54 protein-coding genes (1 of these 54 running past the window's edge) are annotated in these 56,862 nt (G+C 71.5%); 43 read left to right on the forward strand and 11 right to left on the reverse strand.

Annotation, left to right across the window (positions count from 1 at the left end; genetic code table 11):
- Positions 1 to 198, forward strand: partial view of a type I methionyl aminopeptidase gene (gene map, locus ACIQUC_RS11160; RefSeq protein ID WP_042723668.1) — the final stretch only. The gene continues 582 nt to the left of window position 1, outside the view; 198 of the gene's 780 nt are visible here — the last part of the coding sequence; its start codon lies beyond the left edge, outside the window; the stop codon is at positions 196 to 198.
- A 252-nt stretch (positions 199 to 450) separates the two neighbouring features.
- On the opposite strand, the gene ACIQUC_RS11165 is transcribed toward map, so the two are convergent.
- Positions 451 to 1,740, reverse strand: a complete 1,290-nt coding sequence (locus ACIQUC_RS11165; protein ID WP_402266736.1) for an LCP family protein — start codon at positions 1,738 to 1,740, stop codon at positions 451 to 453.
- A 289-nt stretch (positions 1,741 to 2,029) separates the two neighbouring features.
- Here ACIQUC_RS11165 and infA point away from each other — a divergent pair, with 289 nt between their 5' ends.
- From infA to glmM, 13 genes are all read left to right on the forward strand, one after another.
- Positions 2,030 to 2,251 (forward strand): translation initiation factor IF-1, encoded by a 222-nt coding sequence (gene infA / locus ACIQUC_RS11170; protein WP_017885509.1) that lies wholly within the window; start codon positions 2,030 to 2,032, stop codon positions 2,249 to 2,251.
- A 70-nt stretch (positions 2,252 to 2,321) separates the two neighbouring features.
- On the forward strand, positions 2,322 to 2,438 hold the full coding sequence (gene rpmJ / locus ACIQUC_RS11175; RefSeq protein ID WP_022903266.1) for a 50S ribosomal protein L36: 117 nt from the start codon (positions 2,322 to 2,324) through the stop codon (positions 2,436 to 2,438).
- 163 nt (positions 2,439 to 2,601) lie between these two features.
- On the forward strand, positions 2,602 to 2,976 hold the full coding sequence (gene rpsM / locus ACIQUC_RS11180; RefSeq protein ID WP_058728274.1) for a 30S ribosomal protein S13: 375 nt from the start codon (positions 2,602 to 2,604) through the stop codon (positions 2,974 to 2,976).
- Between the two features lie 9 nt (positions 2,977 to 2,985).
- A complete protein-coding gene (gene rpsK / locus ACIQUC_RS11185) occupies positions 2,986 to 3,384 on the forward strand; it encodes a 30S ribosomal protein S11 (RefSeq protein ID WP_017885507.1) in 399 nt (132 codons plus the stop codon).
- Between the two features lie 190 nt (positions 3,385 to 3,574).
- A complete protein-coding gene (locus ACIQUC_RS11190; RefSeq protein WP_022906362.1) occupies positions 3,575 to 4,570 on the forward strand; it encodes a DNA-directed RNA polymerase subunit alpha in 996 nt (331 codons plus the stop codon).
- A 66-nt stretch (positions 4,571 to 4,636) separates the two neighbouring features.
- The gene (rplQ, locus tag ACIQUC_RS11195) at positions 4,637 to 5,203 is read left to right on the forward strand and encodes a 50S ribosomal protein L17 (protein WP_402266742.1); all 567 of its coding nucleotides are present in this window, start codon (positions 4,637 to 4,639) and stop codon (positions 5,201 to 5,203) included.
- 209 nt (positions 5,204 to 5,412) lie between these two features.
- Complete coding sequence (locus ACIQUC_RS11200; protein WP_402266745.1) at positions 5,413 to 6,531, forward strand: aromatic acid exporter family protein; 1,119 nt, start codon at positions 5,413 to 5,415, stop codon at positions 6,529 to 6,531.
- A gap of 73 nt (positions 6,532 to 6,604) precedes the next feature.
- The gene (locus ACIQUC_RS11205) at positions 6,605 to 7,522 is read left to right on the forward strand and encodes a tRNA pseudouridine synthase A (protein WP_402266748.1); all 918 of its coding nucleotides are present in this window, start codon (positions 6,605 to 6,607) and stop codon (positions 7,520 to 7,522) included.
- A complete protein-coding gene (locus ACIQUC_RS11210; RefSeq protein ID WP_402266751.1) occupies positions 7,519 to 8,265 on the forward strand; it encodes an MBL fold metallo-hydrolase in 747 nt (248 codons plus the stop codon). The genes ACIQUC_RS11205 and ACIQUC_RS11210 overlap by 4 nt, the downstream gene beginning before the upstream one ends.
- 83 nt (positions 8,266 to 8,348) lie before the next feature.
- Positions 8,349 to 11,045, forward strand: a complete 2,697-nt coding sequence (locus ACIQUC_RS11215) for an ExeM/NucH family extracellular endonuclease (RefSeq protein ID WP_402266754.1) — start codon at positions 8,349 to 8,351, stop codon at positions 11,043 to 11,045.
- Between the two features lie 260 nt (positions 11,046 to 11,305).
- Positions 11,306 to 11,752, forward strand: a complete 447-nt coding sequence (gene rplM / locus ACIQUC_RS11220; protein ID WP_022906970.1) for a 50S ribosomal protein L13 — start codon at positions 11,306 to 11,308, stop codon at positions 11,750 to 11,752.
- 38 nt (positions 11,753 to 11,790) lie between these two features.
- Entirely contained in the window at positions 11,791 to 12,276 is a 486-nt protein-coding gene (gene rpsI / locus ACIQUC_RS11225) for a 30S ribosomal protein S9 (RefSeq protein ID WP_022906971.1), read from the forward strand.
- A gap of 22 nt (positions 12,277 to 12,298) precedes the next feature.
- Entirely contained in the window at positions 12,299 to 13,672 is a 1,374-nt protein-coding gene (gene glmM / locus ACIQUC_RS11230; protein WP_402266758.1) for a phosphoglucosamine mutase, read from the forward strand.
- Between the two features lie 362 nt (positions 13,673 to 14,034).
- On the opposite strand, the gene coaA is transcribed toward glmM, so the two are convergent.
- A complete protein-coding gene (coaA, locus tag ACIQUC_RS11235; protein WP_022905343.1) occupies positions 14,035 to 14,979 on the reverse strand; it encodes a type I pantothenate kinase in 945 nt (314 codons plus the stop codon).
- 105 nt (positions 14,980 to 15,084) lie between these two features.
- Positions 15,085 to 15,570, reverse strand: a complete 486-nt coding sequence (locus ACIQUC_RS11240; RefSeq protein ID WP_022905344.1) for a glutathione peroxidase — start codon at positions 15,568 to 15,570, stop codon at positions 15,085 to 15,087.
- 70 nt (positions 15,571 to 15,640) lie between these two features.
- Here ACIQUC_RS11240 and glmS point away from each other — a divergent pair, with 70 nt between their 5' ends.
- The 6 genes from glmS (at position 15,641) to ACIQUC_RS11270 (ending at position 21,341) form a co-directional block, all read left to right on the forward strand.
- A complete protein-coding gene (gene glmS / locus ACIQUC_RS11245; RefSeq protein WP_402266761.1) occupies positions 15,641 to 17,488 on the forward strand; it encodes a glutamine--fructose-6-phosphate transaminase (isomerizing) in 1,848 nt (615 codons plus the stop codon).
- A 7-nt stretch (positions 17,489 to 17,495) separates the two neighbouring features.
- The gene (locus ACIQUC_RS11250; RefSeq protein WP_402266763.1) at positions 17,496 to 17,876 is read left to right on the forward strand and encodes a holo-ACP synthase; all 381 of its coding nucleotides are present in this window, start codon (positions 17,496 to 17,498) and stop codon (positions 17,874 to 17,876) included.
- Complete coding sequence (alr, locus tag ACIQUC_RS11255; protein ID WP_402266765.1) at positions 17,873 to 18,976, forward strand: alanine racemase; 1,104 nt, start codon at positions 17,873 to 17,875, stop codon at positions 18,974 to 18,976. Before ACIQUC_RS11250 ends, alr (ACIQUC_RS11255) begins: the two co-directional genes overlap by 4 nt.
- Entirely contained in the window at positions 18,973 to 20,133 is a 1,161-nt protein-coding gene (gene alr / locus ACIQUC_RS11260; RefSeq protein ID WP_402266768.1) for an alanine racemase, read from the forward strand. Before alr (ACIQUC_RS11255) ends, alr (ACIQUC_RS11260) begins: the two co-directional genes overlap by 4 nt.
- Positions 20,130 to 20,639 (forward strand): tRNA (adenosine(37)-N6)-threonylcarbamoyltransferase complex ATPase subunit type 1 TsaE, encoded by a 510-nt coding sequence (tsaE, locus tag ACIQUC_RS11265; RefSeq protein WP_402266771.1) that lies wholly within the window; start codon positions 20,130 to 20,132, stop codon positions 20,637 to 20,639. The genes alr (ACIQUC_RS11260) and tsaE overlap by 4 nt, the downstream gene beginning before the upstream one ends.
- Before the next feature lie 102 nt (positions 20,640 to 20,741).
- Complete coding sequence (locus ACIQUC_RS11270) at positions 20,742 to 21,341, forward strand: NAD(P)H-dependent oxidoreductase (RefSeq protein WP_402266774.1); 600 nt, start codon at positions 20,742 to 20,744, stop codon at positions 21,339 to 21,341.
- Here the strand turns inward: ACIQUC_RS11270 and ACIQUC_RS11275 are convergent.
- On the reverse strand, positions 21,307 to 22,035 hold the full coding sequence (locus ACIQUC_RS11275; RefSeq protein ID WP_402266777.1) for an alpha/beta hydrolase: 729 nt from the start codon (positions 22,033 to 22,035) through the stop codon (positions 21,307 to 21,309). The genes ACIQUC_RS11270 and ACIQUC_RS11275 overlap by 35 nt on opposite strands.
- 84 nt (positions 22,036 to 22,119) lie before the next feature.
- Here ACIQUC_RS11275 and tsaB point away from each other — a divergent pair, with 84 nt between their 5' ends.
- The 4 genes from tsaB (at position 22,120) to ACIQUC_RS11295 (ending at position 25,298) form a co-directional block, all read left to right on the forward strand.
- A complete protein-coding gene (tsaB, locus tag ACIQUC_RS11280) occupies positions 22,120 to 22,746 on the forward strand; it encodes a tRNA (adenosine(37)-N6)-threonylcarbamoyltransferase complex dimerization subunit type 1 TsaB (RefSeq protein WP_402266780.1) in 627 nt (208 codons plus the stop codon).
- Positions 22,743 to 23,318: a ribosomal protein S18-alanine N-acetyltransferase gene (gene rimI, locus ACIQUC_RS11285; RefSeq protein WP_402266783.1), complete on the forward strand. Its 576-nt coding sequence runs from the start codon at positions 22,743 to 22,745 to the stop codon at positions 23,316 to 23,318. The genes tsaB and rimI overlap by 4 nt, the downstream gene beginning before the upstream one ends.
- Positions 23,311 to 24,360, forward strand: a complete 1,050-nt coding sequence (gene tsaD, locus ACIQUC_RS11290) for a tRNA (adenosine(37)-N6)-threonylcarbamoyltransferase complex transferase subunit TsaD (protein WP_402266786.1) — start codon at positions 23,311 to 23,313, stop codon at positions 24,358 to 24,360. Before rimI ends, tsaD begins: the two co-directional genes overlap by 8 nt.
- A gap of 122 nt (positions 24,361 to 24,482) precedes the next feature.
- Positions 24,483 to 25,298, forward strand: coding sequence for a DUF4190 domain-containing protein (locus tag ACIQUC_RS11295; RefSeq protein ID WP_402266789.1), 816 nt, complete (start codon positions 24,483 to 24,485; stop codon positions 25,296 to 25,298).
- 222 nt (positions 25,299 to 25,520) lie between these two features.
- Here the strand turns inward: ACIQUC_RS11295 and ACIQUC_RS11300 are convergent, their stop codons facing one another.
- Complete coding sequence (locus ACIQUC_RS11300; protein ID WP_402266792.1) at positions 25,521 to 26,726, reverse strand: SAM-dependent methyltransferase; 1,206 nt, start codon at positions 26,724 to 26,726, stop codon at positions 25,521 to 25,523.
- 162 nt (positions 26,727 to 26,888) lie between these two features.
- Here ACIQUC_RS11300 and groES point away from each other — a divergent pair, with 162 nt between their 5' ends.
- Positions 26,889 to 27,185, forward strand: coding sequence for a co-chaperone GroES (gene groES / locus ACIQUC_RS11305; RefSeq protein ID WP_022906996.1), 297 nt, complete (start codon positions 26,889 to 26,891; stop codon positions 27,183 to 27,185).
- A gap of 163 nt (positions 27,186 to 27,348) precedes the next feature.
- On the forward strand, positions 27,349 to 28,311 hold the full coding sequence (gene rarD / locus ACIQUC_RS11310) for an EamA family transporter RarD (protein WP_022906995.1): 963 nt from the start codon (positions 27,349 to 27,351) through the stop codon (positions 28,309 to 28,311).
- Positions 28,312 to 28,657: 346 nt separating this feature from the next.
- Here rarD and ACIQUC_RS11315 read toward each other — a convergent pair whose 3' ends face one another.
- Both ACIQUC_RS11315 and guaB read right to left on the reverse strand, forming a co-directional pair.
- Positions 28,658 to 29,992: an ABC transporter substrate-binding protein gene (locus ACIQUC_RS11315; RefSeq protein ID WP_402266796.1), complete on the reverse strand. Its 1,335-nt coding sequence runs from the start codon at positions 29,990 to 29,992 to the stop codon at positions 28,658 to 28,660.
- A gap of 346 nt (positions 29,993 to 30,338) precedes the next feature.
- A complete protein-coding gene (guaB, locus tag ACIQUC_RS11320; protein WP_022906992.1) occupies positions 30,339 to 31,841 on the reverse strand; it encodes an IMP dehydrogenase in 1,503 nt (500 codons plus the stop codon).
- 355 nt (positions 31,842 to 32,196) lie between these two features.
- Between guaB and ACIQUC_RS11325 the strand changes: the two genes are divergently transcribed.
- The 7 genes from ACIQUC_RS11325 to ACIQUC_RS11355 all read left to right on the forward strand — a co-directional run bounded on the left by ACIQUC_RS11325 (position 32,197) and on the right by ACIQUC_RS11355 (position 39,767).
- Positions 32,197 to 33,543, forward strand: a complete 1,347-nt coding sequence (locus ACIQUC_RS11325) for a branched-chain amino acid ABC transporter permease (protein ID WP_402266799.1) — start codon at positions 32,197 to 32,199, stop codon at positions 33,541 to 33,543.
- 11 nt (positions 33,544 to 33,554) lie between these two features.
- Positions 33,555 to 34,541: a branched-chain amino acid ABC transporter permease gene (locus ACIQUC_RS11330; RefSeq protein ID WP_022906990.1), complete on the forward strand. Its 987-nt coding sequence runs from the start codon at positions 33,555 to 33,557 to the stop codon at positions 34,539 to 34,541.
- The gene (locus tag ACIQUC_RS11335; RefSeq protein ID WP_402266802.1) at positions 34,534 to 35,421 is read left to right on the forward strand and encodes an ABC transporter ATP-binding protein; all 888 of its coding nucleotides are present in this window, start codon (positions 34,534 to 34,536) and stop codon (positions 35,419 to 35,421) included. Before ACIQUC_RS11330 ends, ACIQUC_RS11335 begins: the two co-directional genes overlap by 8 nt.
- A complete protein-coding gene (locus tag ACIQUC_RS11340; RefSeq protein ID WP_402266804.1) occupies positions 35,418 to 36,245 on the forward strand; it encodes an ABC transporter ATP-binding protein in 828 nt (275 codons plus the stop codon). Before ACIQUC_RS11335 ends, ACIQUC_RS11340 begins: the two co-directional genes overlap by 4 nt.
- A gap of 208 nt (positions 36,246 to 36,453) precedes the next feature.
- Positions 36,454 to 36,639, forward strand: a complete 186-nt coding sequence (locus tag ACIQUC_RS11345) for a hypothetical protein (RefSeq protein WP_402266807.1) — start codon at positions 36,454 to 36,456, stop codon at positions 36,637 to 36,639.
- A 55-nt stretch (positions 36,640 to 36,694) separates the two neighbouring features.
- Positions 36,695 to 37,816: a GuaB3 family IMP dehydrogenase-related protein gene (locus ACIQUC_RS11350; RefSeq protein WP_022906986.1), complete on the forward strand. Its 1,122-nt coding sequence runs from the start codon at positions 36,695 to 36,697 to the stop codon at positions 37,814 to 37,816.
- 61 nt (positions 37,817 to 37,877) lie between these two features.
- A complete protein-coding gene (locus ACIQUC_RS11355) occupies positions 37,878 to 39,767 on the forward strand; it encodes a glycerol-3-phosphate dehydrogenase/oxidase (protein ID WP_402266810.1) in 1,890 nt (629 codons plus the stop codon).
- A 72-nt stretch (positions 39,768 to 39,839) separates the two neighbouring features.
- Here ACIQUC_RS11355 and ACIQUC_RS11360 read toward each other — a convergent pair whose 3' ends face one another.
- On the reverse strand, positions 39,840 to 40,349 hold the full coding sequence (locus ACIQUC_RS11360) for a hypothetical protein (protein ID WP_402266813.1): 510 nt from the start codon (positions 40,347 to 40,349) through the stop codon (positions 39,840 to 39,842).
- Between the two features lie 100 nt (positions 40,350 to 40,449).
- Between ACIQUC_RS11360 and ACIQUC_RS11365 the strand changes: the two genes are divergently transcribed.
- Genes ACIQUC_RS11365 through guaA form a run of 5 tightly spaced genes read left to right on the forward strand, consistent with a single transcriptional unit; the run spans position 40,450 to position 45,257 of the window.
- Positions 40,450 to 40,980, forward strand: a complete 531-nt coding sequence (locus tag ACIQUC_RS11365; protein ID WP_022906983.1) for a cation:proton antiporter regulatory subunit — start codon at positions 40,450 to 40,452, stop codon at positions 40,978 to 40,980.
- Positions 40,981 to 40,983: 3 nt separating this feature from the next.
- On the forward strand, positions 40,984 to 42,426 hold the full coding sequence (locus ACIQUC_RS11370; RefSeq protein WP_022906982.1) for a cation:proton antiporter: 1,443 nt from the start codon (positions 40,984 to 40,986) through the stop codon (positions 42,424 to 42,426).
- Positions 42,427 to 42,431: 5 nt separating this feature from the next.
- Positions 42,432 to 43,211: an SURF1 family cytochrome oxidase biogenesis protein gene (locus ACIQUC_RS11375; protein ID WP_402266817.1), complete on the forward strand. Its 780-nt coding sequence runs from the start codon at positions 42,432 to 42,434 to the stop codon at positions 43,209 to 43,211.
- Positions 43,212 to 43,221: 10 nt separating this feature from the next.
- Positions 43,222 to 43,668 (forward strand): DUF3817 domain-containing protein, encoded by a 447-nt coding sequence (locus ACIQUC_RS11380; RefSeq protein WP_402266820.1) that lies wholly within the window; start codon positions 43,222 to 43,224, stop codon positions 43,666 to 43,668.
- On the forward strand, positions 43,665 to 45,257 hold the full coding sequence (guaA, locus tag ACIQUC_RS11385) for a glutamine-hydrolyzing GMP synthase (RefSeq protein WP_402266823.1): 1,593 nt from the start codon (positions 43,665 to 43,667) through the stop codon (positions 45,255 to 45,257). Before ACIQUC_RS11380 ends, guaA begins: the two co-directional genes overlap by 4 nt.
- Positions 45,258 to 45,501: 244 nt before the next feature.
- On the opposite strand, the gene ACIQUC_RS11390 is transcribed toward guaA, so the two are convergent.
- Positions 45,502 to 46,374: a Bax inhibitor-1/YccA family protein gene (locus ACIQUC_RS11390; protein ID WP_402266826.1), complete on the reverse strand. Its 873-nt coding sequence runs from the start codon at positions 46,372 to 46,374 to the stop codon at positions 45,502 to 45,504.
- 335 nt (positions 46,375 to 46,709) lie between these two features.
- The gene (locus ACIQUC_RS11395; protein WP_402266828.1) at positions 46,710 to 47,210 is read right to left on the reverse strand and encodes a hypothetical protein; all 501 of its coding nucleotides are present in this window, start codon (positions 47,208 to 47,210) and stop codon (positions 46,710 to 46,712) included.
- 86 nt (positions 47,211 to 47,296) lie between these two features.
- Here ACIQUC_RS11395 and ACIQUC_RS11400 point away from each other — a divergent pair, with 86 nt between their 5' ends.
- The 5 genes from ACIQUC_RS11400 to ACIQUC_RS11420 all read left to right on the forward strand — a co-directional run bounded on the left by ACIQUC_RS11400 (position 47,297) and on the right by ACIQUC_RS11420 (position 56,043).
- Positions 47,297 to 48,307, forward strand: coding sequence for a glycerophosphodiester phosphodiesterase family protein (locus tag ACIQUC_RS11400; protein ID WP_402266831.1), 1,011 nt, complete (start codon positions 47,297 to 47,299; stop codon positions 48,305 to 48,307).
- Between the two features lie 12 nt (positions 48,308 to 48,319).
- Complete coding sequence (locus ACIQUC_RS11405) at positions 48,320 to 50,767, forward strand: ATP-dependent helicase (RefSeq protein ID WP_402266833.1); 2,448 nt, start codon at positions 48,320 to 48,322, stop codon at positions 50,765 to 50,767.
- A gap of 94 nt (positions 50,768 to 50,861) precedes the next feature.
- Positions 50,862 to 52,310, forward strand: a complete 1,449-nt coding sequence (locus ACIQUC_RS11410) for a pyridoxal phosphate-dependent decarboxylase family protein (protein WP_402266836.1) — start codon at positions 50,862 to 50,864, stop codon at positions 52,308 to 52,310.
- Positions 52,307 to 53,689, forward strand: coding sequence for a lysine N(6)-hydroxylase/L-ornithine N(5)-oxygenase family protein (locus ACIQUC_RS11415; protein WP_402266839.1), 1,383 nt, complete (start codon positions 52,307 to 52,309; stop codon positions 53,687 to 53,689). Before ACIQUC_RS11410 ends, ACIQUC_RS11415 begins: the two co-directional genes overlap by 4 nt.
- Positions 53,686 to 56,043 carry a GNAT family N-acetyltransferase gene (locus ACIQUC_RS11420; RefSeq protein WP_402266842.1) on the forward strand — a complete coding sequence of 786 codons (2,358 nt, stop codon included), beginning with the start codon at positions 53,686 to 53,688 and terminating at the stop codon, positions 56,041 to 56,043. Before ACIQUC_RS11415 ends, ACIQUC_RS11420 begins: the two co-directional genes overlap by 4 nt.
- A 183-nt stretch (positions 56,044 to 56,226) precedes the next feature.
- Here ACIQUC_RS11420 and ACIQUC_RS11425 read toward each other — a convergent pair whose 3' ends face one another.
- Positions 56,227 to 56,862 (reverse strand): pyridoxal 5'-phosphate synthase, encoded by a 636-nt coding sequence (locus ACIQUC_RS11425; protein WP_022908356.1) that lies wholly within the window; start codon positions 56,860 to 56,862, stop codon positions 56,227 to 56,229.

Raw genomic sequence — 56,862 nt, forward strand, 5'->3', positions numbered from 1 at the left:
CCGATGGTCACGGCCGGCACGATCGACAGCTCGACGGACGACGACGACTGGACGGTCCGCACTCTCGACGGTTCCGACGCGGCGCACTGGGAGCACAGCATCGCGGTGCACGCGGACGGCATCTGGGTGCTGACCGCCGCGGACGGCGGCGCGGCGGGCCTGGCCCCGCTGGGTGTGACGCCCGTCCCGATCCCGTAGATCGCGCCCGTCGCGCGGTGCGCGTCCGCTGTCCGGGAGGCGCTGGTCGGCCCGGTCACGCGCCTCCCGGCCGCCGTGCGCGTGCGTCCACGGCATGCGTCCGTCGGCTCGGCACGTCACGCCCGCGACGCTCGCCGCCGCACGACGCGGTCGTCGCCGGCCGTGCCCGAGTTCGCCCGAGGCGCCCGCGCCCGCGGGACCGGGCCCGTGCCGCTGAGCCGCGCCGCGGACCCGAGCCGCCGCCGGGCGGGATCAGTCGTTGCCGACGGAGCAGGTCTCCTCGGAGGCGCTCTGCCCCGTGATCGAGGACGGCAGCGGCGTCGCCGAGGCCGAGGCCGAACTCGTGGCGGCACCCGACGCCGTGCCCGACCCGGTGCCGGCGGCGGACCCCGCGGACGACGAGGAGCCGGTCGAGGACGACGTGCCGGCGGACGGGGACGCCGTCGCGGTGCCCGCGTTGGCGGACTCCTCGGACGCCCGACCCGTGCTCGAGTCGCTCAGCGAGGTCTTCTGGTCGTTCTGCAGTGCCACGTTGAGGGTGTGGGCGGCCTCCTGGTCGACGATCACCCGGGCGCTGTTCGCCGGGTCGTCCGCGACCGGGTACTGCACGAACAGCATGTTGGCGGTGCTCATCCCGCGGAGCGCTCCCGCGAGGCCGACGAGCGTCCGTGCCTGCGCGAGGCCGTCGGACAGCGTCATGTTCGACAGCGCGGCGCCGGCGAGCTTGTAGAGCGTGATCGGGTTCGAGAGCGTCCCGTCCGAGGTGACCTTGCGCAGCAGCGCCGACAGGAACACCTGCTGCGAGCTGATGCGGGCGAGGTCGCTGCCGTCGCCGACGCCGTGCCGCGTGCGGAGGAAGGCGAGGGCGTCCGACCCCTCGAGGTTGTGCGAGCCCGCGGTCAGGTGGAGCCCGGTGTAGGTGTCGTTGATCGGGTCCGCGACGCACACGTCCACGCCGCCGAGGGCGTTCGACATCTCGATGACGCCGTCGAACGTGATGAGGCCCGCGTACGGGATGCTCAGGCCGGTGAGGTTCTCGACCGTGTCGACGACGCACGAGACGCCGCCGTTCCCGAGCGCCGTGTTGAACTGCGCGGACGTAGCCGCGGGGTAGGCCTTGCCGGTCTCGGGGTTCGTGCACGCCGGGATCGGCACCATGAGGTCGCGCGGGAAGCTCACCGCGGTCAGCTGGGTGTGGTCCTGCGAGATGTGGATGAGCATCGTGACGTCGTTGCGGGCGCCCTCGACGTCCTCGTTCGAGTCGAACTGCCCGACGCGGGTGTCGCTGCCGATCAGCAGGATGTTCGCGCCGCCCTTGATCGCGGTGATGTCGGCCGTCTGCGCGGTGCTCTGGTCGTCCGTGCTGAGCTTGACCGTCCTCGGCGCCGTGGCGAGCTGGGCGCCGGCGATGGCGGCGACGCTCGTCCCGCTCACCAGCACGACCGCGAGGGCGGAGGCCACGATCGACGCGAGCGTGCCCCAGCCGCGGCGACGGGGGAGCCGGCCGTGGCGGGCGAGCGGGCGTCGGGTGGCGTCGGGCACGTGGTCTCCGTTCGGTGGTCCGCGCGGCTCGGTCTGCACGGGCGCGGGGCGACGGCCACGCTAGGTGCCGCCGGCCAGCGGGAACCCGGAGCGCGCCGTCAAACCACTGTGGAACGCTCAGACTGCCCTGAGAAGCCCCAGACGTGGGCACTTCGACGTCTCCACTTGGCAATCCTCGGTTTACCACATAAGATCGATCTTTGGTGTGCCATGCCTACTGGGCGTGGCGCCCGACCCGCAGACCGGCTCGGGGATCACACCGGTAATCCAACCAAGCGACAGTGAGGCTATGGCCAAGAAAGACGGCGTCATCGAGATCGAGGGCTCGGTGCTCGAAGCTCTGCCCAACGCGATGTTCCGCGTTGAGCTGACCAACGGACACAAGGTCCTCGCGCACATCTCCGGGAAGATGCGCCAGCACTACATCCGCATCCTCCCCGAGGACCGCGTGATCGTGGAGCTGAGCCCGTACGACCTGACCCGCGGCCGGATCGTCTACCGCTACAAGTGATCCGCGAGCTGGAAAGGAACGGCCCGGCAACCCTGCCGAGCACGAAGCCAGCGAGCACGAGGAAAGAACAATGAAGGTCAACCCCAGCGTCAAGCCCATCTGCGAGCACTGCCGTGTGATCCGCCGCAAGGGCCGCGTCATGGTGATCTGCAAGAGCAACCCGCGCCACAAGCAGCGCCAGGGCTAGTCCCGGCTGCCTGACGCGGATCGCCCCCGGGCGGCTGTGAGCAGGATCCACAACTCAACATCGAACGCAGTACCAAGAACCACGCGAGTGGGGACACCTCGGGGCGGAGGCCCGAGCACCGGTACTGCTCCACACCTCCATCGACAACAGGAGCAGCCAGCACATGGCACGTCTAGCAGGCGTCGACATCCCGCGCGAGAAGCGCGTGGAGATCGCACTCACGTACATCTACGGCGTCGGCCGTACCCGCGCGGTCCAGGCACTCGCCGAGACCGGTATCTCCGGTGACATCCGCGTCAAGGACCTGACCGACGACCAGCTCGTCGCCCTCCGTGACTTCATCGAGGGCAACTTCAAGGTGGAGGGTGACCTCCGCCGCGAGGTCGCAGCCGACATCCGCCGCAAGGTCGAGATCGGTAGCTACGAGGGTCTCCGCCACCGTCGTGGTCTCCCGGTGCGCGGTCAGCGCACCAAGACCAACGCGCGTACCCGCAAGGGACCGAAGCGCACCGTGGCAGGCAAGAAGAAGGCCCGATAGGAGATCATCATGGCTACCCCCAAGACTGCCGCGCGCAAGCCGCGCCGCAAGGAGAAGAAGAACGTCGCCGTGGGCCAGGCCCACATCAAGAGCACGTTCAACAACACGATCGTCAGCATCACCGACCCGTCGGGTGCCGTCCTCAGCTGGGCGTCCTCGGGTGCCGTGGGCTTCAAGGGTTCGCGCAAGTCGACGCCGTTCGCGGCGCAGCTCGCCGCCGAGTCCGCTGCGCGTCAGGCGCAGGAGCACGGCGTCAAGAAGGTCGACGTCTTCGTGAAGGGTCCGGGTTCGGGCCGCGAGACCGCGATCCGCTCGCTCCAGGCCGCTGGCCTCGAGGTGGGCTCGATCAACGACGTCACGCCGCAGGCGCACAACGGGTGCCGCCCGCCCAAGCGCCGTCGCGTCTGACGCGAGGAGCAACCGGCCGCGCCCTGCTCGTCCCCTGACGGGGGCGGGCAGGGCCCGCGGCCATTCCTGGTCGTTCGATCGCGCACTCCGGTGCGCGTGATCACAACTCAACAGACCCGTCGGGGCCCGGTCGGCCCCGTCGTACCGCCGAGTGTCATATAGCGGACACTCCGCCGAAAGGAATCCCACAGTGCTCATTGCACAGCGCCCCACCCTGACCGAGGAGACGATCTCCGAGTTCCGCTCGCGCTTCGTCATCGAGCCGCTCGAGCCGGGCTTCGGTTACACCCTCGGCAACTCGCTGCGCCGCACGCTCCTCTCCTCGATCCCCGGCGCGGCTGTCACCAGCATCCGCATCGACGGCGTCCTCCACGAGTTCAGCACCGTTCCCGGTGTCAAGGAAGACGTCACCGAGATCATCCTCAACATCAAGAGCCTGGTCGTCTCCAGCGAGCACGACGAGCCGATCACGGCGTACCTGCGCAAGCAGGGTGCCGGTCAGGTCACCGCAGCGGACATCTCCGCTCCGGCCGGCGTCGAGATCCACAACCCGGACCTCGTCATCGCGACCCTGAACGACACCGCGCGCTTCGAGCTGGAGCTGACGATCGAGCGTGGCCGCGGCTACGTCTCGGCGACGCAGAACCGCTCGGAGTTCAGCGAGGCCGGACAGATCCCGATCGACTCGATCTACTCGCCGGTCCTCAAGGTCACCTACCGCGTCGAGGCGACGCGTGCCGGTGAGCGCACGGACTTCGACCGTCTGGTCGTCGACGTCGAGTCGAAGCCCGCGATCACGCCGCGCGACGCCATCGCGTCGGCCGGTCGCACGCTCGTCGAGCTGTTCGGGCTCGCCCGCGAGCTCAACACCGCGGCCGAGGGCATCGAGATCGGCCCCGCGCCGGTCGACGCCGTGCTCTCGAACGAGCTGCAGACCCCGATCGAGGACCTGGACCTGTCGGTCCGCAGCTACAACTGCCTCAAGCGGGAGGGCATCAACACGGTGTCCGAGCTCGTCGCCCTGTCGGAGACGCAGCTCATGAACATCCGCAACTTCGGTCAGAAGTCGGTGGACGAGGTCAAGGACAAGCTCACCGAGCTCGGCCTGTCCCTCAAGGACACCGTCCCCGGATTCGACGGCGCCCACTTCTACAGCGGGTACGACGAGGACGAGTCCAACAACTGACCTCGCGCTCACGCGCACGCGTGCCGCTGACGCAGCGCGCACCACCATCACCACTGGAGAACTGACATGCCGAAGCCCACCAAGGGCCCCCGCCTCGGTGGCGGCCCCGCCCACGAGCGCCTGCTCCTGAGCAACCTCGCCAACGCCCTCTTCACGCACGGTCGCATCACGACCACCGAGACGAAGGCCAAGCGCCTCCGTCCCGTCGCCGAGCGTCTCATCACGTTCGCGAAGCGTGGCGACCTGCACGCGCGTCGTCGCGTGATCAGCATCCTGCGCGACAAGTCCGTCGTGCACACGCTGTTCACCGAGATCGCCCCGCAGGTCGAGGACCGTCAGGGCGGCTACACCCGCATCACGAAGCTCGGTTTCCGCAAGGGCGACAACGCTCCCCTCGCGTCGATCGAGCTCGTCCTCGAGCCGGTGTCGAGCACGCCGGCCCCGGTGAAGCGCAACGCGGCCCCGGCCGCTGCCGCGCCGGTCGAGGAGCCCGCCGCCGAGGAGACCACCGAGGAGGCCCCGGTCGAGGAGACCGAGACCACCGAGGAGTCCGCTCCCGTCGCCGAGGAGACCGAGACCGAGGCTGCTGCCGAGGTCGAGGCCGACGCCGCCGAGAAGTCGGACGACAAGTAGTCACAGCCCCACCACGACGAAGCCCCCGCAACACGCGTTGCGGGGGCTTCGTCGCGTCCCGGGGGTGACCGGACGGCGGCCGGGAGGCGCGGTGCGGGCCCGCCACGTTCCTCCTGGCCCGCAGGCGGCCGAGCCGCAGAACGCGGGAGCGGTACCGCCGCACAGGCGCGGCACCGTATCGTGACCGGCCGACGCAACGAGAGGGACCGATGCAGTTCGAGCACATCGCGGGGGTGGGGACCCGGGTCTGGCGGTGGAGCCGGACCTCCGGGACGCAACCGCGCCTGCTCCACGCCGCGAAGGCCGCCGTCGCGGCGGTGCTCGCGTGGTTCATCGCGCGGCACGTGCCGGGAGTCGCCGCCGAGTACCCGTACTACGCACCGCTCGGCGCGGTCGTGGCGATGCAGACGACGGTGTTCGCCGGCATCCGGAGCGGGGTGCAGACACTCGTCGGCATCGGCCTCGGCATCGTCGTGGCCGGCTTCACGATGTGGGTCGGCGACCCGGGCTTCCTCGCGATCGCGCTGGCGGTGGGGATCGGGGTGCTCGTGGGCGGGTTCCGTGTCCTCGGCGAGGGCAGCTCCTGGGTGTCGACCGCCGCGTTGTTCGTCCTGCTCGTCGGTGGCGCGCACGCCGAGGGCTACTCGCTCGGGTACCTCGTGCAGATGGCCGTCGGGGTCGTGGTCGGCCTGCTCGTCAACTTCCTCGTGTTCCCGCCGCTGCACTTCTGGGACGCCGAGCACCGCATCGACGCCGTGAACCAGGTGCTCGCCGACCACCTCGACGGACTCGCGGTCGTCCTCGAGGACGGCACCCGGGACGAGCGGGCGTGGGACCGCCAGCAGGACCGGCTCGACCGGGCGATCGCCGACGTCCGATCGCGGGTCTCGATCGCGCACGAGAGCCGCCGGTTGAACCCCCGCGGGGCACTCCGTGGATCGCGGGCACGCCTCGAGCAGGACGGTGCCCGGTTCCGTGCCCTCGAGCGCGTCGCCTGGTACACGACCGACCTCACCGAGCTCGTCGCACGCTCCGGTCCGGTGTCGGACGGGCTCGGCCGGCCGGCGCCCGAGTTCGCCGCACCGCTCGCGTCGGCCCTCCGGGAGATCGCGTGTGTGATCCGCGGGGAGTGCGACCAAGCGGCGGGTGACGAGGCGATCGCGGTGGTCGAGCGCGCGCTCGACGCCTCGCGGGAGAACCCGTCGCACGTCGCCGTCACGTCGGCCGCACTCGTGTCCCTGCGGGGCATCGTCGAGTCGGAACGGCGGGCCACCGCGGACGTCGACACCCGCACCGGGCCGTTCGGCGCCGAGCGGTCCCGCGGCTGAGGCACCGCCCGACCGCCCGACCGTGTCAGCACGGGGGCCGGGAGGCGCGGTCCGGCCCCGGTACGGTGGCCTGGTGGACGAGACGGCAGGCCTGCAGGGCGGCGGTGACGTTGGTGGCGTGCGGCTGCGGTTGGACATCGCCTACGACGGTGCCGCGTTCTCCGGGTGGGCCCGGCAGCCCGGCCTCCGGACCGTGCAGGGCGCGCTCGAAGCGGCGCTCGCCACCGTCTTCACCCGGTGGGGCGAACCGCCGCTGCTCACCGTGGCCGGGCGCACCGACGCCGGCGTGCACGCCACCGGACAGGTCGCCCACCTCGACCTCACGCCGGCGCAGTGGGACGCGCTTGCTGCCAAGCGGGGGTCCGGGCGCTCGCCGCTGGACGGACTGGTCAAGCGCGTGAACGGCATCGCGGCACCGGAGGGGGACGTCGTCGTCACAGGGGCCACGGTCGCGCCGGACGGGTTCGACGCCCGGTTCTCCCCGCTCTGGCGGCGCTACTCGTACCGGATCGCGGACGCCGACGCCCCGCGCGATCCACGTCGGCGGGGGCACACGGTCTGGCACCCGACGCGGCTGGACCCGGCGGCGATGGAGCGCGGTGCGCTGCGGCTGCTCGGGCTGCACGACTTCGCGACGTTCTGCAAGCCGCGCGAGGGGGCGACGACGATCCGGACCCTGCAGGAGTTCCGCTGGGACCGCGAGCCGGACGGCGTGCTGGTGGCGCGCCTCCAGGCCGACGCCTTCTGCCACTCCATGGTGCGGGCGATGGTGGGGGCGACCATCGCCGTCGGCGAGGGCCGCTTCGGCGCGGACCGGCTCGAGGAGCTGCGCGTCGCCGAGACCCGGACGAGCGAGTTCAAGGTCGCGCCCGCGAAGGGCCTGACCCTCACCGAGGTCGGGTACCCGGCCGACGACGAGCTGGCGGCCCGCGCCGCGCAGACCCGGGCGCGACGCGGCACGTCCGACGACGGCGGTAGCGTCGGGGGATGAGCTCCCGCGAACCCCGTTCCGTCGTGTCCGTCGCACCCGGGGTGGTGTTCGTCGAGGGACCCGTGTCGAACTGGGTCGTCCTCGCCGAGGAGGACGGCGTCGCACTGATCGACGCCGGCTACCCGGCCGACACCGACCTCGTGCTCGACACCGTGCGGTACGCGGGCCACGAGCTCGACGACCTGCGCCGGGTGTACGTCACGCACGGGCACGTCGACCACGTCGGCGGGATCCCGGGCATCCTCGAGCGGTACCCGCACGTCGAGGTGCTCGCGCACGCCGACGAGCTCGACAACGTCCGCGGACCCGCCAGGCAGCAGGTCACCCCGGCCGAGATCGGCGGTCGACTCGCGGCGCCGCGAGTCCTCCGGTGGCTCGCCCGGGCGATCCGGTCCGACGCCCTGCGCCCGACCGTCGTGCCGACCGCGCGGGCGTTCACCGGCGCGGACTTCGCCGGACGGGCGATCGCGCCGACGCCCGCCGCCGGGCACACCGACGGCTCGACCGCCTACCTGCTGCCCGCGGCGAACGCCATCGTGACCGGCGACGCGGTCGTGAGCCGGCACGACACGCAGCCGGCGTCCTGGTCCCCGCGCCCGCGGATGATCACGCCGTTCTTCACCGCCGACCAGGCCCGCGCCGTCGAGTCGGCTCGGGCACTGCCGGTGCCGGAGATCCTGCTGCCGGGACACGGCCCCGCCGTGCACCGCGTCGGGTCGGCGTGGGTGCCGATCGGCGCCTGACGGGCTGCACCCCGATCAGGGGTGGAACGGATCGTTCACCCGCCGGAAACCTGTGGGGCCCCGCAGGTCGGTAGCGTGCCGGCATGCACAGATCCGTCGGGCGCACTCTGCTGTGCGCCACCGCTGCAGCCGCGCTCGTCGCCGCTCCGCTCGTCTCCGTCTCCACGGCCGCCGCGAACCCCGAGGGGACGGGCCTCGTCATCGAGGAGGCCTACCTCAAGGGCGGCAGCGCGAACCAGCCGTTCACGAACAAGTTCGTCGAGCTCGGCAACCCCACCGACAGCCCCGTCAGCGTCGACGGCTGGTCGGTGCAGTACCGCGCCGCGACCAGCACCGGCGCACCCGCGGTCGGCAAGCTCGCCGGTTCCGTGCCCGCACACGGCACCTACCTCGTGCAGATGGGCTCGAACGGCACGAACGGTGAGGCGCTCCCGGAGCCGGACGCCGTCACCGGGCTGAACCCGTCGGGGTCGACCGGCACCCTCGTCCTGGCCGACCAGGCCACGGCACTCAGCCTGCCCGCCGGCGCGGTGACGACGGGCACCCCCGGCGTCGTCGACCTGCTCGGCTACGGCACCTCGAACACGTTCGAGACCGCGGTCGCGAAGGCCGGCACGGCGAACTCCGTGCCGGACGCCCTGACCCGCACGGGGACGACCGACACCGACTCGAACGCGGCCGACTTCTCGGTGACGAGCACCGTCACGCCGGAGAACGCCGCGGGCGAGACCACGCAGCCGACCGACCCCACGGACCCGACCGATCCCGGCGACGGCGGGACGACCCCGGCCGAGCGGGTCACGATCGCCCAGCTGCAGGGGACCACGGACACCTCGCCGTACGCGGGCAAGGCCGTCACGACCGACGGCGTCGTCACCGCGGTGTACGCCACCGGCGGCTTCTCTGGCTACACGATCCAGACCGCCGGCACCGGTGGCGCGCTCGACCTCGGGACGCACACCGCGTCGGACGCCGTCTTCGTCTACTCGTCGGCGACCGTCGGCAGCGTGGCGATCGGTGACGCCGTCCGGCTCACCGGCACCGTGTCGGAGTTCAACGGGCTGACCGAGCTGACGGTCCCGACCGCCGCCGGACTGACGAAGCTCCCGGCCGCGGGGGTCGTCCAGCCGGTCCCGGCGACCCTCGCCTTCCCGCGCACCGACGCCCAGCGCGAGTCGCTCGAGAGCATGCTCGTCCAACCGCAGGGCGACTACACCGTCGCCGACAACTACACGACGAACCAGTACGGCGAGGTCGTCCTGGCGACGGGGAAGCAGCGTCTGCTCCAGCCGACCGAGGTCGCCCGTCCTGGTAGTGCCGAGGCCGCTGCCGTGACCGCGGACAACGCGGCGCGCAAGGTCGTCCTCGACGACGGTGCGAGCACGAACTTCCTCAGCGCGGCGAACCAGTCGATCCCGGTGTCGTGGCTCACGCAGGGCCCGGTCACGGTCGGCGCCGCCGCGACCTTCCGCGAGCCGGTCGTCCTCGACTACCGGAACGACTCGTGGAAGTTCCAGCCGACGACGCCGATCACCGGCGCCACCCCGGCCGCCGACCTGCCGGTGTCGTTCTCGAACGTCCGCACGGCGGCGCCGGAGGACGTCGGCGGGGACATCCGGCTCGCCGGGTTCAACGTCCTGAACTACTTCCCGACGACGGGCGACCAGCTCACCGGTTGCACGTACTACACCGACCGTGACGGCGACCCCGTGACCGTCCGGGGTGGCTGCGACGCCCGCGGTGCCGCGAACGCCGACGACCTCGCTCGCCAGCAGGTGAAGATCGTCAAGGCGATCAACGGGCTCGGCGCCGACGTCGTGTCGCTCGAGGAGATCGAGAACTCCGCGCGCTTCGGCCAGGACCGTGACGCGGCGGTGGCGACCCTCGTGGCCGCGCTCAACGCCGCGACCGGCAAGGACACCTGGGCGTACGCGAAGTCGCCGTCGAAGCTGCCGTCGAGCGAGGACGTCATCCGGCTCGCGCTCATCTACAAGAAGGACCGCGTGCAGCCGGTCGGCTCGTCGACGATCCTGACCGACTCGACGGCGTTCACGAACGCCCGGCAGCCGCTCGCACAGGCCTTCGCCCCGGTCGCGACGAAGCCCGGCAAGGGCAAGGGTGCGCAGAAGCCGAGCGCGAAGGACACCTTCCTCGTCATCGCGAACCACTTCAAGTCGAAGGGCTCCGGCGAGGGCGTCGACGCCGACCAGGGCGACGGGCAGGGTGCGTCGAACCACTCGCGCGTCGAGCAGGCGAAGGCGCTCGTGACGTTCTCGACCGCGATGCAGCGCCAGGCGCGGACCGACAAGGTGTTCATGCTCGGCGACTTCAACGCCTACAGCGAGGAGGACCCGGTCGTCGCCCTCGAGGACGCCGGCTACACCGACCTCGGCCCGACCGAGGACGCGGCGGAGTGGTCCTACGTCTTCGGTGGGCTGAGCGGGTCGCTCGACCACGTGTTCGCGTCTCCTGCTGCGGTGGGGACCGTCACGGGCGTGGACATCTGGAACATCAACTCGGTCGAGTCGGTCGGCCTCGAGTACAGCCGCTACGACTACAACGTCACCGACCTGTACCGCGACGACGTCTACCGGGCGAGCGACCACGACCCGGTCGTGGTGGGCATCGACCTGCCGGGCGTCGGCACCCCCGGCGGTGGGAACCCCGGGCACGGTGGCGACCCCGGTCACGGCGGTTCCGGACACGGCGGGCACACCGTCGCCGACGCGCTCGCGGCGCTCGCCGCGCTGATCGCGTGGTTGCGGAGCCTGTTCGGCTGACCGACCTGACCGACCTGACCGACCTGACCGGCTGACGGACGGGAGGCACGGTGCGGGCCCGCACCGTGCCTCCCGTCCGTCTCCGCGCGCGTTCGACAACGCGAGTCGCGTCGGGTAGGCTCTCACCTTGGTCTGCGCGCTCCGTGCGCCGGACAGTCAGATGAGCCCTCCACCGGGCAGTTCACACGGGTTCTCCCACGTGAACACCCACCGGAGCGGGATTCACGGACTCCTCACCTCGACACGAAAGCAGCACCACTGTGACTCGTACGTTCTCCCCGAAGCCGGCAGACGTCCAGCACGACTGGATCGTCATCGACGCGACCGACGTCGTCCTCGGCCGTCTCGCCACCCACGCCGCGGCGCTCCTGCGCGGCAAGCACAAGGCCACCTTCGCCCAGCACATGGACATGGGTGACTACGTCATCATCGTGAACGCCGACAAGGTCGCCCTGACCGGTTCGAAGCTCGCGAAGAAGGTCTACTACCGCCACTCGGGTTACCCGGGCGGCCTCACGGCGACCTCCTACCCGGAGATGCTCGAGAAGCACCCGACCCGCGCCGTCGAGAAGGCGATCCGCGGCATGCTCCCGAAGAACACCCTCGGTCGCGAGCAGCTCAAGAAGCTGAAGGTCTACGCCGGCGCGGAGCACCCGCACTCGGCGCAGCAGCCCAAGGCGTACACCTTCGACCAGGTCGCACAGTAGTTCCGGCCACGACGACTTCCAAGGACTAGGTAAAACTCATGGCTCAGATCGCTGACTCCCTCGACCAGACCCCGGAGAGCTTCACCACGGAGAGCGCACCCGCCGCTTCCGAGGCCGCTCCCCGTCAGATCCTCAACGTCTCGGGCGGTGCCGTCGGGCGCCGCAAGGAGGCCATCGCGCGCGTCCGTCTCGTCCCGGGCTCCGGCTCGTTCGTCGTGAACGGCCGCTCGCTCGAGGACTACTTCCCGAACAAGCTGCACCAGCAGCTCATCAACGACCCGTTCAAGGTGCTCGAGCTCCTCGGCGCCTACGACGTCGTCGCCCGCATCACCGGTGGCGGCCCCTCGGGTCAGGCCGGTGCGCTCCGCCTCGCCATCGCCCGTTCGCTGAACGAGATCGACCGCGAGAACAACCGCGCCACCCTCAAGAAGGCCGGCTTCCTCACCCGTGACGCCCGCGTCATCGAGCGCAAGAAGGCTGGTCTCAAGAAGGCCCGCAAGGCGTCGCAGTTCTCGAAGCGCTAGTCGTCACCGGCTGAAGATCGCCATGCCGCGTCTGTTCGGTACCGACGGGGTTCGTGGTCTCGCCAACGGCGAGCTGACGGCCGCGCTCGCACTGGGTCTTGCCCAGGCGAGCGCGGCCGTCCTCACACACGGACACCACGCGGACGCCCGTCGGGCGTCCGGTCGACCGCGCCCTCGTGCGGTCCTCGCGCGCGACCCGCGCGTCTCGGGCGAGTTCCTCGGTGCCGCGGTCGCGGCCGGGCTCGCCTCGGCCGGCGTCGACGTGCTCGACGCCGGGGTCATCCCCACCCCCGCTGCGGCGTTCCTCGTCGCGGACATCGACGCCGACTTCGGCGTGATGATCTCCGCGTCGCACAACCCCGCACCCGACAACGGGATCAAGTTCTTCGCCACGGGCGGCCGGAAGCTCCCGGACGAGGTCGAGGACCGCATCGAAGCGGCCATGCACGACCACTCCGCACCGACCCCCACCGGTCGTGACGTGGGCCGGATCACCCGGTTCGCCGACGCCGAGGACCGCTACGTCGTCCACCTGCTCGGCACGCTGCCGCACCGGCTCGACGGCATCCACGTCGTCCTCGACTGTGCGAACGGCGCCGCCGCGGGCGTCTCGCCCGAGGTCTTCGTGAACGCCGGGGCCCGGGTGACCCTCATCGGTGCCGACCCGGACGGCATGAACATCAACGACGGTGTCGGCTCCACCCACATCGACAACCTCGCCCGTGCGGTGCTCGAGCACGGCGCGGACGTCGGCATCGCGCACGACGGCGACGCGGACCGCTGCCTCGCGGTCGACGCCGCCGGCAACGCGATCGACGGCGACCAGATCATGGCCATCCTCGCGCTGTCGCTGCAGGAGCGCGGGCACCTGGTGTCCGACACCCTCGTCGCGACGGTCATGTCGAACCTCGGGCTCAAGCGGGCCATGGCGGACGCGGGCATCACGGTGCTCGAGACCGGCGTCGGTGACCGCTACGTCCTCGAGAAGATGACCGAGGGCGGGTTCTCGCTCGGCGGTGAGCAGTCCGGCCACATCATCTTCAACGAGTACGCCACCACCGGCGACGGCATCCTCACCGGGTTGCACCTCGTCGCCGAGATGGCCCGGACGGGCAGGACGCTCGAACAGCTCGCGTCGTGCATGACCGTGTTCCCGCAGGTGCTCGTGAACGTGCGCGGTGTCGACCGGCACGGACTGGCCGACCAGGGCGTGCAGGACGCCGTGGCCGCTGCGACGACCGAGCTCGGGGACACGGGCCGGGTGCTGCTCCGGCCGTCCGGTACCGAGCCCGTCGTGCGGGTCATGGTCGAGGCGGCCTCCCAGGCCGATGCCGAGCGCGTCGCCGAGGAGCTCGCCGACGTCGTGCGCGCGCGGTTGGCGCTCGACCGCGCGTAGCCGCGCGTAGCCGCGCGGCGGCGCGTATCGGCGCGGGCAGCCCCGGCCGTGCGGCGGCTGCTCGGCGGCTGCTGCCGCACGCGTGCTGCACGCACGGCGCCGCACAACCAAAGTCCGTCGGAACCGTGCCATCGCGCGGTTCCGACGGACTTTCGTTGTGCGGCGGCAGCTCGAGCCGCCCCGCGGCGGCGGCCCGGGCGGCCGCCGCCCCGGCCCCGCCCCGGCCGAGCCGAGTCGAACCGCGGATGCGACATCGCACCAGCCCCCGCGCCTGGTTCGACGTCGGATCCGTGGTTCGTCGCCGCGTCCTGCCGGCGGCGGCGCGACGCGCCGCGCCCGGCCGCGTGCGGCGCCCCCGCGCGTCAGATCTTGCGGAGGAGCACCGAACTCACCTTGTGGTCGGCCGCCTTCTTCAACACGAGGGTCGCCCGGGAGCGCGTCGGCAACACGTTCTCGATGAGGTTCGGCTCGTTGATCGCCCGCCACACCTCGGTCGCCGTCCGCACCGCGTCCTCGCGCGAGAGCGAGGCGAACCGGTGGAAGAACGAGTCCGGACTCGCGAAGGCCTCTTCCTGCAGGGCGAGGAACCGGTCGACGTACCAGGCCTCGATGTCCTTGGTCTTCGCGTCGACGTAGATCGTGAAGTCGAACAGGTCGGACAGCGCCAGCCGCCCGTGCACGGGCGGCGCGAGCACGTTGAGGCCCTCGACGATGAGGATGTCCGGCTGTCGCACGACGATTTCGGCGTCCGGCACGATGTCGTACACGAGGTGCGAGTAGTACGGGGCGCGGACCTCGGCGGCGCCGCTCTTCACCTGGCTGACGAAGCGCAGCAGGGCGCGGCGGTCGTAGGACTCCGGGAAGCCCTTGCGGTCCATGATGCCGCGCCGCTCGAGCTCGACGTTCGGGTACAGGAAGCCGTCGGTCGTGACGAGCTCGACGCGGGGGGTGTCCGGCCACCGCTTCGTCAGCTCGCGGAGCAGGCGGGCGACGGTGGACTTCCCCACGGCCACCGAGCCGGCGACGCCGATCACGAACGGGGTCCGCCCGGCGCGGTCGCCCAGGAACGCCGACGTCGACGCGTGCAGGTCCCGCGCTCCGGCCGCGTACAGGGTCAGCAGGCGGGAGAGCGGGAGGTAGACCTCCTGCACCTCCTGCATGTCGAGGCGGTCACCGAGGCCGCGCAGCTGCACGATCTCGGTCTCGGTGAGGGAGAGGTGCTCCCTCGGTGCGAGCTGCGACCACTCGCGCCGCGGGATCTCCACGAAGGGGGTCGGGTGCGCGACGGTGGCTTCCGTGATCGGCATGGGGACGAGCGTACAGACGGGAGGCGCGGATCACGTGTGCCGACCGGCTCACGTGATCCGCGCCTCCCGTCCGACGTCCGGTGCGCGTCCGTGGGACGCGACCCGTCAGGCGGGGAGCGCCGCCTCGATGGCGGCGACGACCTCGGGGGCGTCCGGCTTCGTGGTGGGACGGAAGCGCGTGACGGTGCCGTCCGGGGCGACCAGGAACTTCTCGAAGTTCCACGACACCCTGCCCGCCTTGCCGTCGGCGTCCGGGGTCTCCTTGAGGGCCTGGTAGAGCGGGTGGGCGTTCTTGCCGTTCACCTTGACCTTCTCGGACATCGGGAAGGTGACGCCCCACGTGGTGGAGCAGTACTCGTCGATGGCCTCGGACGTGCCGAGCTCCTGCAGGAACTGGTTGCTCGGGAAGCCGAGGACGGTGAAGCCGCGGGGGCCGTACTCCTTCTGGAGTGCCTCGAGCTGCTCGTACTGCGGCGCGAGACCGCACCGGGACGCGACGTTCACGACCAGCACCGCCTTGTCCGCGAAGGCACCGAACGTGGTGTCCTCGCCGTGGAGAGTCGTGATCGCGATGTCGTCGAAGCGTCCCATGTCCCAAACGTTATCCCCAGCCCTGCTCCTTCGCAGGGTCGTCGCTCAGGCAGACCGTAGGATCGTCCCCATGTGTGGAATCGTCGGCTACGTCGGCAGCAACAGCAGCCAGGACGTCCTCCTCGGTGGCCTCCGTCGGCTCGAGTACCGCGGCTACGACTCGGCGGGCATCGCCGTCGTGGACGGGTCGCACGAGCTCGCGTCCGCGAAGAAGGCGGGCAAGCTCCAGGCCCTCGTGGACGAGCTCGCGTCGCACCCGATCGCGGACGGCGGGACCGGCATCGGCCACACCCGCTGGGCGACGCACGGTGGCCCGACCGACGGCAACGCGCACCCGCACCTGGCCGACGGCGGCAAGCTCGCCCTCATCCACAACGGCATCATCGAGAACTTCTCCGAGCTCCGCGCCGAGCTCCAGGCCGAGGGCGTCACGTTCCTCAGCGAGACCGACTCCGAGGTCGCGGCGCACCTCGTCGCCCGCTCCTTCCGTGAGACCGGCGACCTGACCACCGCCATGCAGCAGGCCGTGCAGCGGCTCGAGGGCGCCTTCACGCTCCTCGTCGTGCACGCCGACCAGCCCGGTGTCGTCGTCGGCGCCCGGCGGAACTCCCCGCTCGTGGTCGGTCTCGGCGACGGCGAGAACTTCATGGGCTCCGACGTCGCGGCGTTCGTCGCCTACACGCAGCGCGCCCTCGCGATCGGGCAGGACGAGATCGCCACGATCCGTCCCGACGGCGTCGACGTCATCCACTTCGACGGCACCCCGGCGACGCCGAGCGAGTTCGAGGTGAACTGGGACGCCTCGGCGGCCGACAAGGGCGGCTGGACCTCGTTCATGGCGAAGGAGATCAGCGAGGAGCCCGAGGCCGTCGCGAAGACGATCCTCGGCCGGGTGCACGACGGTGCCGTGACGCTGACCGACCTCGACCCGATCGCCGACCGCCTCGCGCAGGTCGACCGGGTCATCGTCATCGCCTGCGGGACCGCGGCCTACGCCGGCATCCTCGGCAAGTACGCGATCGAGCAGTGGGCCCGCGTCCCGGTCGAGGTCGAGCTCGCGCACGAGTTCCGCTACCGCGACCCGGTGCTCGACGACCGCACCCTGGTCGTCTCGATCAGCCAGTCCGGCGAGACCATGGACACGCTCATGGCCGTCAAGTACGCGCGTGAGCAGGGCGCGCAGGTCCTGTCGATCTGCAACACCCAGGGCGCGACCATCCCGCGCGAGTCCGACGCCGTGATCTACACGCACGCCGGTCCCGAGGTCGCCGTCGCGTCGACGAAGGCGTTCATCGCCCAGGGCGTCGCGCTGTACCTGCTCGGGCTGCACCTCGCCACGCTGCGCGGCACCCTGACGGCCGAGCAGATCGCCGAGCAGGTCGCCGAGCTCGAGGGGCTCGCCCCGAAGCTGCAGCAGACCATCGACGACGCGTCCGGCATCAAGGACCTGGCGCGCTGGATGGCCGACACCCGCAGCGTCCTCTTCCTCGGGCGCCACGTCGGGTACCCGATCGCGCTCGAGGGTGCGCTGAAGCTCAAGGAGCTCGCGTACATCCACGCCGAGGGCTTCGCCGCCGGCGAGTTGAAGCACGGCCCGATCGCCCTCATCGAGCCGGGCCAGATCGTCTTCGTCATCGTGCCGTCGCCGCGCGACCCGCGGTCGCTGCACCCCAAGGTCGTCTCGAACATCCAGGAGATCCGCGCTCGCGGCGCCCGGGTGATCGCGATCGCCGAAGAGGGCGACGCCGCCGTGCTGCCCTTCGCCGACGAGGTCCTGCGGATCCCGCTCGCGACGCCGCTGTTCGAGCCGCTGCTCGCCGTCGCGCCGCTGCACATGTTCGGCATGGAGCTCGCCGCAGCCAAGGGACTCGACGTCGACCAGCCCCGCAACCTGGCGAAGTCGGTCACCGTCGAGTAGTCGCGCGATGATCATCGGCATCGGGGTCGACGTGGTCGACCTGGAACGGTTCGAGCGGGTGCTCGACCGCACGCCCGCGATGCGCACGCGGCTGTTCACCCCGTCGGAGCTCGTGCGCGACGGGGAACCGCGGCCGATCGCGTCGCTGGCGGCCCGGTTCGCGGCGAAGGAAGCCGTGATCAAGGCGTTCGGGTCGAGTGCGGGGCTGAGCTGGCAGGACCTCGAGGTCGTCTCCGACGACCAGCGGAACCCGTCGCTGACGCTGCACCAGGAAGCACAGCGGGTCGCGGACCGGCGCGGGGTCGGCTCGGTCCACCTCTCGCTCTCGCACGACGGTGGGATCGCGACGGCGTTCGTGGTCCTCGAAGGAACAGGGGAGTCCGCGTGAGCGCGTTCACCGGGATCACGGTCGACCGGGAGGCGCTGATCGCCAACTACGGTCGCGTCGCCGAACAGGTGGCACCGTCCGGCGTCATCGCCGTCGTCAAGGCCAACGGCTACGGCCACGGCGCAGCGGAGTCCGCGCGGGCGTTCGTGGACGCCGGCGCGGAGTGGCTCGGCGTCGCCGACATCGACGAGGGGATCGCCCTCCGGCACGCGGGCATCGACGAGGGCGTCCGGATCCTCGCCTGGCTGCACGCCCCCGACGAGGACTTCCGGCGCGCCGCCCGGTACGGCATCACGCCGGCCGTCTCCAGCGTCTCGCAGCTCGCTGCGGCCGCGGACTCCGAGGTCCCCGCGGTGCACGTGTGCGTCGACACCGGTCTGAGTCGCAACGGCGCGGTCGAGTCCGAGTGGCCCGAGCTCTTCGAGACGGCCGGGCGACTGGCCCGCAGCGGTTCGCGCACGCGGGTCGAGGGCCTGATGTCGCACCTGTCGAACGCCTCACGCGCGGACGACCTCGACCAGGACGCGGCGCTCCAGCGGGCGCTCGGCGGACTCGCCGCGAACGGCATCGTGCCCGACATGGTGCACCTCGCCGCCAGCGCCGCGAGCATCGCCGTCGCGGAGACCCGGCACGACGTCGCACGGGTGGGCCTCGCGCTGTACGGACTCAGCCCGTTCCCGGACCGCACCTCGGCCGACCTCGGGCTGCGTCCCGCGATGCGCGTGACCGCCGCGGTGCTCCGGACCGTGCCGGTGCGTGCGGGCGAGGGCGTCAGCTACGGGTACACCTGGCGTGCGACGACCGACACGCGGCTCGCGGTGATCGGCCTCGGGTACGCCGACGGTTTCGACCGCGCCTTCGGCAACCACGTCTCGGTGCGGATCGGCGACCGGACGTTCCCGGTGGTAGGTCGCGTGGCGATGAACGCCATGCACGTCGACATCGGCGACGCCGACGTCCGCGTCGGTGACGAGGCCGTGCTCTGGGGCGACCCGGCGAACGGCGACCCGGCGGTCGAGGACTGGGCCGAGGCAGCCGGCACGATCAACTACGAGGTGGTCGCCCGGGTCGGCCGCAGCGTCGAACGGAGGACGTCGTGAACGCGCCGCTGCGCCGGGCCGAGATCGACCTCGACGCCTACCGCGCCAACCTCGACCTCGTCCGCGAGTGGATGGACCCCGTCGAGCTCATGGCGATCATGAAGGCCGACGCCTACGGGCACGGCCTCGAGCCGATCGCGCTCGCCGCGGTGGACGCCGGCATCCGGTGGATCGGCGTGCTCACCGTCCCGGCGGCCCTGCGCCTGCGGTCGATCGGCGTCGGCGAGGACGTGCACCTCTTCACGTGGCAGCACGACCCCGCGCTGGACTTCCGCGACGCGATCGACTCGGCGGTGGACCTCGGCGTCTCGAACGTCCCCGAGCTGCAGCGCGTGATCGACGCCGTCGACCACCGACCGGCCCGGGTGCACCTCGGGTTCGACTCCGGCCTGCACCGCGACGGTTCGACGCCCGACGACTGGCCCGCACTCGTGGCCCTCGCCCGCGACGCCCAGCGGGACGGACGCATCGAGGTCGTCGCCGCGTACACGCACCTCGCCGAGTCCTCCGACGACGAGGACGCCGCGGCCGTCGCGCTCTTCGACACCGCGGTCGAGCAGGCCGAGGACCTCGGGCTCGACATCCCGACCGAGCACGTGGCCGCCTCGCTCGCCGGACTCGAGCGCAAGGAGTTCCGCAAGGACATGGTCCGGATGGGTGCGAACCTGTTCGGCATCCCGGGGGCCGACGGTGTCTCGGCGGCCGACCTCGGGCTCGAGCCCGTGATGACGCTGACCGCCTCGGTGGCGAAGACCAAGCGGGTCCCCGTCGACACCGGGGTCTCGTACGACTACACGTACCGGACCACCGCCGAGACGACCCTCGCCCTCGTGCCCGTCGGGTACGCCGACGGCGTCCCGCGGCTCGCGCAGGGGCGTGTCGAGGTCGCCATCGGCGGCACGCGCTACCCGATCGCCGGTCGCGTCGCGATGGACCAGTTCCTCGTCGACGTCGGCGACGACGACGTGCAGGTCGGCGACACCGTCGTCCTGTTCGGCACGGGCGAGCACGACGAGATGACGGTCCTCGAGTGGGGCGAGGCGCTCGGCACCATCGGCGAGGAGATCGTCTGCCGGATCGGCGCGCGCGTGCCCAGGGTGTACGAGGGGCACCGGGTCGAGGGGCACGTCGCCGAGTACCTGCGGGGCGAACGGTGACCGAGCCCCGCGTGCTGCTCGACACCACGGCCCGGACCACCGAGGAGATGGGTGCACTCGGCGCCCGACTCGCGGCCGTCCTCCGCGCCGGCGACCTCGTCGTGCTGACCGGTCCGCTCGGCGCCGGCAAGACCACCATGACCCGGGGGCTCGGCGCGGCGCTCGGCGCCCGCGGGCAGGTGTCGAGCCCGACGTTCGTCCTCGCCCGGACCCACCCGACCACCGCCGGCCCGGACCTGGTGCACGTCGACGCGTACCGGCTGTCCGACCCGGTCGAGCTCGACGACCTCGACCTCGACTGGGACGCCTCGATCGTGGTCGTGGAGTGGGGCCGCGGGTTCGTCGACGGCGTCTCCGACAGCATCCTCGGCGTCGAGATCGTCCGCGCGACCGGTGCCGGCGAGGCCCCCGGTCCGGACGACCTCGACCCGGACGACGTCCCCGACGAGCCCCGCCGGGTCGTCGTCACCGCGACCGGTCCCCGTTGGGACGGCGTCGCCCTCTGACCCCGGTGCCCCGCGACCGGCTCGCCGTCGCCACGGGGTCCCGGCGCCGACGTCGACCGGTGTGCCCCTGCTGCCGTCCAGCCGGCGTCGCGAGGATGCAGTGTGCCGACGCTCATCGTGACCGCCCACCCCGACCCCGACTCGTTGACCCACCACGTCGCGGAGGAACTCCGGGCCGCCCTGCCCGAGGGGTCCGTCGAGACCGTTGACCTCGCTGCGGAGGGCTTCGACCCACGGTTCACGCTCGCCGACCGGCAGACGTACCGCACGGGTGCGGGTGCCCCTCACGACGTCGTCGCCGAGCAGCAGCGCATCGACCGGGCCACCGACCTCGTCCTCGTGTTCCCGGTCTGGTGGTGGTCCGTCCCGGCGCTCCTCAAGGGCTGGATCGACCGCGTGTTCGTGAACGGCTGGGCGTTCGACGTCGATCCCGACGGCGGGCTCCGCCGCACCCTCGGGCGGCTCACGATCCACTTCGTCCCGGTCGCCGGTGACGACGCCGGAGTGTGGGACCGGCACGGCTACCGCGCAGCGCTCCGCACCCAGATCGAGCACGGGATCGTCGACTTCTGCGGCGCACGGCGCGGTGTCACCGTGTTCGTGCACGACTCGGAACACGAGGACGCGACGGTCCGCGCGCAGGCCGTCGCCGCGGCCGTCGGAGCGGTCAGCCGATCGATCGTCGACCGCTCCCGGGACTGAGCACCTGCTCCGCGACCAGGTCGGGTCGGGTGGTGAACGGGTGGTGCCCGGTGGGTACGTCCACCGATCGGGTCGCGCGGGCGGCGTGGTGCCGTTGGAGTCCGACCGTGGTGCTCCGGTCGTCCGTGCAGACGAGGTACGTCGAGTCGACGCCCTGCCACCCCGCGGCCGAGGTCGGCGTCACGAACGACGTCGCGTCCTGCGGGGTCACCCGGGTCCACGCGGCCCGTTGCACGCTGGTGTCCGCGTCCTGCAGGAACCGGGCGCCGAACGACGACGCGTCGTACCCGCTGACGGCGAGGCGGCCGTCGCCCGCGTCGCCGATCGACACCGGGTCCGGCTCGTCGGCCATGATCGTGCCCTGCGCCGTGCCGACGTCGGGCAGGTAGGAGGACACGAACACCAGCCGTGAGACCGCCGGGTGGGGTCCGGCCTCGGCGATCACCGTGCCGCCGTACGAGTGCCCGACGACGACCGCCCCCTCGGGGTCGTCCACGTCGTCGAGTGCTGCGCGGAGCGCTGCGGCGTCGGCGACGAGCCCCGAGGTGCCCGCCGGTGCTCGTCCCTCGCCGCAGCTGGGGAGTGCCACGGCCCGGCTGCGGATCCCGGCGCGCTGGAGCAGGAGGTCCCCGGTCGGACGCCACCACCAGTCGCCGTCGCGGACGAGGGCACCGTGCACGAAGAGCAGTTCCATGGCGGCGACGCTACGACCGCGCGGCTCGGCACGTGCAGCCGTTCGCCCACAGCGGCACTGCGGCAGCACGCCTACGATGGACGGGTGCTGCTCGCGATCGACACCTCCGCCGGAACGTCCGTCGCCCTGGTCGACCCGGCCACCGGTCGACCCCTCGCGACCCGGAGCACCGAGGACAGCCGTCGCCACGCCGAGGTCATCGGTCCGTTCCTCGCCGAGGTCCTCGCCGAGGCCGACGTCACCCCGGCGGGCGTCACGGGCGTGGTCGCCGGGATGGGGCCGGGGCCGTTCACCGGCCTCCGCGTCGGCATCGCGGCTGCGCGCACCTTCGCCGCGGCACGCGGCGTCCCCCTCCTCCCGCTGGTCAGCCACGACGCGGTCGCCGCCGACCAGGACCGCCCCGGGCCCTTCGTCGTCCTGACGGACGCGCGTCGGCGCGAGGTCTACTGGAGCGCCTACGACCAGACCGGCACGCGCGTCGCGGGGCCGGGACTCACCAAGCCGGCGGACCTCGACGAGGCGATCCGCGCCTCCCGGCCCGACGCGGTCGACTGGGACCGGGTCACCGCCCTGTCCATCCCGGCCTGGAGGCTCGGTGTGCTCGCCGCGGACCGGCTCGCCTCCGGCACGCCCTTCGCGGACGACGCACCCCGATACCTGCGCGATCCGGACGTGACGATGCCGGGTGCGCCCAAGCGGGTGAAGCAGTGACGCTGCCCGACGGGCTGCGCCTTCGGCGCGCGCACCCGCAGGACCTCGACGACGTGATGTGGTTGGAGCACGCGTCGTTCCCGACCGACGCGTGGTCGGCGTCACAGATGTCCGGCGAGCTGTACTCGCCGCACGGCCACTACGTCGTCGTCGAGACGACCGACGACGGGGCACCGACGATCGTCGGGTACGCCGGGCTCTCGTCCCTCGCCGGCAACCCCGTCGCGGACGTCCAGACGATCGCGGTCGCCGCGGACCAGCGGGGGAAGGGCATCGGCCGTGTGCTCTTCACCGAGCTCCTCGACGAGGCACGGCGGCGCGGTGTGCACGAGGTCTTCCTCGAGGTGCGGGCCGACAACCCCGTCGCCCAGGCGATGTACACCGCGTTCGGGTTCGAACGGATCGCGGTGCGTCCGCGCTACTACCAGCCGGACGGCGTCGACGCGTGGGTGATGCGGGCGGCACTCCGCCCGACCGCTCTGGACGACCCCGCCACGCCCGGAACGCCCGGCACCTCCGGCACGCCCGCGTCGGGCGTCGGCCCCATCGGACAGGAGGCCCTCGATGGCTGAACCCCTCGTGCTCGGCATCGAGACGAGCTGTGACGAGACCGGCGTCGGCATCGTGCGGGGCACCACCCTGCTCGCGAACGTCATCGCGTCGAGCATGGAGGAGCACGCGCGCTACGGCGGGGTCGTGCCCGAGGTCGCCGCACGGGCGCACCTCGAGGCGATGACGCCGACGCTCTCGGCCGCGCTCGAGCAGGCCGGGGTCACCCTGGACGAGATCGACGCCGTCGCGGTCACCGCGGGCCCCGGGCTCGCCGGCGCACTCATGGTCGGGGTCGGCGCGGCCAAGGCCCTCGCGGTGGCGACGGGCAAGCCGCTGTACGGCGTCAACCACCTGGTCGGACACGTCGGCGCCGACGTGCTGCGGTCGGACGGCTCGGAGATCGACCTGCCGACGGTGGCGCTCCTGGTGTCGGGCGGGCACACGTCCCTGCTGCTCGTGAACGACCTCGTCGGGGACGTGGAGCTCCTCGGCGAGACGATCGACGACGCCGCCGGCGAGGCGTTCGACAAGGTCGCGCGGCTCCTGGGGCTGCCGTACCCGGGCGGGCCGCAGATCGACCGGGCGGCGGCGGGTGGCGACCCCACCGCGATCCGGTTCCCCCGCGGGCTCACGCTGCCGAAGGACATGGCCGCGCACCAGTACGACTTCTCGTTCTCCGGGCTCAAGACCGCCGTCGCGCGGTGGGTCGAGCGCTGCCGCGACGAGGGGCGCGAGGTCCCGGTCGCCGACGTCGCCGCCAGCTTCCGCGAGGCCGTCGTCGACGTGCTCCTCACGAAGGCGCTGCGCGCGTGCGAGGACACCGGGGTGCACCGGCTCCTGCTCGGCGGGGGCGTCGTGGCGAACGCCCGGCTGCGGGCCGTCGCCGAGGAGCGCTGCGCTCGGGCCGGGGTCGCCCTCCGGATCCCGCCGTTCGACCTCTGCACCGACAACGGCGCGATGATCGCCGCGGTCGGCGCCCGGCTCGTCGCCGAGGGGCACGCGCCGAGCGACCTCGGGATCGCGGCCGACTCCACGCTGCCGGTGACGACCGTCCAGGTCTGACACACACGTCGCCCCCACCGGTCCGGCGCTGACGTGCCGGGTCCCGCCCGGCCTCCGGACGGGTGTCTGTGGGAGGATTCACGAAGGGCGCCGACGAACAACGCGCCCGAGAGGGGTGGACGGTGTCCGATCAGAACCAGTGGCCGAAGCCGGGCGAGACGCCGGACGGCGGTGCGTCCTCGTCCCCGTCGAGTGCGGCCCACCCGGAGTCCGGGCCGGGCACGTCGGGCCAGGGTGCGTCCGAGGGGACGGCGGCACCGCAGAACCCGTACGGCGCGCCGGCACAGCCGCAGGGGCAGCCCGGGTCGGGTGCCCCGCAGAACCCGTACGCGGCCCCCGGCCAGCAGAACCCGTACGCGGCGCCGGGCCACCAGAACCCCTACGCGGCGCCCGGTCAGCAGAACCCGTACGCGGCCCCCGGCCAGCAGAACCCGTACGCGGCCCCGAGCCAGCAGAACCCGTACGCGGCGCCTGGGCAGCAGAACCCGTACGCAGCGCCCGGCCAGCACAACCCGTACGCGGCACCCGGCCAGCACAACCCGTACGCGGCCCCCGGTCAGCAGAACCCCTACGCCTCCGCGGGGCAGCAGAACCCGTACGCCTACGCCTCGACGGGCTACCAGCCCTACGCGCAGCGGCCGAAGGTGAACACGCTGTCCGTGCTCGCGATCGTCTTCGGCCTCGCCGGTGCGCTGCCGTTCTTCTGGTTCATCGGCATCCTGCTGGGCCCGACCGGTGCGATCCTCGGCCACATCGCCCTCGGCAAGCTCAAGACGAGCGGTGAACGCGGCCGCGGGCTGGCGTTGACCGGTGTCATCGCGGGCTGGGTCGTCACCGGGATCTGGATCCTCGTGGTGATCATCCTCGTCGCGACCGGCTTCGGATCCTCGCGGTACTCGGACTACTCCGGCTACGACTCGGGCGCCTTCATCGGCTGACGCGGGCCGCAGCTCGCACAACCGAAGTCACCCCGAACCACGGCGATCCGTGGTTCGGGGTGACTTTCGTTGTGCGGCCCGCGCGGCACGGCGAGCACCGCGCGCCGGGCCGAGCCCGCGCGCCGGGCCGAGCCCGCGCGCCGGGCCGAGCCCGCGCGCCGGGCCGAGCCCGCGCGCCGGGCCGAGCCCGCACGCGGGGCCGGCCCCGCCCCGCCCCGCGGCCTACCCGGCCGTCTCGCCGAGCCGCTCGCACAGGATCGCGGTGTGCCGTCCCTCCAGGCGGGTGAGCACCAGGGTCACGCGACCGCTGCCGCCCCGCAGCCGCAGCCGCTTCCGGAACTGCGCCGGGTCGACGTCGACGCCGCGCTTCTTGATCTCGACCGTGCCGACGCCGTCGGCGGCGAGCCGTGCGGCGAGCTGCTTCACGTCGAGCGGCAGGACGCCCTTCACCCGGAACCCCTGGGCGAACGGGGTCGAGACGGCCTGGTCGGAGCTGACGTACGCGATGCCCTCGGAGAGCATGCGACCGTCGATCGACCGGGCGAGGTCCCCGATCAGCCGTGCGCGGATGACCGCACCGTCGGGTTCGTAGAGGTACGCGCCGAGCGGTCCGACCGACGCGTCCGGAGCGTCCGCCTCGCCGGTCAGCTCCGCGATCCCGTGCGGACCGATGACGGTCGCGGCGCGGCGGATCCCCGGGCGGGCGAGGGGGCCGAACCAGAGGGCGAGTTCGACGACCTCGCGGTCCACCGAGGTCCACTGCGCCTCGGCGGTGTCCGGGATGAGGTCGCGGTCGACGCCGGGCCCGAGCTTCACGCCCGTCGGGGTGGTCGTCGCGGCGGCGAACACGGTGTCGAGCGACGGGGACCAGTCGTCCGGGTCCGCGAGCCGCTTCGTGTTCGTGTGGCCGGAGGTCCGCCTGGCCGGGTCCATCCAGACGCCGTCCACGCGGGTGAGGTCGAACCCGGCGGCGTCGCCGAGCTCCACCCGGGCGGAGTCCCAGAGCGAGAGGTTGTGGGTGGCGACGGCTGCGGTGACCTCGTCGCGGTCGACCGCGGTGACCTCGAGGTCGAGCGCCGCCATCGCCATCGCGTCGCCGCCGATGCCGCAGCCGAGGTCCGCGACGCGCCGCAGCCCGGCGGCGGCGAAGCGTCCGGCGTGCTGGGCGGCGACCTGCAGCCGGGTCGCCTGCTCGAGCCCGGCCTCGGTGAAGAGCATCCGGGCGGCGAAGTCGCCGAACTTCCCGCGGGCCTTCTGCCGGAGCTTCGCCTGCGTGAGGACCGCCGCGACGAGGCCCGGGTCGTGTCCCTCGGACCGCAGTCGGGAGACGACACGGACGATCTCACCACCGTCGGACACGGCCGGGGTACGGTCGAGCAGGGCCATCCCCTCGGGGGTCAGCAACTGGGCGAGATCGGCGGCTTCCACCCGACGATCCTCCCAGGTCGCCGAGAGCCCGGCAGGACGTTGGCACTCGGATTGACCGAGTGCCAACGACGCCCTAGAGTTGGGCCGTTGGCACTCTCCTGCGCGTAGTGCCAGCACGGTTCCCATCTGTACCGAGTCAGTACCGAGAAAGAAGAGGTCACCGTGGCCGTCAGCATCAAGCCGCTCGAGGATCGCATCGTCATCCGCCAGGTCGAGGCGGAGCAGACCACCGCTTCCGGTCTGGTCATCCCGGACACCGCGAAGGAGAAGCCCCAGGAGGGCGAGGTCGTCGCCGTGGGCCCGGGTCGTATCGACGACAACGGCAACCGCGTCCCGCTCGACGTCGCCGTGGGTGACAAGGTCATCTACTCGAAGTACGGCGGCACCGAGGTCAAGTACTCGGGCGAGGACCTCCTCGTCCTCTCTGCCCGCGACGTCCTCGCGGTCATCGTGCGCTGAGTCCAGCACGCATCGAGAACGCCCTGTTCGGCTCCGGCCGGCGGGGCGTTCTCGCGTTCCGGGCGTGGGCGTCCCGGGTGCGGTCCGTCGGGTGGCCGGGCAGACCGGTCCGGGAGGCGCGGCTCGGCCCCGCACCGTCGGTGCTGGTTCCTAGGATGGTTCCGTGAGTGAACCGTCCCCGGCACGCCCGGCCCGCAGCGAGGCATCCGTCGGCGTCGTGCAGGCGATCGTCGCGTACGGGCTGTGGGGACTCATGCCGCTGCTCTTCGCGGCGATGGCCCCCGCCGGCGCGTTCGAGATCGTCGCCTGGCGGATCGTCTTCGGGCTGGTGTTCTGCGCGATCGCGATCGCCGTCACCCGCTCGTGGCTCCGGACCCGCACGCTGATGGCCCAGCGTCGGGTGATGCTCGTGATGGGCCTCGCGGCCGTCCTCATCCTGGTGAACTGGACCGTGTACGTCGCGGCCACCACCACGGGACACACCGTCGAGGCGGCCCTCGGGTACTTCATCAACCCGCTCGTCACGATCGCCCTCGGGGTCGTGGTGCTCCGCGAACGCCTGCGTCCGCTGCAGTGGACCGCCGTCGGCATCAGCATCGTGGCCGTCGTCGTCATCGCGGTGGGCTACGGCCAGATGCCGTGGATCTCCCTGGTGCTCGCGTTCTCGTTCGGCCTGTACGGCCTCGTGAAGAAGCGCGTCGGCGGCACGGTGGACGCGCTGAGCGGTCTGACGATCGAGACCGTGTGGCTGCTCCCGATCGCGGTGGTCGCCCTCGTGGTGCTCGGCGTGACGGGGCTCGGCGGCGGCGTGACGTTCGCGAGTGCCGGTGGGCTCCACGTCCTGGTGACGGTGCTGACCGGGCCCGCGACGGCGGTGCCGCTCCTGCTGTTCGCGTCCTCGGCGCGGCGGGTGAGCCTGTCCACGCTCGGGTTGACGCAGTACCTCGCGCCGGTCATGCAGCTGCTCGTCGGCGTGGTCGTGCAGCACGAGCCGATGTCGGGTGCGCGGTGGTTCGGCTTCGGGATCGTGTGGCTGGCCCTCGTCCTGCTCACGGTCGACTCGTTCGCGGCCGGTCGCGCATCGCGGCGCCGGGCGCAGGCACCCACGGCGGCCGAGCCGGTCTGACGGAGGCGCGCCGCGCCTCCCGGCAACCTGCGACCGGGCGAGCCCGAGGTACCTGGTCGATTCGGGCGTACTGCCCCGAAAGTTCCGACCAGGTACGCCCGATTCCGTCAGGTACGCCGATCCGGCCCGCTCCGCACCGCCCCACGCCGAGCCACGAGGCCCGGCGACCGCCTCGCCTGCCGTCCCGCCCGCCTGCCCGCCGTGCGCCGAGTCTCGGCCCGGCGGACTGTTTCGCGCGGTGTCGGCCACGAAACCGTCCGCGCAGCCGAGTCTCGGCCCACTCCCGGGCGCACGCGACAGCGCCCCGCGGTCGGGCCGCGGGGCGCTGTCGATCTGGTGGTGTCGGCTACTTCTTGACCGAGCCCTGGATGGCGCTCTGGTAGACGGGCTTGTTGTCGCCGTCGAACTTGTAGATGCCGATGTAGGCGCTCGACGGGTCGTTGTTCTCGTCGAACGGACCGATGCCCGACGGACCCGTGTAGTGGATGTCCTCACCCTTGTCGAGCAGGGCGACGCAGTCCTTGAACGTCGAGCACTCGGTGCCGCCGTCGGCTCCGGACACCGCGGCCATGTTGGCCTGGATGGTCCCGGAGTCCGTGCCCTTGCCCTTCACCGCGGCGAGGGCCGCGAGGACGGTGGCGTCGTAGGACTCGGCCGCGTACGAGTAGTCGGCGAGGTCCTTGCCGGACGACTTCTTGTAGAAGGCGGACAGCTGGGCCTTGAACTCGTCCTTGGGCGAGGCGCCGGGGATGGTGCCCTGCGCGCCGGTCAGCGTGCCCTTGTCGAAGTCCTTCGAGTAGTCGGCGGTGTTGCCGTCGGACATGTAGATCTTCGACATGTTCGCGTCCTGCGACTTCAGCTCCGGGATGATCGACTTCGTCTCGTCGAACGCCAGGACGACGATGGCGTCCGGCTTCGTGGCGAGCGCCGCGGTCACCTCGGACGAGAAGGTCGTCTGGCCGGGCGGGAACTCCTGGCCCTTGCCCTTGCCGCCGTAGACGACGGATCCGCCGGAGTCCTCGATCGCCTTCTGCACGGTGTTCCGGAGACCGGTGCCGTAGGTGTCGTTGAAGACGAGGAAGGCGACCTTGGCGTTGCCGTCACCCGTGACGAGCTGACCGAGCGCCGAGCCCTGCACCGAGTCCGGCGGAGCGGTCCGGTAGTAGTACGACGAGTAGCCGGAGAGGTCCGACGCGGTGTTCGCGGGGGAGATCTCCACGATGCAGTTGCTCGTGAGCTGGTCGATGACGTTGAGCGTGACGCTGGAGGACTCGGCGCCGATCGCGACCGGGACCTTCGCGTTCACGAGCTTCGTCGCGGCCGAGCTCGACACCGTCATGTCGTTGCTGTCACCGGAGTCGGTGGCGGGGTCGATGGTGACGTCCTTGTCGAGCACACCGCCCGCGGCGTTGATGTCCTGCACCGCGAGCCCCACACCGGACTCCGCGGGCGGGTTCAGGTAGGCGAGCGAACCGGTCAGCGGCAGGATCGTCCCGATCTTCAGCGCGTCGGTGCCGGGGGTGTCCGGGGCCTTGCAGCTCGCGGCGGGGTCCTTCTTCGCGCCGCCCGACGCGGAAGAGGACGGCGAGGTGCCGCCGCTGGTGGTGGAACAGGCGGCGAGGAGGAGCGCCGCCGCTCCTGCCACTGCCAGTGCCGTGGTGGCACGGGTGGTTCTGATCATCCGTGGAGCCCTTTCTCTGCGCGGAACCTCAGGTCCCGCTGGGGATGTGAGAGAACGTAGGGTCACGGTGTTTCAGCGGTGTGACGGGGCGGTACGCAAAGTGTTTCGTTACCCAGCCGTGACGCGGGGGGGGCGCGGAAACCCGGGGGCCGCGCGGTGGCGCTGCGGTGGCCTTGCGGGGCCGAGCGCCTCGGCCCGCGCAGCGCGGACAGCGGACGACCCCGGTCGTGTGGGGCTCGCCGGCGTCGGGCATCGAGCGCGCGGACCGTGCCGCGACTCGCTTGCCCACCGACGACGAACGCCCCCGCTCCGTCGAGGAGCAGGGGCGTTCGGGGTGCGGATCGGCTCAGCGGCTGTAGTTCGGCGCCTCGACGACCATCTGCACGTCGTGCGGGTGGGACTCCTTGAGCCCGGCCGGGGTGATCCGGACGAACTTGCCGCGGGCCTTGAGCTCCGGGACGGTGCGGCCACCGACGTAGAACATCGACTGCCGCAGGCCACCGACGAGCTGGTAGACGACGTTCGCCACCGAGCCGCGGTAGGGCACCTGGCCCTCGATGCCCTCGGGCACGAGCTTGTCGTCCGAGGGGACGTCGGCCTGGAAGTAGCGGTCCTTCGAGTACGAGGTCTTCTTGCCACGGGTCTGCAGGGCACCGAGGGAGCCCATCCCGCGGTACGCCTTGAACTGCTTGCCGTTGACGAACACCAGGTCACCGGGGGACTCGTCGGTGCCGGCGAGGAGTGAGCCGAGCATCACGGTGTCCGCGCCGGCCACGAGGGCCTTGGCGATGTCGCCCGAGTACTGCAGCCCGCCGTCGGCGATGACCGGCACGCCGGCCTCACGCGCGGCGAGGGAGGCCTCGTACACGGCGGTGACCTGCGGGACGCCGACACCCGCGACGACGCGCGTGGTGCAGATCGAGCCCGGTCCGACGCCGACCTTGACGGCGTCGACGCCCGCGTCGATGAGCGCCTGGGCGCCCTCGCGCGTGGCGGCCTGCCCACCGATGACGTCGACCGCGGCGAACGCCGGGTCGGCCTTGAGGCGGCGGACCATGTCGAGCACGCCGGCGCTGTGGCCGTTGGCGGTGTCGACGACGAGGACGTCCACGCCGGCTTCGCGCAGGGCGGTCGCACGCTCCCAGGCGTCGCCGAAGAAGCCGATCGCGGCACCGACACGCAGTCGGCCGGCGTCGTCCTTGGTGGCGTCCGGGTACTTCTCGCTCTTGTCGAAGTCCTTGACCGTGATGAGACCGCGGAGCTTGCCGTCCTCGTCCACGAGGGGGAGCTTCTCGATCTTGTGCTCGGCGAAGATCGCGACGGCGTCGTCCGGGTCGATGCCGACCGGGGCCGTGATGAGCGGGGCCTTCGTCATGACGTCGCGGACGAGCGTGGACTGCTGCTCGAACGGCGCCACGAACCGCATGTCGCGGTTGGTGATGATGCCGACGAGGGTGCCGTCACCCTCGACCACCGGCAGGCCGGAGACGCGGAACTGTCCGCAGAGCGCGTCCACCTCGGCGACGGTGGCGTCCGGGCTGGTGGTCACCGGGTTGGTGATCATGCCGGACTCGCTGCGCTTGACCTTGTCGACGGCGGCCGCCTGGTCGGCGATCGACATGTTGCGGTGCAGGATGCCGATGCCGCCCTGCCGGGCCATGGCGATCGCCATGCGGGCCTCGGTCACGGTGTCCATCGCCGCGGAGAGCAGCGGGACGTTGACCGTGATGCGCTTGGTGAGCCGGGACGCGGTCGACGCCTCGCTCGGGATGACGTCGGTGTACCCCGGCAGGAGCATGACGTCGTCGTACGTGAGTCCGATGAATCCGAACGGATCCGGCTGGTCCATGGGTCCCCTTCGTGGGCGAGGTGAAGTGGTCGAGACACCGGGAACGCTGCGGCGGGTTCCGGATAGACCATGGTAACGCGCACGCGCTCTCCCGCATTCCGCCCCGTGGACACCCGTGGGCGGCCGGGAGGCGCGGTGCGGCCCCGCCTCGGAACCCCCGTCGAGACTTCCTCCACAACGTCACAGTTCCGGCACGAATCACACAGGGAACGTGATGGAAACACGGGTGACACACAATCCCCCTAGCGTCCTCGTCATCCGAACGAGAGGCTCTTCCGTGGGATCCATCACTCCGCCGGGGTCTGCGCCGCTGCGCAGGTTCCGCCTCCGCCCGGGACGAAAGCGACCGGTCATCATGGCCGTCCTCGTGCTCGCGTTCCTGGCGACCTTCCTGATCGACTGGGCGGTGACGCTGCCGGCGATCGGCGCCACCCCGGCCCCGAACGCGTCGGCTTCCGCGAGCACCGCACCAGCCAGCACCCAGCCGTGCACGGTCAGCCCGACGAACGGCTGCATCCAGGGCACGATCACCGACTCGGACCGCGAACCGGTCGAGGGCGTCGCCGTCGACGTCGCCGGGCCGGGCGGCTTCGCGCAGACCGCGACGACGTCCGACACCGGTCGGTGGTCGGTGAGCGTCACCGCGGCGGGCAGCTACACGGTGAGCGTCGACCAGGACACCCTGCCGAAGGGCCAGTACCTGACGAACGCGGCCGACGCGAAGCGCACCGTGTCCGCGAGCCTCAACGCGAACGTCGGCCAGATCTTCCAGCTGTCCGACCAGCAGGGGGTCGTCACGAACGACGACGCGACGAGCGTCACGCCCCAGCGGGCCTGGCAGCAGTTCGCGTCGGGCATCCGACTCGGGCTCCTCATCGCGCTGGCGTCCGTGGGCTTGTCGCTCATCTACGGCACGACGGGGCTGTCGAGCTTCTCGCACGGTGAGCAGGTCACCCTCGGCGGGTTGCTCGCGTACCTGTTCGCGAACCAGCTCGGGTGGAACATCTGGCTGACGGGGGTGGTGGTCACGCTGCTGTGCGCGGCGACCGGGTACCTGCAGGACGCCGGCATCTGGCGGCCGCTGCGGCGCAAGCGCATCAGCCTGACGCAGCTCATGATCGTGACGATCGGGTTGTCGATCGCCGCCCAGTACGCGTTCCAGTACTTCTTCGGGGCGTCGACGGTCCGCATCCAGCAGGGGAACCCGGAGACGATCCGGTTCGCCGGTGTCACGCTCACGGTGCAGTCCTACGTCGCGATGGGCATCGCCCTCGTGGTCCTGGTCGCCACCGGCCTGTTCCTCGCGAAGACGCGCTTCGGACGTGCGACCCGTGCGGTGTCGGACAACCCGGCACTCGCCAGCGCGTCCGGCATCGACGTCGACCGGGTGATCCGGTTCGTGTGGACGCTCGCAGCCGGCCTCGCGGGGCTGTCCGGCGTGATGCTCGGGCTCGTCCTCAACGGCGTGAACTGGCAGACCGGCCTGCAGCTGCTGCTGCTCATGTTCGCCTCGGTCACGCTCGGTGGCCTCGGCACCGCCTACGGCGCACTCGTCGGCTCGATGATCATCGGCGTCGTCGTGGAGCTCACGAACCTCGTGCTGCCGGGTGACTTCAAGTACGCCACCGCCCTCGTGATCCTCATCCTCATCCTGCTGTTCCGGCCGCAGGGCATCTTCGGTCGCGCCGAGCGGATCGGCTAAGGAGCGCCGCAATGGACTACATCCTCTCCCTGCTCTCCTCGCTCACGCAGGAGGCCCTCGCCCCGACCACGGCGGCGTTCGCGCTCGCCGCGATCGGCCTCAACGTCCACTTCGGACTCACCGGCCTGGTCAACATGGGCCAGGCGGCGTTCCTGCTGCTCGGCGCGTACGGCTTCGCGATCTCGATCACCAACGGGCTGCCGTTCGTGATGGCGGTCCTCGTCGCCCTGCTCGTCGCGATCGTCTTCGCGATCATCCTCGGCATCCCGACCCTGCGGCTGCGGGGCGACTACCTCGCGATCGTCACGATCTCCGGTGCCGAGATCATCCGCATGGTGGGACGCTCGAGCCTGCTCACGACGACGACCGGCGGCTCGAACGGCATCACCGGGTCGAGCTACCGCGACCCGTTCAACGCCCTCAGCCCGCTCCCGGACGGCACCACCTCCATCCTGTGGTTCACGTACTCGAACAACGGCGTCAACGGCTGGTGGATCCGCATCGCGGCGTGGGGCCTCGTCGCCCTCTTCACCCTCGTGCTGTTCCTGCTCATGCGCAGCCCCTGGGGCCGTGTCGTGAAGGCCATCCGCGAGGACGAGGACGCCGTCCGCTCCCTCGGCAAGAACGTCTACTCGTACAAGATGCAGGCGCTCGTCTTCGGCGGTGCGCTCGGAGCCCTGGCCGGCATCATCTACGTCCTGCCGAGCTCGGTGCAGCCCGACGCGATGGGCCGTTCGATGACGTTCTTCATCTGGACGGCACTCATCCTCGGCGGCGCGGCGACGGTGTTCGGACCGGTCCTCGGCGCGGTGCTGTTCTTCGTCGTCCGGCTCGCGATCCGCACCCTCGCCGGTGACTTCATCCCGAACTCGATCATGAACGCGCAGCAGGCCGAGCAGTTCTCCTACGTGCTCGTCGGCGTCGCGCTCATGCTCCTCATCGTGTTCCGTCCACAGGGCCTGCTGGGCAACAAGAAGGAGTTGACGTTCAGTGTCTGAGACCTACGCCCACCCCAAGGACGACCCGATCCTGGTCGTCGACGACGTCACCCGTCGCTTCGGCGGGATGACCGCGGTCGACGTCGACCACCTCGAGGTCCAGCGCGGCTCGATCACCGCCCTCATCGGTCCGAACGGCGCCGGCAAGACGACGTTCTTCAACCTGCTGACCGGGTTCGACAAGCCGAGCCCGGGTGCGACGACCCGCTTCAACGGCGACACGATGCAGAAGACCAGCGCGACCCACATCGCGAACAAGGGCATGGTCCGCACGTTCCAGCTCACGAAGGCGCTCAGCCGCCTCACCGTGATGCAGAACATGCTCCTCGGTGCCCGCGACCAGCCCGGCGAGAACTTCTTCGTCGGACTCGTCCCGGCGCTCTGGCGGAAGCGGGAGCGCGAGATCACGGCGAAGGCCGAGGACCTCCTCGTCCGGTTCAAGCTCGACACCAAGGCGGACGACTACGCCGGCTCGCTCTCCGGTGGGCAGCGGAAGCTCCTGGAGATGGCCCGGGCACTCATGTCCGACCCGACGATGATCATGCTCGACGAGCCGATGGCCGGCGTGAACCCGGCACTGACGCAGTCGCTGCTCGGGCACATCCAGTCCCTGCGCGACGACGGCATGACCGTGCTGTTCGTCGAGCACGACATGCACATGGTCCGGCACATCTCGGACTGGGTCGTCGTGATGGCCGAGGGCAAGGTCGTCGCCGAGGGTCCGGCCGACACGGTGATGGACGACCGTGCGGTCATCGACGCGTACCTCGGTGCGCACCACGACACCGACCTCGGTGACGACTCGCTCCTGAACGAGGAGACCTACGAGGAGCTCGCCGAGGAAGTAGCGGAAGAAGACGAGCAGGAGGCGACCCGATGACCGACGCAAGCGAGCCGACGAACGCGAGCAGCGCCTCCAGTCCGGACGCCGCCCCGGCGCCCGTGGCCGGCACGGCCACCCTTAACCGCGAGCCGGTGCTCAGCGCGAAGAACCTCGTCGCCGGGTACCTGCCCGGGGTGAACATCCTGAACGGCTGCGACCTCGACTGCTACCCGGGCGAGCTCATCGGCATCATCGGGCCGAACGGCGCGGGCAAGTCGACGCTCCTCAAGGCCCTGTTCGGCCTGGTGTCCATCCGCGAGGGCTCGGTGACCCTGCAGGGCGAGGACATCACCAACCTCAAGGCGAACAAGCTCGTGCAGGCCGGCGTCGGCTTCGTCCCGCAGACGAACAACGTCTTCCCCTCGCTCTCGATCGAGGAGAACCTGCAGATGGGCCTGTACCTCCGGCCCCGCAAGTTCGCCGAGCGGCTCGAGGTCATCTACGACCTGTTCCCCGTCCTCGGACAGCGGAAGGGCCAGCGCGCCGGATCCCTGTCCGGCGGCGAACGGCAGTCGGTCGCGATGGCCCGGGCGCTCATGATGGACCCGAAGGTCCTGCTCCTCGACGAGCCGTCCGCCGGACTGTCGCCGGTGCGCCAGGACGAGACGTTCATCCGCACACGCCGGATCAACAAGGCCGGTGTGTCGATCGTCATGGTGGAGCAGAACGCGCGACGCTGTCTGCAGATCTGCGATCGTGGGTACGTGCTCGACCAGGGGAGGAACGCGTACTCGGGCACCGGGAAGGAGCTCGCCGACGACCCGAAGGTCATCGAGCTGTACCTGGGGACGCTCGCCAAGGACGTCGACTCCGCGCGCTGAGCGAGCGGTGTCGACCGTGGGTGCCGCTGTGGGGGCGGTACCCGCACCGAGTGGGGTCGTGCGTGGACGCTCAGCGCCGCACGGCCCCGCTCCTCACCGGGATCGGCGCGCGGCGCGCGGCTCGCCTCTCGCGGCTCGTGTCACCGGTTCGGCACGCCATCGACCAGGAGGCGCGACCCACCCCAGTCGGGTCGCTACCCTCGGACGCGTGCGGACCCCCGGCCCCCTCGTGCTCGACGCCCTCGTGTGGCTGGTCTTCGCCGTGCTCTTCGTCGGGGCGGCGCTGCTCGTGAAGGCAGCGGCCGCGTTGCTCGGTGTGCTCGTGGTGTTGGCGCTCCTGCTCGGCCTCGTGCTGCGGGTGCTGCGGAAGCGCCGCGCCCGCCGGACACGCTGACCGGCGCCCGCGGGTGTCCGTGTCACCCGGGGGACACGACCGGTAGGCTTGCCGGGTGAGTGAAGTCGAGATCGGTGCTGGCAAGCGCGGACGTCGGGCGTACGCGTTCGACGACATCGCGGTGGTCCCCTCGCGGCGCACGCGTGACCCGCGTGACGTGAGCGTGCAGTGGTCGATCGACGCGTTCACGTTCGAGTCGCCGATCCTCTCGGCCCCGATGGACTCCGTCGCCTCGCCGGCGACCGTCATCCAGATGGGCCGGCTCGGCATGCTCGGCGTCCTCGACCTCGAAGGGCTCTGGACCCGCTACGAGGACCCGACGCCCTACTACGACGAGATCAAGGCGCTCACCGACGGCAACGTCACCAAGCGCATGCAGGAGATCTACTCCGAGCCGGTCAAGGCCGAGCTGATCACCGCGCGCCTGGCCGAGATCCGCGCCGCCGGGGTGCCCGTCGCCGGGTCGCTCAGCCCGCAGCGCACGCAGGAGTTCTCGCAGACCGTCGTGGACGCCGGTGTCGACCTGTTCGTCATCCGCGGCACGACCGTCTCGGCCGAGCACGTCTCGCAGAACACCGAGCCGCTCAACCTAAAGAAGTTCATCTACGAGCTCGACGTCCCGGTCATCGTGGGCGGTGCCTCGACCTACACGGCGGCGCTGCACCTCATGCGCACCGGTGCCGCGGGTGTGCTCGTCGGCTTCGGCGGCGGCGCTGCCTCGACCACCCGGGCCGCGCTCGGCATCCACGCCCCGATGGCCACCGCCGTCGCCGACATCGCCGGCGCTCGCCGCGACTACATGGACGAGTCCGGCGGCCGCTACGTGCACGTCATCGCCGACGGCGGGCTCGACACCGCGGGCGACGTCGTCAAGGCGATCGCGATGGGCGCCGACGCCGTCATGCTCGGCACCGCGCTCGCCCGCGCGACCGAGGCACCCGGTGGCGGCTTCCACTGGGGTGCCGAGGCGCACCACCCGGAGTTGCCGCGCGGCCGCCGGGTCGAGGTGGGCACGATCGCCCCGCTCGAGAACGTCCTGAACGGCCCGACCCCGACCTGGGACGGCCGTGCGAACATCGTCGGCGCGCTGCGTCGGTCGATGGCCACGACGGGATACTCCGACGTCAAGGAGTTCCAGCGAGTAGAAGTGGTCGTGGCGCCGTACCACCGGAACTGACGGTGGCACCCGCACTCCGGCGCGGGTGACGCCTCGGCGTCACCGTGACACGGAGGCGACGATGGCCAAGACCAGCACGAGTACGTCCAGCGCGACCCGGCCGGCCCGCGCCGAGAACGCGGCACCGGGGGTGGGGTTCGACCCGTCCACGAAGCTCGGTCCCGACGAACGCACCGCCGCGATCGAGGCGATGAAGACCCGGGAGCTCGACGTCCTGGTGGTCGGCGGCGGCATCGTCGGTGCGGGCAGCGCGCTCGACGCCGTGACGCGGGGCCTGAGCGTCGGCATCGTCGAGGCCCGCGACTGGGGATCGGGCACCTCGAGCCGCTCGTCGAAGCTCGTGCACGGCGGCATCCGGTACCTCGAGCAGCTCAACTTCGGGCTCGTCCGCGAGGCCCTCATCGAGCGCGGACTCCTGCTGCAACGCATCGCCCCGCACCTCGTGAAGCCCGTCCGCTTCCTCTACCCGCTGAACCACCGCGTGTGGGAGCGCTTCTACATCGGGATCGGCATGGCGATGTACGACGCCTTCAGCTGGTCCGGCGGCCGACCGCCCGGGGTCCCGCACCACCGGCACCTCAGCCGCACGCAGGTGCTCCGCTCGATGCCGTCGCTCAAGAAGGACGCCTTCGTGGGCGGCATGACCTACTACGACGCCCAGGTCGACGACGCCCGGTACGTGGCCTCGCTCGTGCGCACGGCGGCGTCGTACGGCGCCCACGCCGCGAGCCGCATCCGGATCGAGGGCTTCATCAAGGTCGGGGAGCGCGTGGTCGGTGCCGAGGCGCACGACATCCAGACCGGCGAGAAGTTCGAGATCCGCGCGAAGCAGGTCGTCAACGCGACGGGCGTCTGGACCGACGACACCCAGGCGATGATCGGCACGCGCGGTCAGTTCAAGGTGCGCGCCTCGAAGGGCGTCCACCTGGTCATCCCGCGCGATCGCTTCCAGTCGAACATGGGCATGATCCTCCGCACCGAGAAGAGCGTGCTGTTCGTGATCCCGTGGGGTCGGCACTGGCTGGTCGGGACGACCGACACCGACTGGTACCTCGACAAGGCCCACCCGGCGGCGACCGCGGCGGACATCGACTACATCCTCGAGCACGTGAACAAGGTCCTGGCGGTCCCGCTCACCCGCGAGGACGTCGAGGGCGTGTACGCCGGACTCCGGCCGCTGCTCGCCGGGGAGTCCGACCAGACGTCGAAGCTCAGCCGCGAGCACGTCGTCGCGCACACCGTGCCCGGGCTCGTGGTCGTCGCCGGCGGCAAGTGGACCACCTACCGCGTGATGGGCAAGGACGCCATCGACGAGGCCGTCGCCGCGATGGACGGCAAGATCCCCGGCTCGACGACCGAGGACATCCCGCTGCTCGGCGCCGAGGGCTACCCGGCCGCCTGGAACCGCCGCGGCCGCACCGCGCGGAGCTTCGGCGTGCACAAGGTCCGGATCGAGCACCTGCTGAACCGGTACGGCACGCTCGCGACCGAGGTGCTCCGGCTCGTGAAGCAGGACCCGTCGCTCGCCGAGCCGCTCCCGGGTGCGGACGACTACATCGGGGCCGAGGTCGTCTACGCGGCCTCGCACGAGGGCGCGCTGCACCTCGAGGACGTCCTCGCCCGTCGCACCCGCATCTCGATCGAGGCATGGGACCGCGGCGAGTCGGCGGCCCCGGTCGCGGCGAAGCTCATGGCAGACGTGCTCGGCTGGGACCAGGAGACCACCGAGCACGAGGTGTCGAACTACCTCAAGCGCGTCGCGGCGGAACGCGAGTCGCAGCTGCAGCCCGACGACGAGTCGGCGGACCGCGTGCGGCTCGAGGCGCCGGACATCGCCTTCGGGTTCGACGAGGACGACGTGGTGGTCGGCGGCGGCCGCTCGAGCGGTGCGGAGGGCGCGAAGGCGTCCGACGAGCAGGTGGTCGGCGAGAAGACGAGCGAGCCCGAGTAGGACGCGACCCGCGTCGACGACGCGCCCCGCGCCTCCTGGCTGTCGACGGCCTGGAGGCGCGGGTCGGCGCAGTCAGGCGGCGCGCGACCCGCGGGCGGTCCGGCGGACGCTGACCGCCTGCCCGATCACGAGGACGAACGGGATCGCGGCCAGCGCGATCGCACTGCTGACCAGGAGGACACCGGCCCAGACGGTGTGCGCGCCACCGTCGACGCCGTAGGCGTCCGCGACGTCCATGCCGAGCCAGAAGCCGCTCCACCAGGTCATCGGGCCGCCGAGCGCGACCACGCCGAGCAGGACCGCGGCGATGACGTGGGTGCGGGCGCGGGTCACCATGAGCGACGTGGCGAGCCCGACCGCCAGGCCGACACCGACGAGGGCGATCCCGACGACGGCCGCGACGTCGGTGCCGACCGAGAACCCCTGCCGGCCGAGTTCCGCGTGGATCGTGCCGAGCGAGGTGCCCGGCACCGCGGCCAGCGGGTCGAGCACGAGCGCCTCGACGGCGAGCAGTGCGGCGTAGAGTGCCACCACCGCGACACCCGTGCCCGCCACCGTGCGCCTGGTCCGTTCGTCGTCCACAGCAGTCCCCCCGGATCTCGTCGTCCACCGGACTGTAGCGGAACGGAATGGCCGGACCCCCTCGGTGGTTATCATCGGGGTACTCGAAAAGGGAGCCATCATGGTCGACGTCCATCGCGTCAAACTCCCCGGAGTCGGCGTGCTGCACAGCTTCTACACCGACGACGGTGGCAAGTGTGGTGTCATCACGCACCGGTCGGGTCACTCCGACCTCATCTCCTTCGCCGACGTCTCGGACGGCGCCGACAAGTCGGAGAAGGTGTCGCTGCGCCTCAGCGAGGACGAGGCGCACACGCTCGCCGAACTCCTCGGCGGCACGCGCATCACCGAGGGACTCGACAAGCTCGACGAGATCCCCGGCCTCAGCATCGACTGGTTCTCGGTCGACTACGACGACGCGATCGCCGGCAAGCCCCTCGGCGACCTGCACGACTCGGGCTTCATCGGCCTGACGGTCGTGGCGGTCGTCCGCGGTGACAGCGCGAACCCGGCCCCGTCGTCGGACTTCGTCGTGTTCCCCGGCGACACCATCGTCGTCGCCGGTGCGCCGGAGAAGGTCGCCAAGGCGTTCTCGTTCTACCGCAGCGGAGAGCTTGCGGCCGCTGCGGCCGAGGCCCCGCCGAGGAGCTAGCCCGTGCACCTGGGTGGTGAGCTGCTCACCATCGGCGTCCTGTTCATCATCGCCTACGTCCTCGGACGCCTCGGCAAGACGATCGGGTTGCCCGCGATCCCGATCTACATGGTCGTGGGGCTCATCGCGAGTCCGCACACCCCGTGGATCGGGCTGAACGTCGAGTCGCACACGATCGAGCTGATCGCGACCTTCGGGCTCATCCTGCTGCTGTTCAACCTCGGGTTGGAGTTCGACCAAGAAGAGTTCTACGGCAACGCCGGCAAGCTCCTGGTCTCCGGCGGGACGTACGTCGCCATCAACATGGGCGTGGGGTTCGCCTTCGGGTTCTCGCTCGGCTGGGGCACCCGCGAGGCGCTCATCATCGCCGGCATGACGGCGACGTCGTCGAGCGCGATCGTGACGAAGCTCCTCATCGAGCTGCGACGCCTGGCGAACGACGAGACGCCGATGATCCTCGGCGTCACCGTGATCGAGGACGTCTTCATCGCGATCTACCTCGCGATCGTCTCCGTGGTGCTGTCCGGCGACACGAACGTCTGGGGCGTCGTCGGGAAGCTCGCGCTCGCGTTCGGGTTCCTCATCGTGATGTTCACCCTCGCGCGGTTCGCGGGCAAGTGGGTGTCGCGGATCTTCGCGACCCGTGACGACGAGCTCTTCACCGTGCTGTTCTTCGGCCTCGCGGTCATGTTCGGCGGCATCGGCGACCTGCTCGGCGTGACGGACGCGATCGGCGCGTTCGTGATCGGCCTGCTGTGCGGTGCCACGCGCTACCGCGACCGCATCGAGCAGCTCGCCCTGCCGATGCGCGACGTGTTCGCGGCGTTCTTCTTCGTGAACTTCGGGCTCGGGCTCGACCTGTCGACCTTCGGCGAGGTGCTCTGGCCGGTGCTCGGCGCGATCGGCATGACCGTCGCGCTGAACGCGATCGCGGGGCAGCTCGTCGCGCGCATGAACGGCTTCAACGTCCAGCAGGGCATCAACACCGCGGTCATCCTGGTGAACCGTGGCGAGTTCGCGCTGATCCTCGCGACGCTCTCGGCAGCCGCCGGGCTCGAGGCCCGGATCACCGCCTTCGCCGGCCTGTACGTCCTCGTCATGGCGATCCTCGGGCCGCTGCTCGCGGTGAACTCGGACCGCATCGGACGGCTCGTCGTGCGTCCGGCTCGTCTGGCGCGCCTCCGGAACCGCCTCGGTGGTCGCCGCGCGGTCGCCGCAGCCGCCGCGGCCGAGGCAGCCGAAGCCGAGGCCGACGCCGCGGCGGCCGCCCGTCGTGCCGAGCGCGACCGCCAGTTCGCCGAGGAGTTCGCCCTGGTGGAGGCTGCTGGCAGCCAGGAGCGGGAGAATGAGTCCCCGGAGACGCCGTCCGAGCCCCGGACGTCGTCGATCGACACCCCCACCGAGCGCCCCGAGCGCCCGGTCCGCCAGCGCGATCCGGAGTACTGATACGAATGTGGGCCGTAGCCCGACGACCGAAGTGGATCGCGCTGCTCCTGCTGGCGCTCGTGCTCGCGGCGGTGTTCGCCGGGCTGGGCAAGTGGCAGCTGGAGCGGAGCATCGCGAACGGCACGCCGCTGCCCGAGACGACCGAGACCCGGAGGAGCCTCGACGCCGTGACGGGGCCGATGCAGCCCGCGACCGAGAAGATGGCCGGGCAGAAGGTGACGGTCACGGGGACGTTCGTCGCCGGTGACACCACGGTGCTGACCGGCCGGACCGGTGGCGGGACCTACCAGGCCGTCGGCCACCTGGTCGACGCGGACAGCGGCGCGAGCCTGCCGGTCGTCATCGGGTGGTCGGACCAGCGCGTCGCCGCCGTCGCCGGCGGGGACCGTCTGGCCGACGGCACGCGACTCACGGTCGAGGGGCGCTACTACCCGGCGGAGTCGCCCGACCAGGACACCTACGACAAGGGCGAGTACTCGGCCGTCGCGCCGGCCCGGTTCGTGAACACGTGGAAGGCGTTCGACGACCGGATGTACCTCGGGTACGTCGTCGCCGACGGAACCACCGCGAAGGCCGCCGACCTCGGCACCATCGCCGACCGGGCGCCGTCGCGCGAGGTCCAGTTCGACTGGCTCAACCTGTTCTACGCGATCGAGTGGGTGGTCTTCGCCGGCTTCGCGGTCTTCCTCTGGTACCGGTTCGTCAAGGACGCATGGGAGCGCGAGGAAGAGGACCGTCGTGAGGCGGCGCTCAGCGTCGACGGTGCCCTCGTCGACCGACGGTAGGATGGCCGATATGGCTCTGACCGTCCGAACCCGCGACATCCCGAAGATCCCGGGTGCGGTGAAGTGGTACCGCGTCTCGGCGTACATCACCGGTGTGCTGCTGCTGGCCCTCGTGATCGAGGTCATCATCAAGTACACGCCGCTCCAGCTCGAGATGCAGCTCGGCAACGGCCCGTTCTTCGTGCCGAACGGCACGGCCGGCGAAGAGCCCGGCACGTTCAACCTGTCGATCGCGATCCTCATCGCCCACGGCTGGCTGTACGTCCTCTACCTCTTCACGGACTTCCGTCTGTGGAGCATCATGCGCTGGAAGCCGTCCCGCTTCCTGCTCATCGCCCTCGGGGGCATCATCCCGTTCATGTCCTTCGTGGTCGAGCACCGCATGCAGCAGAAGGCCATGGACACCTACCACGAGCTGACCGCTGCCCAGCAGCGTGAGAAGGAGGCCGCTCGGTGAGCGAGACCGAACAGCGTCCCGTCCTCGTCGTCGACTTCGGAGCCCAGTACGCGCAGCTCATCGCGCGTCGCGTGCGCGAGGCGAACGTCTACAGCGAGATCGTCCCGCACTCCATCACCGCGGACGAGGTGAAGGCGAAGGACCCGGCGGCGATCGTGCTGTCCGGCGGTCCCTCGTCGGTGTACGAGCAGGGTGCGCCCGCGCTCGACGCCGACATCCTCGACCTCGGCGTCCCCGTGCTCGGCATCTGCTACGGCTTCCAGGCCATGGCGACCGCGCTGGGCGGCGAGGTCGCCCAGACCGGTCAGCGCGAGTACGGCGCGACCGACGTCACCGTGACCGGCACCGACAGCGTGCTGCTCGGCGCGCAGCCGGCGTCGCAGGTGACCTGGATGTCGCACGGCGACTCCGTGGCGAAGGCGCCGGAGGGCTTCGAGGTCCTCGCGTCGAGCGCCTCGACCCCGGTCGCCGCGTTCGCGTCCGACGAGCGCAGGCTCTACGGTGTGCAGTGGCACCCCGAGGTCAAGCACTCGGTGCACGGTCAGGCCGTGCTCGAGAACTTCCTGCACCGTGCCGCCGGCCTGCCCGGTGACTGGAACTCGGCGAACGTCATCGACGAGCAGGTCGCCCGTATCCGGTCGCAGGTGGGCAACGCCCGGGTCATCGCCGGTCTCTCCGGTGGGGTCGACTCCGCCGTGGCCGCCGCCCTCGTGCACGAGGCCGTCGGCGACCAGCTGACGTGCGTGTTCGTCGACCACGGGCTCCTCCGCGCCGACGAGCGCAAGCAGGTGGAGGAGGACTACGTCGCCTCGACCGGTGTCCGCCTCGTCACCGTCGACGCCGAGCAGCAGTTCCTCGACGCCCTCGCTGGCGTCAGCGACCCCGAGCAGAAGCGCAAGATCATCGGGCGCGAGTTCATCCGCACCTTCGAGGCGGCGGCCGAGGCCCTCGTGCTCGAGGCGCGTGCGGAGTCCGCGGCGGGTGACGACGCCGGCGAGGTGAAGTTCCTCGTCCAGGGCACCCTCTACCCCGACGTCGTCGAGTCCGGCGGTGGTTCCGGCACGGCGAACATCAAGTCGCACCACAACGTCGGTGGCCTGCCCGAGGACATGACGTTCGAGCTCGTCGAGCCGCTGCGCACCCTGTTCAAGGACGAGGTCCGTGCGGTCGGTCGCGAGCTCGGGCTGCCCGAGGTCATCGTCGGCCGCCAGCCGTTCCCCGGCCCGGGCCTCGGCATCCGCATCGTCGGCGAGGTCACGAAGGACCGGCTCGAGCTGCTCCGCGCGGCGGACAAGATCGCCCGCGAAGAGCTGACCGCGGCCGGTCTCGACGACGAGATCTGGCAGTGTCCGGTCGTCCTGCTCGCCGACGTGCGTTCGGTGGGCGTCCAGGGCGACGGCCGCACCTACGGCCACCCGATCGTGCTCCGTCCGGTCTCGTCCGAGGACGCCATGACCGCCGACTGGACCCGCCTGCCGTACGACACGCTCGCGAAGATCTCGAACCGCATCACGAACGAGGTGCCGGATGTGAACCGGGTCGTGCTCGACGTCACGTCGAAGCCGCCGGGGACCATCGAGTGGGAGTAACCCTCCCGCGCTGACGGCCCGGCACGCGTCCTGCGTGCCGGGCCGTCGTGCGTCCGGGGCCCGGTCGGCGAGGTCGCACGATTTGCCGCTCGCGGCGAGGTCGTGCGGCACGATGTGCGACCTCGGCGATGCACGTCCGGCATGTCGTGCGATCTCGGCGGGGGAGGCTCGTCGTCCGCCCCCACTCCGGGAACGACGACGGGCCCCGGCGCGTTCGCCGGGGCCCGTCGTGTCGTGGTGGGTGCTAGTTGCGCGAGCTGCTCGCGAGGATCGCGAGGATGCGCAGGATCTCGAGGTACAGCCACACGAGGGTGACGATGAGCCCGAAGGCCGCGGTCCACGCGTAGATCTTCGGAGCGCCGCGCTGGACGCCCGTCTTGATCTGGTCGAAGTCGAGGATCAGCGAGTACGCGGCCATGAGGACCACGAAGATGCCGATCGCGACACCGATCGGGATACCGAAGACCGTCGCGCTCATCAGGCCGAACGTGCCCTGCGTGACACCGGTCCACATGAGGACGAGGTTCACGAGCTGGAAGGCCATGTAACCGACGATCGCGATGAGGAAGAAGCGCGTCAGCTTCGGCGTCGCCCGGACCTTGCCCGACAGGAACAGCAGCAGCGTCACGGCGAAGACACCGAGGGTGCCGAACACCGCCTGCGCGACGATGCCACCGGTCTGCGTGAAGTTGTACTCGAAGAAGTTCGAGATGCCGCCGACGAAGAGTCCCTCGAAGAACGCGTAGAGCAGCACGAGGGCCGGCGACGGCTTCTTCTTGAAGGTGTTGACCATCGCGAGCACGAAGCCGACGATCGCACCGACGATCCAGACGATCGGGGGCAGGTTCCAGCCGGCGACGGCACCGACGAGGAGCACGCCGAACGCGAGGAGCGTCTTGACGATCGTGTCCTCGTACGACATGCGGTCGGTGTCGACCGTGCTCGCTGCCGGACGGTCGTACATGTACTGCAGCTGCTCAGGGGTCATCCCGCCCTGTGCCTGCTGCGGGGTCTGTCCCCAGCCAGCCTGCTGCTGACCAGCGCCGCGCCCGCCCCAGGTGTTGGGTCCCTGGTTGTTGAAGGCGGGGGACTGGTCGAAACCGGGCTTGAAGGCCATGGTGTCCTCTTCCTTGGAGATTCGAGTCCTTTCAGCCTAGGGGCGCAGTGCCGCGGAAGGCTGAGGATTCGCGGCGAGCGGAAGGGTCCCGGAGGACCACTCGACCGCAGCCTATGGGCGGGCGCTGCGTGCGCGCCCCGAAACAGCCCCGAGCCAGCCGACCGCGCCGACCGCGCTGACCGCGCCGAACGCGCCGTCCTGCGGCGGTGAGGGACGGGGCGGACGCCGGCCGCGCCTCCAGGCCGGCGACCGCGACGAGCAGCGACCGCGACCGACGGCGACCGCGACCCGCAGCGACCGCGACCCGCAGCGACCGCGACCAGCGACGACCGCGGTCAGCAGTGATCGCGGAGCGCCACGTGGAAGCCCGTCGTCTCGACGTGCCGTTCGGCTCCCTGGACGTACTCGACCCGGACCGGCCCCGCCGATCCGCCGTCGGACCCGGTGCGGACGACGTGCAGCACGAGGTCCACCGACTCTCCCGGCCGGATCGGGGTGCCGATCGCCGGCTCCGCGCGCCACGGGTCGTCCGGGAGCGGCCAGCTGGCGGTCCCCACCCTGACACCGTCCGGTCCGGGGTGGGCGAGGACGGCGTCGTCGACGGCGAGGCCCGAGCCGGAGCCGAGGGTCACGCGCGTCAGCGTGGTGGCCGGTCCGGAGGGGCCGCGGAGGACGCCGGTGGCGATCGCACCGTCCGTGCCCTGCATGCAGATCGACGCGCCCTGCTGCTCGAGGCCGAGGGGGCCGGGTGCGCGCACGTCGGCGAGCCAGGCCCACCCGCCGGCGACCGCCACCGCGACGGCCAGTCCGCCCCGCCACCACCTGTTCGTCCCCATGCCCGAACGGTAGTGGCCCGGAGTCCGTACAGGCCACCCCCTGTCCGCGGCTCCCGGCGTGCACCTGTGGTCGCTAGGGTGCGGCCATGACCCTGGTGATCGCCCACCGTGGCGCGTCCGGCTACCGTCCCGAGCACTCGCGGAGCGCGTACGAGCTCGCAATCGAGCTCGGCGCGGACGCGATCGAACCGGACCTCGTGCCGACGAAGGACGGCGTCCTGGTGCTCCGGCACGAGAACGAGGTCTCCGGCACGACCGACGTCGCGGACCACCCCGAGTTCCGGCACCTCCGCACCACGAAGACCGTCGACGGCCAGACCGTGACCGGCTGGTTCACCGAGGACTTCACGTGGGACGAGCTCCGCACGCTCCGGACCCGGGAACGGCTGCCGGCCCTGCGTCCGGGGTCGGCGGAGCACGACGGCGAGGAACCGGTCCTCCGGCTCGAGGACCTGCTCGGGATCCTCGACGCGGCTCCGCGGCCGGTCGGGCTCGTCGCCGAGGTCAAGCACGCCGCGTTCTTCGACCGGGCCGGCCTCGCGATGGCGCCGCTGCTCGACGGGGCGCTCGCGGACGCGGGGTGGCGACGGGACGAGCGGCTCACGATCGAGAGCTTCGAGAAGGGCGTGCTGCGCGACCTGCGGGCGCGGGGGACCGGTGGTCGCCTCGTCTACCTCCAGGAGGCGCGGGGCAGCGCCGCCGACGAGGTCGCGTCCCACGGGTCGCTGGCCCTCACGTACGCGGCCGAGCGTTCCGACGAGGCGCTCGCGTCGTTCGCGACGGAGTTCCACGGCATCAGCGTCGCGCTCGGGACCCTGATGGCCGGGGTGGACAGCGTGGCCCTGACGGACCCGACGCCGGTGCGGAGCGACATCGTCGACCGCGCGCACGGGGCCGGGCTGGCCGTGTACACCTGGACGCTCCGGCCGGAGAACCGCTTCCTGCCGGCGCCGCTCCGTCGCGGGGGCGAGGTCGCGGCGTTCGGCGACTGGGAGCGATGGTTCACCTCGGTCGTCCGGACCGGGGTCGACGGGGTGTTCGCCGACCACGCCGACCTGGCCGTGCTCGCCCGCTCGGCTGTCGGGGGCCCGGCCTAGACTGTCCCGGACATGACGATCGTGCTGGACCCATTCGAGTCGTCCCCGGAGCACGGGGGTGGCGCCGCTGCCTACGAGGACCCGTTCACCGCGGGTCTGAACCCCCAGCAGAAGGAAGCCGTCGAGTACCGCGGCGAGTCCCTGCTCATCGTGGCGGGTGCCGGTTCCGGCAAGACCAGCGTGCTGACCCGGCGGATCGCCCTGCTGCTCGCCAACCGCGAAGCCTGGCCGTCGCAGATCCTCGCGATCACGTTCACGAACAAGGCCGCCGCCGAGATGCGCGAGCGGGTGCAGGCGCTGGTCGGACAGGCAGCCGAGGGCATGTGGATCTCCACGTTCCACTCGGCGTGCGTGCGGATCCTCCGGCGCGAGGCCGAGCGGTTCGGGTTCGCGCAGTCGTTCACGATCTACGACTCCGCCGACTCGAAGGCCCTGCTCAAGCGGATCATCAAGGAGCTCGAGGCGGACTCGCTCGGGCTGACCGTCGGCGCCGCGGCCTCGAAGATCTCGAAGCTCAAGAACGAGCTGCAGGACATCGACTCCTACGCCCGGAACATCAACGCGAACGACCCGCAAGAGGTCATGTTCACCGAGGTCTTCCGTCGCTACACGAACGAGCTGCGCCGGGCGAACGCCTTCGACTTCGACGACCTCATCGGCCAGACGGTGTTCCTGTTCCGTGCCTTCCCCGAGGTCGCCGCGCTCTACCGGCGCCGGTTCCGGTTCATCCTCGTCGACGAGTACCAGGACACCAACCACGCGCAGTACGCCCTCATCCGCGAGCTCACGCGGCAGGTCCCGGTCGAGCAGGTGGACAAGCTCGAGGACGCCGGGCAGCACGTCGCCCGCATGCGCGAGGCCGACGGGTCGATCGCCCCGGCGTCACTGACGGTCGTCGGCGACTCCGACCAGTCCATCTACGCGTTCCGCGGGGCCGACATCCGCAACATCGTCGAGTTCGAGCGGGACTTCCCCAACTCGAAGGTGGTGCTGCTCGAGCAGAACTACCGGTCGACGCAGAACATCCTCGACGCGGCGAACGCCGTCATCGCGAACAACTTCGACCGGCAGGCGAAGAACCTGTTCACGGACGTCGGAGCGGGCGACAAGATCGTCGGGTTCACGGGCTACACCGGCCACGACGAGGCGCAGTTCGTCGCCGACGAGATCCAGCGCCTGCACGAGGACGGCATGTCCTACCGCGACATGGCGGTCTTCTACCGGACGAACTCGCAGACCCGTGCACTCGAGGAGATCTTCATCCGAGCGGCGATCCCGTACCGGGTCCTCGGCGGCACGAAGTTCTACGAGCGTGCCGAGATCAAGGACGCGATGGCGTACCTGATCACGGTCGCCAACCCGGCCGACCCGATGGCGCTCCGCCGCGTGCTCAACGTCCCGAAGCGCGGCATCGGAGCGGTCACCGAGACCACCCTGCAGCGCTACGCCGACGAGCACGAGACGACGATGCGGGACGCCCTCCGGCACGCCGACGAGCTCGGGTTCGGGCCGAAGGTCCGGAACGCGATCACGGCGTTCGCGGCCCTGCTCGACGACGTCTCCTCACGCGCCGAGACCCAGCCCGTCGTGGACACGCTCACCCAGCTGCTCGACGGCTCCGGGCTGCTCGAGAACCTGCGGAAGTCGCCGGACGCGCAGGACGCCGCCCGTGCGGACAACATCGACGAACTCGTCGCGGTGACCCGAGAGTTCCAGAAGAACAACCCCGAGGGCACCCTGTCCGACTTCCTGACCGAGGTCTCCCTCGTCGCCGCGGCGGACGAGCTCGACGACTCGTCCGGCACGGTGTCGCTCATGACGCTCCACACGGCGAAGGGCCTCGAGTACGACGCGGTGTTCCTGACCGGCGTCGAGGAAGACCTGCTGCCGCACCGGATGTCGGCGAACGAGCCGGGTGGCCCGTCCGAGGAACGCCGGCTCTTCTACGTCGGGATCACCCGCGCGAAGAAGTCGCTCTTCCTGTCGCTCGCGATGACCCGGGCACAGTTCGGCGACGTCAACGTGGCGATGCCGTCCCGCTTCCTGCAGGAGATCCCCGAGGGGCTCATCGAGTGGAAGCAGTCCCCGGGCATGGCGAACAGCCGCGGCGGCACCGAGCCCCGCGCGCTCAACGCCCGACGCGGCGGCGGCATCGGCGGAGCCGGCGGCGGTGGCGGGTACCGCGGCGGTGGCGGCTGGGGCGGTGGCTCGTACGACCGGGCCGCGGCGGCGCAGAAGACCCGCCCGAAGACCGAGTGGGCGAACCGGGTGTCCGGGCAGGTCCGCGACAACGGGGACATGGAGCTCGTCGCCGGCGACCGCATCAAGCACGTCGACTTCGGCGAGGGCACGGTGTCGGCGGTGACCGGCATCGGTGCGAAGCGAATCGCCGAGATCGCGTTCGACTCGGCGGGCCGCAAGAAGCTCCTCATCAAGATCGCGCCGATCGAGAAGCTCTGAGGCGCTGACCTCCTGACACCGACGCGCCCGGCCGGCCCGGGGGCGTGCTGCTGCACGTGACAATCGCCGCCAGGTGAGGTTAGCCTTACCTAACGTGACAGCCCTCATCGAATTGCTGACCTCTGCCAACGCCGAGCGCTACCGGACCGCCGTCACCGAGACGGTCGACCGGCTCGCGGACCGCATCGCCGCCGTCGACCGGCCGACGACCGACACCCCGGCGGACGTCCTGCGGGCTCGTGTGGCCGCCGTCGACCTCGACGCGGAGCCCCTCGGGACCGACCGGGCGCTCGCCGAGCTCGACGACCTGTTCGTCCGCGAGGCCGTGTGGTTCCACGACCCGGCGTCCCTCGCCCACCTGAACTGCCCGGTCGCGCTGCCCGCGGTCGCGGCGGAGTCGGTGCTCGCCGCCGTGAACACCTCGGTCGACACCTGGGACCAGTCGCGGATCGGGACCGACATCGAGCGGCACGTGGTGTCGTGGCTGGCCGGGCGCATCGGGTTCGCGGACGGTGACGGGGCGTTCACCTCGGGCGGGTCCCAGTCGAACCTGCAGGCGCTGCTGCTGGCACGAGAAGCAGCGAGAGCAGCGGTCGGGACGGCCCCGGTGCTCACCGTCTTCGCCACCGCCGAGTCCCACTTCAGCGTCCGCAAGTCCTGCCGGCTGCTGGGTCTGGCCGACGACGCCGTCGTCGACGTCCCCACCGACGACGCCGGCCGGATGCGTGCGGCGGCCCTCGCCGAGGCGATCGTCGCCGCGCGACACGACGGCCGCACGCCGATGGCCGTCGTCGCCACGGCCGGCACGACCGACCGCGGCGTGATCGACCCGCTCGAGGCGATCGCCGACGTGTGCGACCTCGAGGACGTCTGGCTGCACGTGGACGCCGCGTACGGCTGCGGGCTGCTGGTGTCCACGACCCGGCGGCACCTGCTCGCCGGCATCGAGCGCGCGCGGAGCGTGACGGCCGACATGCACAAGTCGTTCTTCCAGCCGGTGTCGTCGAGCGCGCTGGTCGTCCGTGACCCCGCCGACCTCCGGCGGACCGCCTGGTACGCGGACTACCTCAACCCCGAGGACGCCGCCGAGCCGAACCAGGTCGACAAGTCCCTGCAGACGACCCGGCGGTTCGACGCGCTGAAGCTCTGGGCGACGCTGCGGGCGACCGGGGCCGGGGCGATCGGCCGGGCGTTCGACCAGGTGATCGACCTCGCCGCCGCGACGCACGCGATCGTCGACGAGCACCCGGACCTCGTGCTCGTCGCGCCGACCGACCTCAGCACCGTGCTCTTCCGGTGGCAGCCCGCCGGCGTGACCGACACCGAGGCCGACGCCCTGGTCGCCCCGATCCGTGCCGCGCTCCTCGCCGAGGGACGGGTGCTCATCGCGAAGACCGTGATCGCCGGTCGGCCGTGCAACAAGCTCACGCTGCTCGACCCCGGGACGACGACGGACCAGCTGCGCGCGGCACTCGAGCACGTGGCGGCCACGGCGGCCCGTGTCCGAGCGACGACCGCCGCACCGGAAGGAGCCGCGCGATGACCGCCGCCGACACCCGCCGGACCGCCGACCGCCTCGTCCACGACGTCGTCGGCATCGGCATCGGACCCTTCAACCTCGGCCTCGCCTGCCTCGCCGACCCGCTCGACGACCTCGACGCGGTGTTCCTCGACGCCGCCGACGGGTTCGCCTGGCACCACGGCATGATGCTCGACGACGCCACGATCCAGGTGCCGTTCCTGGCCGACCTCGTGACGATGGCGGACCCGACCTCACCGTTCTCGTTCCTCGCTTGGCTCAAGGAGACGGGGCGGCTCTACCCGTTCTCCATCCGCGAGGACTTCCACCCCCTGCGCAGCGAGTACGACGCCTACTGCCGGTGGGCCGCCGACCGCCTGGACACGCTCCGCTGGGGACGCCGGGTGACGGCCGTCGAGCACGACCCTGCGACCGACTGCTTCACGGTGCACGCCGAGACCGATCAGGGTCCCGAGACGTACCGCGCACGACACGTCGTCGTCGGCATCGGCACCGAGCCCGCCGTACCCGCACCGCTGGCGGACCTCCCCGGCCCGGTCGTCCACTCCGCCGAGTTCCTGCCGAACCGCGAGGGCCTGCGGACAGCGGGGAGCATCGCCGTCGTCGGCAGCGGCCAGTCCGCCGCCGAGGTCTACCGCGAGCTGCTCGAGGACGCCCGGCACGACGGGTACCGGCTCGACTGGATCACCCGGTCGCCGCGGTTCTTCCCGATGGAGGACACGAAGCTCACGCTCGAGATGACGAGCCCCGAGTACACGGACCACTTCCACGCCCTGCCCGAGGCCGTTCGGGACCGCCTGGGCCGCGAGCAGCGCGGGCTCTACAAGGGCATCAGCGCGGACCTCGTCGACGCGCTGTACGACCAGCTGTACCGACTCAGCGCGCGGGGCCCGGTCCCGACGTCGCTCCGCACCGAGACGAGCGTCGTCGACGCCGAGTGGCTCGCCGACCGGGGCACGTACCGGCTGACGCTCCGCCACGAGCAGCTCGGCGAGACGTACGCGCACGAGGTCGAGCGCCTGGTCCTCGCGACCGGGTACCGCCCTCGGGCCACGGACTTCCTCGACCCGGTGGAGCACCTCGTCGCGCGGGACGCGCGGGGTCGCCTGGCGGTCGCACGCGACCACCACGTCGACACCCTGGGCGGCCGCATCTGGGTGCAGAACGCCGAGGAGCACACGCACGGGCTCACCGCGCCCGACCTCGGCATGGGCGCATGGCGGAACGCGTCGATCCTCCGGTCCGTCACCGGTCGCACCGTGTACGGCCTGGAGGCGCGGATCGCCTTCCAGGAGTTCGGCCTGCCCGCCTCGGCCCGGGGCGGTACCCCGGACGGCGCGCCGCCCCGGCGCGTGCGCGAGCACGCGGAGGCGTCCGCATGACCGTCGACGCGACCACGCTGCCCGACGTGACGCCCGATGCCGGGGCCGAGCCGCGCCTCCTGGCCGTCGAACCCGTGGACCCGGACCGTGACGCCGCGCTCGTCCGGTCGTGGCTCGCCCACCCCGCGTCCACGTGGTGGGGCATGGGGGACCTCGATGTCGACGCGGTGCGCACGTACCTCGCGGGGGTCCAGGCCGACCCCGCGCAGGCGGCGTGGCTCGGCCGCCGAGACGGCGTCCCGGTCTTCCTCGCCGAGACGTACGACCCGGCGCGGGTCCTGCTGACCGACGTGTTCGCCGCCCGACCGGGCGACGTGGGCATGCACCTGCTCGTCGCCCCACCGCCGACCGAGGGCCGCGTGCACGGCCTGACGAGCGCCGTCATGCGGACGGTCGTCGAACACTGCCGCGACGTCCTCGGAGCGCGCCGCGTCGTCGTCGAGCCCGACGTCCGGAACACCGCGGTGCACGCGAAGAACGCCGAGGTCGGGTTCCGGGTGCTCCGCGAGGTCGACGTCGACGGCAAGCGCGCCCTGCTGTCCGTGCTCGACACCGACCGGATCGGGGTGCCGGACGACGACGGTCCCGCGGCGCACCTCCGACCGGAGCACCTCGCGCCCGCCGAACGGCACCTCGTGGCGAAGGCGATCGCCGAGTTCACGCACGAGCGCCTGGTCGCCCCGCAGGCCGACGGCGCCGGGTGGCGGCTCGACGCGGGGGAGTCGACCTACCGGTTCCGGGCACGGCGGCACCTGCTCGAGCACTGGTCGATCGACGAGGCGTCGCTGACCCGCACCCGCTCCGGTGCCGCGGCACCGCTCAGCGCGCAGGACCTCGTGCTCGAACTCCGGGACGTCCTCGGGATCCCCGATGCGCTGCTCGGCACCTACCAGGACGAGATCGCCTCGACCCTCGCCAGCGCTGCCGCGAAGCACCGGCGTGGCGGTCCGTCCGCCGCCCAGCTGGCCCGCGGCCGCACGACCGGTCCGGACGCCGTCGTCGCGTCGTTCCAGGACGTCGAGTCGGCGATGACCGAGGGGCATCCTGCGTTCGTGGCGGCGAACGGGCGGATCGGGTTCGGGCTCGACGAGTACCGCGCCTACGCGCCCGAGGCCGGCGGTCGGTTCCGCTACCGCTGGCTCGCGGCACGCCGGGCCTGCACACACCTCGCGCTCGCCGCGGACCGCACCGAGCGCGACCACTGGGCGGCCGAGCTCGACCCAGCGACCACCGCGGGGTTCCGGGCCGTCCTGGTGTCCCGGGGACTCGATCCGGACGACTACGTCTGGATCCCCGTGCACCCCTGGCAGTGGCAGCACCGGATCGCGGTGACGTTCGCGCCGGACCTCGGGCGGCAGGACCTGGTCGACCTCGGCGAGGGGCCGGACGAGTACCAGCCGCAGCAGTCGATCCGGACGGCGTTCGACCGCTCCCACCCGGGGCGCTCGTACGTCAAGACGGCGCTCGCGGTGCAGAACATGGGGTTCCTGCGGGGGATGTCGCCCGCGTACATGCGGAACACCCCGGCGGTGAACGACTGGGTCGCGACGCTCGTGTCCGCGGACGAGACACTGGCCGGCGCCGGGTTCTCGGTCCTCCGGGAGTACGCGGCGATCGGCTACACCGGGGACGCCCACCACCGGGTCGACGTGCCCGCACCGCAGCGGAAGATGCTCGCGGCGCTGTGGCGGGAGAGCCCGCTGCCGCGGGTGGCCGAGGGCGAGCGGCTGATGACCATGGCCGCGCTGCTGCACCGGGACGCCTCGGGTGACGCCGTCGTGTCGGCGCTGATCGAGGCGTCGGGCCTGCCGGCCGACGAGTGGGTGCGGCGCTGGCTCGACGCGTACCTGCTGCCCGTCGTGCACTGCCTGACCGTGCACGACCTGGTGTTCATGCCGCACGGCGAGAACCTCGTGCTCGTCGTCCGCGACGGGGTCGTGGTGCGCGCGCTGATGAAGGACATCGGCGAGGAGGTCGCGGTGCTCGGGCAGCACGACGACCGCCCGGTGCCCGCCGACATCGAGCGCATCGTGCACCCGGTCGACGACGACGAGGCGGCGCTCGCCGTGTTCACCGACGTGTTCGACGGGGTGCTGCGCTTCGTCGCGGCGATCCTCGACGACGACGGGGTGCTGCCGGAGTCGCGGTTCTGGCAGGTGGTGGCGGAGTGCGTCGATGCGCACGCCGCCGCACACCCGGAGCGCCGTCGGCCGCTGGACCTGCGGGTGCCGGCCTTCGAGCACTCGTGCCTGAACCGGTTGCAGCTGCGGAACACGCTGTCCATGGTCGACCTGGCGGACCAGTCGTCGTCACTCATCCGGGCGGGGGCGATGCCGAACCCGATCGCCCGGTAGGCGCGGGCGCGCGCGGGCTCGGGCTCGGCGCGGACGCGGCGCGGCGCGGCTCGGCGCGGCGCGGACGCGGCTCGGCGCGGACGCGGCGCGGCGAACCAGGAATCCGACATCGAACCAGCGCGAGCGGCTGGTTCGATGTCGGTTCCGTGGTTCGACGTCGGGCGTAGCGGGCCGCTGCGCGCGCTACGGCTGCAGCCGCGTCGCCGACCAGGCGCCGTCGGCGAGCACGTACTGCAGCCGTCGGTGCATCCGGTCGCGGCTGCCGTGCCAGAACTCCACGACGTCCGGCTCGAGCCGCCACGCCACCCAGCCCTCGGGCCGCGGGACGTCGTCGTCGGTCTCGTCGAGCAGGACGTTCGCGTCGTCGATCAGGTCCGCGAGCGTCCGCGGCTCGAGGACGGCGGACTGGTCGGCGATCGCGGTGGCGGCACGGGACTTCGGCGATCGGTCGGCGAACAGCGCGTCCGACTCGGCGTCGGACAGCTGCACGGCACGCCCCTCGAAGCGGAGCTGCTGCATGGTCTCGCGCCAGTACACCTGGAGCGCCGCGTGCGGGTTCTCGGCGAGCTGGCGACCCTTGGGGCTGAGCGTCGAGGTCCCGAACACGAGCCCGCGGTCGTCGAGCCGCTTCACGTCGACCGTGCGCGCGGACACGCGGCCGTCCGCCCCGGCGGTGGCGAGGGTCATCGACTTCGGCTCGGAGACGTCGCGGTCGTCGGCGGCGTCCAGCCACTGCCGGGCGAGGTCGAGCGGCGAGGCCGGGGGCGCGTCGAACTCGGGCAGGTGCAGGGAGTCGTCACCGGACAGGGAGGAGGACAT

It is taken from the genome of Curtobacterium sp. NPDC098951, from assembly GCF_044759965.1.
In the GTDB taxonomy this organism is placed as follows: domain Bacteria; phylum Actinomycetota; class Actinomycetes; order Actinomycetales; family Microbacteriaceae; genus Curtobacterium.

Coding starts and splice junctions, on each gene's coding strand:
- infA (WP_017885509.1), top strand. CDS start 2,030: ATGGCCAAGAAAGACGGCGTCATCGAGATCGAGGGCTCGGTGCTCGAA.
- rpmJ (WP_022903266.1), top strand. CDS start 2,322: ATGAAGGTCAACCCCAGCGTCAAGCCCATCTGCGAGCACTGCCGTGTG.
- rpsM (WP_058728274.1), top strand. CDS start 2,602: ATGGCACGTCTAGCAGGCGTCGACATCCCGCGCGAGAAGCGCGTGGAG.
- rpsK (WP_017885507.1), top strand. CDS start 2,986: ATGGCTACCCCCAAGACTGCCGCGCGCAAGCCGCGCCGCAAGGAGAAG.
- rplQ (WP_402266742.1), top strand. CDS start 4,637: ATGCCGAAGCCCACCAAGGGCCCCCGCCTCGGTGGCGGCCCCGCCCAC.
- ACIQUC_RS11200 (WP_402266745.1), top strand. CDS start 5,413: ATGCAGTTCGAGCACATCGCGGGGGTGGGGACCCGGGTCTGGCGGTGG.
- ACIQUC_RS11210 (WP_402266751.1), top strand. CDS start 7,519: ATGAGCTCCCGCGAACCCCGTTCCGTCGTGTCCGTCGCACCCGGGGTG.
- ACIQUC_RS11215 (WP_402266754.1), top strand. CDS start 8,349: ATGCACAGATCCGTCGGGCGCACTCTGCTGTGCGCCACCGCTGCAGCC.
- rpsI (WP_022906971.1), top strand. CDS start 11,791: ATGGCTCAGATCGCTGACTCCCTCGACCAGACCCCGGAGAGCTTCACC.
- glmM (WP_402266758.1), top strand. CDS start 12,299: ATGCCGCGTCTGTTCGGTACCGACGGGGTTCGTGGTCTCGCCAACGGC.
- coaA (WP_022905343.1), bottom strand. CDS start 14,979: ATGCCGATCACGGAAGCCACCGTCGCGCACCCGACCCCCTTCGTGGAG.
- ACIQUC_RS11240 (WP_022905344.1), bottom strand. CDS start 15,570: ATGGGACGCTTCGACGACATCGCGATCACGACTCTCCACGGCGAGGAC.
- glmS (WP_402266761.1), top strand. CDS start 15,641: ATGTGTGGAATCGTCGGCTACGTCGGCAGCAACAGCAGCCAGGACGTC.
- ACIQUC_RS11250 (WP_402266763.1), top strand. CDS start 17,496: ATGATCATCGGCATCGGGGTCGACGTGGTCGACCTGGAACGGTTCGAG.
- ACIQUC_RS11275 (WP_402266777.1), bottom strand. CDS start 22,035: ATGGAACTGCTCTTCGTGCACGGTGCCCTCGTCCGCGACGGCGACTGG.
- tsaD (WP_402266786.1), top strand. CDS start 23,311: ATGGCTGAACCCCTCGTGCTCGGCATCGAGACGAGCTGTGACGAGACC.
- ACIQUC_RS11315 (WP_402266796.1), bottom strand. CDS start 29,992: ATGATCAGAACCACCCGTGCCACCACGGCACTGGCAGTGGCAGGAGCG.
- guaB (WP_022906992.1), bottom strand. CDS start 31,841: ATGGACCAGCCGGATCCGTTCGGATTCATCGGACTCACGTACGACGAC.
- ACIQUC_RS11325 (WP_402266799.1), top strand. CDS start 32,197: ATGGCCGTCCTCGTGCTCGCGTTCCTGGCGACCTTCCTGATCGACTGG.
- ACIQUC_RS11330 (WP_022906990.1), top strand. CDS start 33,555: ATGGACTACATCCTCTCCCTGCTCTCCTCGCTCACGCAGGAGGCCCTC.
- ACIQUC_RS11340 (WP_402266804.1), top strand. CDS start 35,418: ATGACCGACGCAAGCGAGCCGACGAACGCGAGCAGCGCCTCCAGTCCG.
- ACIQUC_RS11355 (WP_402266810.1), top strand. CDS start 37,878: ATGGCCAAGACCAGCACGAGTACGTCCAGCGCGACCCGGCCGGCCCGC.
- ACIQUC_RS11365 (WP_022906983.1), top strand. CDS start 40,450: ATGGTCGACGTCCATCGCGTCAAACTCCCCGGAGTCGGCGTGCTGCAC.
- ACIQUC_RS11375 (WP_402266817.1), top strand. CDS start 42,432: ATGTGGGCCGTAGCCCGACGACCGAAGTGGATCGCGCTGCTCCTGCTG.
- ACIQUC_RS11380 (WP_402266820.1), top strand. CDS start 43,222: ATGGCTCTGACCGTCCGAACCCGCGACATCCCGAAGATCCCGGGTGCG.
- ACIQUC_RS11390 (WP_402266826.1), bottom strand. CDS start 46,374: ATGGCCTTCAAGCCCGGTTTCGACCAGTCCCCCGCCTTCAACAACCAG.
- ACIQUC_RS11395 (WP_402266828.1), bottom strand. CDS start 47,210: ATGGGGACGAACAGGTGGTGGCGGGGCGGACTGGCCGTCGCGGTGGCG.
- ACIQUC_RS11400 (WP_402266831.1), top strand. CDS start 47,297: ATGACCCTGGTGATCGCCCACCGTGGCGCGTCCGGCTACCGTCCCGAG.
- ACIQUC_RS11405 (WP_402266833.1), top strand. CDS start 48,320: ATGACGATCGTGCTGGACCCATTCGAGTCGTCCCCGGAGCACGGGGGT.
- ACIQUC_RS11415 (WP_402266839.1), top strand. CDS start 52,307: ATGACCGCCGCCGACACCCGCCGGACCGCCGACCGCCTCGTCCACGAC.
- ACIQUC_RS11420 (WP_402266842.1), top strand. CDS start 53,686: ATGACCGTCGACGCGACCACGCTGCCCGACGTGACGCCCGATGCCGGG.
- ACIQUC_RS11425 (WP_022908356.1), bottom strand. CDS start 56,862: ATGTCCTCCTCCCTGTCCGGTGACGACTCCCTGCACCTGCCCGAGTTC.